The sequence below is a fragment of the bacterium genome (assembly GCA_029210965.1).
GTDB lineage: Bacteria > BMS3Abin14 > BMS3Abin14 > BMS3Abin14 > BMS3Abin14 > JALHUC01.
In genome coordinates this window covers 57,672-115,342 of sequence record JARGFZ010000002.1, presented here as the reverse complement: position 1 = coordinate 115,342, position 57,671 = coordinate 57,672, and the positions used below count along the sequence as shown (strand labels likewise).

Below are 57,671 nucleotides of genomic sequence, written 5' to 3'. Positions count from 1 at the left end.
CATCTTCCAACTGGATCCCCAAAGTGACCGCTTCATAGGGACCGTAGGCTGCTTTTCTCTCCATTATGTGCCTCCTGGTTTGGGTATTCGTCTACGAATGAATATAACCACGGTGTATCATATTATCAAAACTACAGCCGGGGGAAAAGGAAACTGCGGTTCCTCCTTCCCCGGCTGTAAATATTTCAGTGATCGTTGATCGGTGATCAGTAATCAGCAATAAACAAGAGCTGCTGGAAGTCTGATCTCCGGCCTAAAAACCCATCAGGCGGCGTTCCCGCACCCACGTACTCACGCTCTACGCATGCACGATACCTCACGCCGCCGACTGATCCAGGGTTCTCTCCTCAACGAAATCCCCCTTGATGCCTACCCGGTACAGGGTCGTCGGGATATTGGCCCTACTCTTCCTGAGTGCCTCCTGGGTCAACTGGACGAGACCGGTACAGCATGGAACCTCCATGTAAACAACGCTGATCGAATTGATATTGTTTTCCCTGAACATATGACTGAGCTTCTCTACATAGACCTGGGTATCGTCCAGTTTGGGGCAACCAACGAGGAGTGTCTTGCCCTCCATGAAGCGGCGGTGAAAATCCCCGTAGGCAAAGGGTGCGCAGTCAGCAGCAAGGAGCAGATCCGCACCATCAAGATAGGGAGCCTTGGGGGGAACAAGCATGATCTGCACCGGCCAGTTGCCAAGCCTGGAGGCTACAGGTCCCGCCTGGTCGGCTGATGGTGAAGCCTTGGGCGCGTCAAAACTCTGGGAACGCGATCCCGGACAACCACCCATCCTGGGAGCAGCCGGCGCTGGCACGGCCTGAGGTTTATCAAAACTCTGGGAAAGTGTTCCGGAACATCCGCAGGCTGAATCTTCAACCTTGTTATCAGCCGGTTCACAATCCTGCGATCCAGTTTCCGCGTCGTCATGACCGTGGGGAAGAGGATCCCTGCCCAGATCCTTGAGGCGATCATTGACAGCACCTTCGTCATACTCATCGGCATCCCGATCTACCATTGTTATCGCGTCCTGGGGGCAGGAACCCAGACACGCACCCAAACCATCGCAATAGATATCGCTTACCAGCTTAGCCTTGCCATCCACTATCTGGAGGGCGCCCTCAGCGCAATCGGGTACGCACAATCCGCATCCGTCACACTTGTCTTCGTCGATATGAACCATTGTTCTGACTGCCATTGTGAACCTCCTTAGGGTCGGTACCCAGTACCCGGTACCCAGTACCCAGGTTAATCGTTTCGATGGTCCAAATATAACAACCTTTTCGAAACAACAAAGAAAAAACCTCCCTGAAAGGGCTTAAAACAGAGGCTTTTTGACCGACATCAAATAGTAGAGCCCTTAGCGGACCAAGGAACACTAGGAGCCTGTCGGAGAACCCCATTCAGGCTCCTAGCTGGAGTTTGCCGGAAAATAGCGTTCTTAAAAGGCCAGGTAAATTAAGCAGTTAAAATCGCCTTTATTAAAGGACACGCCTTTCGGCAAACATATCTAGCAGCGTGGGATGGTTTCCCGACACGCTGCTAGGAAGAGGATTAAAAGTATGGAGATGATTCAAGGTTGGATAAAAAAACCCGGAGAATCTCTTCTCCGGGTTCAAACACATTTTAAATCTGGCTACTGGCTACTGGCTACTGGCTACTGGCTACTGAATTCTACGCTTTCCAATGCCCATGAAGGTTGCAGTACTCCCTAACCATGGTCACCTCGGCAGCCTTTACACAAAATGTGGCTTCAGCAGCGCCGCCGGGAGACAGATATTCTGTGTATGACCTGCCGCCAGCCACTACCTCTATCCACTCGATATAATGGTCATCACCCATGGGATGGGGGACGCTTCCTACCGTAACCTTGATGCCGTGCTCCAGCTCCTCAACCACCGGAACATGCTTTTCCACGGCAGCATCGGTGGTGTTTTCAACCAGGAGGTTCATGGGCTGTCCGCAGCAGACCAACTCCCCGGCCCCGCCATGAGCCACTTCCACGATATTGCCGCACACTCCACATTTGTAAACCTGAAGTCTTTCCGCCATAGTCGTTCTCCTTTCGGAAGAAGTTAACGGTTCACAGTTCACTTTTCACTGTTCACTTATCTTTACCAGTTCTCACACATCAGTTCGAAATGATCCCTGGGGTGGTCACAGGCCGGGCAGGAATCAGGAGCCTCGGTCCCTTCATGAAGATAACCGCAGTTGAGGCACCGCCATGTAACCTCCTCGTCCCTGAAGAAAACCCTCCCCTTCTCTATATTATTCATGAGAGCCAGATAGCGCTTCTCGTGCTGCTTTTCAGCTACCGCAATAGCTTCGAATACCTTGGCGATCTCCTCGAAGCCCTCTTTTCGGGCGACCTTGGCAAAACCCGGGTACATCTCGGACCACTCGTAGTTTTCCCCACCTGCGGACTCTTTCAGGTTGGTGATAGTATCGGCAATAACACCTGCCGGAAAAGATGCTGTAAACTCAACCTCCCCACCCTCCAGGAACTTGAAAAGCCTTTTAGCATGTTCTTTTTCCTGGTTGGCGGTCTCCTCAAATATATCCGCTATCTGGCGAAAGCCCTCTTTCCGGGCCTTACTGGCAAAATAGGTGTACCTGTTCCTGGCCTGAGACTCGCCTGCAAAGGCAGTGAGGAGATTCTTTTCCGTTTGTGTATTTTTGACACTCATGGTGCTTCCTCCTTCTCCTGAAGATTTAGGCTCCAGCTACAAAATGAAAAATCCAATATGCTGCAAAAAGTCTGTCAGCTTTTTCAACCCGCTCGCAGCTTCCAATGAGTTTTTTTGAAAACCTTCCAATAAAAATGATTGGGCAACCTGACCGTAAATCCTCCCGGTTGCCCAAATCAAGTTTAACAGAGCTGAACATTCTCTGCATTAAATTGATCAAAACCAGCCGGGGGCTCCAGTTGGGAGCGAATGCCGGGCCGCGTCATGGCAAAGTCGTATTTAACCGGGTCTTCAGGCTCAAGTTCCCGGAAAAAACCGGTCACCTCCAGAGCGCTTTTAAGGTCGGCCTGTCTGCGGGATGTCAGACCAAGCTGGAAGCTGACGCGGTGCATATGGACATCCATGGGAACAACAAGTTGGGCGGAAGAGGCCTGCGACCAGGGGCCGGGATCTACTTCATCGCGGCGCACCATCCAGCGGAGGTACAGGAACATGCGCTTGCAGGCACTCCCCATGGAGGGGCAGGCCAGCAGACTGGAGTCCCTTCGCCCGGAAGCTGAGCGCAGCTTTGCTACAAAGCCGGTAAGGGCCGGGATCACATCCTGATCGCCTTCTCCTGCGCCCTGCAGGAAACAGTTTTCAAGAGAGCCGTACTCATCCCTCAGAACGGCTATTCCCCTGAGAAAAAAAGCAAGATCTTCCCCGGTTGTCCAGCGGTGGCGGAATGAGCCCAACTCTTCCAGAAGGTCTTTCCTGCCCATGGCTTTTAGATCAGCGGCTGGGCGGCTAAGGACATTAAAGACCTTTTCCAGGCTTTTGAGGATATACCCCACATTTCCATAAGCCAGGCTGGAGGCTATGAGGCCTGCTAGCTCCTGATCAGCCGGGTCCTCGAACTTGAGCACGAACTCCAGAGGATCGGGATGAACAAACTCCCTCCGGTTCCAGGTCCTGTAAATTTCCTCGAACCGCTCATGCATCTGGATGGGAGACAAGGGTTCCATAATCTGAAATTATATTACAACTTATCGTTTTTATCAAGATAAAAACAAATCAATTAAGTATGTTAATATTAATGCGATCAATTTTACCATTCTTCGATCCCGCCATCGGCGGGATCGAAGGGCAGGCAGAGGAAGCCGGTGACTTGGGGAAAGGCCGGTTACAATAAAGGGGATGTTTTTTTCACCACGGAGACGTTGAGACAGGGAGACAGGCGGAGGAAATCTCAGCCTGGGGAAACCTCCACCAACGTCATTCCGGGCAGAGAGAACACGATGACCCGGAATCCAGTCGCTCTTGTCTGCCACGGCGAAGTGCGAAGGACGAAGACGGGTCATCGCGAGCCGAGTCCCATGCGAAGCGATCCCGGTTTCTATAAAAGCGACAAATGCTGTCTCTCGCCCTTCGACAAGCTCAGGGCAGGCAGATTGGCCCGTGCCAAGGCCGCTCCCCGTCCCTCGGTTAAGCTCGGGACCCTGAGCAAACGACAGGGCGTCGAAGGGCAGGGTTATGCAAGGTAACCCTTTAAACCGGGGAAGAGCTGTATCCAGATTTTACCGATCACCGATCACGGATCACGGATCACGGTTCACGAGTCACGAGTCACGGTTTTTTCTCTTCGGATTATGACGCTTTACTTCACGTACCATCTTGGCAAACCTTTTCCCTTCACGCCTCTCTTCCAGGCGGGCGTTTTTGCTCTTTCTGACCTCGAGGCTTTCAAATTCTCCCCTGAGCTTCATATAACTTTCGAAGCGCCCCTTATCCAGGCGGCCAGAGTCCAACGCTTCCAGTACAGCGCAACCCTTCTCCGAATCGTGGCGGCAATCCCGGAAACGGCAGGCGGCAGTCAGGGCCTCTATTTCCGGGAAAGCCTCAACCAGGCCTTCTTCATCACCCCAGACCTGGATCTCCCGCATCCCCGGAGTATCGATGACCGCGCCGCCCCCCGGGAGGCGGACCAGTTCACGGTGAGTGGTTGTGTGCCGTCCCTTGCCGTCCGCTTCCCTGACTTCGCCCACCTCCATGCGGTCCTCGCCCAGAAGGCAGTTTATGATGGTTGATTTGCCGACGCCCGAGGAGCCCAGAAAGGCCACGGTCTTGCCTTGACCGATGTGGTTTTTCAGCTGCTCTATCCCCTGATTTTTCTCAGCGCTCACCGCGAAGATGGGGACTCCTGGAGAAACCGCCTCGGTTTGGGCAAACACCGCTTCCACATCAGTTGCGAGATCGGTTTTGTTAAGCACCACCACCGGGCTCGCTCCGCTGTTATAGACCAGGGTGATATACCTTTCGATTCGGCGCAGATTGAAATCCCGGTCAAGGTCCGTGACGATGAGCACTTCGTCTATGTTGGCTGCTACGACCTGCTCATTCACGCCTTTACTTGCTGTGTTTCTCGAAAAGGCGCTTTTTCGCGGCAGGATGGCCAGTATGGTGCCCATCTCATCCACAGCTGCAGGGCGTACAGCCACCCAGTCGCCCACTGCTGGAAGATCCCCGGCTTTGAGCTTCCCTGAGAGTTCAGCGGCGATCTCCCCGTCCTCACACTGCACCCTGTAACTGTAGGCACTCTGCCAGATCACCCGGCCCGGTACAACTCCCTCAAACTTCAGTGATTCGAAATCCCGGGCAAAACGATCGTCAAACCCCACACCCTCAAGATACATCTTACATCTCCATGAACGCGCATTTGATCCATAAACATTGAATGATCTATTTTAACTACTCCCCATATCCGGAATATAAATATATCATAAAGGAAAAACCACAGGAGCTTGACACCATGAACGGTTTTCGCACAAGCCTCAAGACCATTGGCCCGGTCCCCTTCCAGCTGCGGCTGATCATTCTTGTAACGGTGCTTCTTATTTTCATGCTGGGGCTCATCGGGATGGCCTTTTCCAACACCATTGCCCAGATCCTTGAAAGTCAGATCGGCAACCGGGCGCTGAGCCTGGCCCAGTCCGTTTCCCGTATCCCCCAGGTCAGGTCACAGCTTGTTATTAAGGATCCTGAGGGACGAATACAGGAGATCGCCGAAGAGATCCGGCAACTTACGGGAGCTGAATTTGTTGTTGTGGGAGACTGGGAAGGCCGTCGCTATTCCCACCCCAATCCGGACCGTCTGGGAAAACTGATGGTGGGCGGCGACAACGCCCCCGCCCTCGAGGAAGGCCGATCCTATGTCTCAAGGGCAGTGGGAACGCTCGGCCCTTCACTCAGGGGAAAGACCCCTGTCCTCGATGAGGATGGAAAGGTCGTGGGGATCGTGTCGGTCGGTTACCTTATTGAGGACGTTAACAGCGCCATCCGAGGCCGCCAGTCGCAGGTGGTCTGGTACATAGGGGTCCTGTTTATCGCGGGGGTCATCGGGGCTGCTTTCATAGCAAATGACGTCAAGAGCGCAATTTTCGGCCTTGAACCACATGAGATCGCACGACTTTTCACTGAGCGGACAGCTATTCTGGAAACGGCAAGGGAGGGGATCATTGCCGTCAACGGTGAAGGGACAATAACACTGGCCAACCAGGCGGCATTGAGCAACCTGGGATACACCACAGCCGACAGTCTGGAGGGTCGAGGGATTAATGATGTGTTCCCACGCACCGGGATGAAAGAGGTGCTGGCTACAGGCACATCTATTCTGGACAGGGAGGTCACCGTTGATGGTAAAGAGATGATCTTCAACATCCTCCCAATTACCGGGAAAAAGGGAGTTACAGGTGTCGTGACGACCTTCCGCAGAAAAGGTGAGATCGACCGGCTGGCCATGGAGCTTTTCCACGTCAGGGAATATTCCGAGATGCTCCGTTCACAGACCCACGAATACTCCAACAAACTTCACACGCTGGCAGGGCTTATCCAGCTGGAGTCTTACAGCGAAGCCCTGGAGATCTTAGCCCTTGAAACCTCTGGCTACCAGAGTATCATACACCTGCTGACATCGGCGGTCCCTGATCCCGTCCTGTCTGCCATTATCCTTGGTAAATTCAACAGGGCCCAGGAACTGAAGGTCACCTTCAAAGTAGACGAGGAAAGCAGCCTGTCAGATATGCCAAAAGGGATGAGCCGTGAAAAGATCATCACGATACTGGGAAACCTCCTGGACAACGCCCTGGAAGCCGCCATGGAGAACCATGAAAATGAAGCAGAAGTAAGACTTTCCATGACAGACCTTGGTGAGGATATCATCATCGAGGTGGAGGATTCCGGTAAAGGCGTCCCTCATGGGGCCGAAGAGAGGATCTTCGGGCGTGGTGAATCTTCCAAGAAGCATCCTCACAGCGGAATTGGCCTTTTCCTGGTAAAAGAAGCGTTGGAAGGACTGAGAGGTCATATCACCATCGGAACAAGCGAGATCGGCGGCGCCCTCTTCACAGTTGCCATACCCAAGGAGGTCCAGATTTGACCAACAGCGCAATTCGGGTTCTCATCGTGGAGGATGATGAACGCATCTCCGATATTCACCGACGTTTCACCCAAAAAGTGGAGGGGTTCGAAGTTGTAGGGATAGCCAATAGCCTTGTTCACGGCAAGGAGATGTGCGAGGTCCTCGATCCCGATCTTGTCCTCCTGGACCTTTTCTTTCCCGATGGCTACGGGATGGATCTGCTGCACGATCTGCGCAGCGAGCATCGGGAGGTTGACCTGATCCTCATCACCGCGGCCCGGGAGGTCACACCCCTCAGGGAAGCGCTTCGCAGTGGTGTTTTTGATTACATCATCAAACCTGTGGTTTTTTCCCGTTTCAGGGAATCCATGGAAAAGTATCTGGAGTACCGCCGGGTACTGGACCATGATGATGATCTGGAACAAAATGAGGTGGATCGCCTTCTGGGTACAGCTCAGACGAGGAGGGCTGCAGCCTCCGACCTTCCCAAGGGGATCGACCCACTTACCCTGGAAAAGGTGCAGAAGGTATTGGCAGGTTTATCAGATGAGGGAATAAGCGCTGAGAAAGCCGGGATTGTTCTTGGTGTCAGCCGGACCACGGCACGACGCTACCTGGAATTTCTGGTTTCAAGCGGCTCCCTCCTGGCTGACCTGACCTATCGTAAGGTGGGTCGGCCCGAGAGAAGATATTACCGTCGAGCCTCCCCCCCCCCGTCGCCCGGGCGTCATCTGTGAATGAAATACCCTATAAAGGGGGTGACAAGGAGGACGAAGATCACACGGATGAAATGAAACATGACTACAACCCCTGGCTGTGAATTCTCCGCTGTGGAAATGACGCTCATCCCCATGAGGCCGCCAGGGGTGAGGCTGAAAAGTGCGGTCCTGGGCTCCAGGACACCCAGGGCGGTGAAAAAATGGGCCAGGAGGAAACCCACCAGAATGTAAAAAACAGCTCCGGCAAAAGCCCACGGGAGAAGGTGTTTGAAGGTTTTTGCCAGATGAGGGTCGAAAGAGGATGCCACAAGGATGCCGGCCAGGATCTGGATCACAAAAGAGACCGACCCGGGAAGGGTCGGCAGCTGAGCCGCGACAGCTCTGTAGAGGACACAGGCTAAAAGCGCTCCTATGAACGCTCCGCCGGGCAGATGAAGCCTCCATGCGGCCACCCCCCCCACCGACGCCCATAAAACCACATAGAACAGGTTCAAATTCAGTTCCTCCCCAAAAGTGGTCAAAGCTCTTCCTCTCCTGTCACGATCTCATCCTTCATCGTTTTCAGTTTCCGGAAGATCAGGGGTGTAAAGAGGCTGACAGCAGCCAGTACCCAAAGGGTGATGGAAATCGGGCTCTTGAAGAGATAGCTCCACTCTCCCCCGCTTATAGACAGCGCCCTTCTCAGGTTTTTCTCCATCATCTCGCCAAGCACAAGCCCCAGGATCACCGGCGCAAGAGGATAGTCCATTTTCCTCATAAGATAGCCCAGCAGTCCGAACCCCGCCATGAGAAGGAGGTCGAAGGGACTGTTGTTCACCGAATAGACACCTATGAAGCTGACAGCCGTAACAACGGGCAGGAGGATCCAACGCGGGACCAGCAGGATCTTCACAAACAGCCCCACAAGGGGAAGGTTGAGGATCAGGAGCATGACATTACCGATGTACATGGAGGCCACCAGGCCCCAAACGACCTTGGGGTGGTTCTGGAACATCAGGGGACCCGGGGTGACATTCATCCCCATAAGGGCACCAAGGAGGATGGCGGTGGTTCCGCTACCGGGTATGCCCATGGTGAGAAGGGGGATAAGAGCGCCCCCCGCAGCCGCGTTGTTGGCCGCTTCGGGACCGGCAACACCGCGTATGTCACCCTTGCCGAAGGTGTCGCTGCGGTTGGACACCCGCTTTTCAAGAGTGTAGGAAATGAAGCTGGCAATAGACGCACCGGCACCCGGCAGCACGCCGATAAAGAAGCCGAGAATACTGCCGCGGAGAACGGCCCCCATGGAGAACATCAGTTCTTTAAATGAGATCCACACTTTTCCCATCTCGGCGGCCACCGTCTGTCCTGTGTGAGTCTCCTCCAGCAGGACAAGAATTTCACTTATGGCGAACAGACCGATGGCAACTACAAGGAAATCCATCCCGTCGTAAAGCTTGAGTTGACCGTATGTGTAGCGGGGTACAGCACTCCCTGGATCGATCCCCACTGTGGCGAAGGCGAGGCCTAGCAGTGTGGCGATGAGGGCCTTTGCCAGGTTCTTCCCTGCCAGGGTCGAGATCATGGAAAAGGCGAACACCATCAGAGCCAGATATTCAGCCGGGCCGAAACGGATGGCCCACTTGGCGAGGAAGGGTCCGAAGAGCATGAGCCCCAGGACTGACAATGTTCCAGCCACGAAGGAACCGATAGCTGCCATGGCCAGAGCGGATCCCGCCCGGCCCTGCCTGGCCATCTGGTACCCGTCAAGGGTGGTGACCACCGAGGCTGTCTCTCCAGGAACGTTGAGCAGGATGCTTGTGGTGGAGCCACCGTACATAGCTCCGTAGTAGATGCCGGCCAGGAGGATGATGGCCGATTCGGGTGGGAGCTTCATAGCGTAGGTAAGGGGCACCAGGATAGCGACACCCGTGATAGGGCCGATGCCGGGCAGAACACCCACCATGGTCCCTACCACCGCCCCCGAAAAGGCCAGCATCAGGTTCATGGGGGTCAGGGCGACTGCAAATCCCTGTGCCATGGAGTGAATTACACTCATCTAGCCTCCGAATATTTTCCCCACTGGCAGAGGGATGCCCAGCAGGAACACGAAGATGGAATAGAGAATGAGGCTGGCGGCCACAGCGGCCGCCAGCCCCTTCCAGATCTTACCTTTGAACATGAAAGCCAGGAATGTCACCTGGAGCGTCGTTGACAGGAGAAACCCCAGTGGAACCAAGGCATAGGCATACAATACGAAGCTCAGGAGAACCAGCCCCTTGTTCACCCACACCCTTTGTACCGGCCACTCTGGTTCCGGATCCGGCTTGAATATGAGATACAGGGAGATCAGAAACATGAAGGCGGCGATGATGAGAGGGAAGGCCTTGGGCCCGATGGGGTCAGCCATGAACCCTACATCAAAGGATTTTGCCTGATAGGCATATCCCAGGGAGAGAACCAGCAGCAAGCCGCCTGTCAGTCGATCTGTCACAGACCTAGCTCCTTCGTGAGCCCACGGATCTCTTCAACCTGCTCATCAACAAAAGCCTTGAAATCAGCACCGCTCCTGTAGAAGGGCGCGATCCCGTTCTGCTTTCTCATCTTGGCCCACTCAGGGGAAGCTGTTGCCTTTTTAAGGACGTCGATCCAGTAGTTGTATGCTTCGTCAGAGGTCCCGGCGGGCATGTAGAACCCTCTCCAGACAACCCACTTGGCTTTGTAACCCTCTTCAATGGCTGTGGGGATGCTGTTCAGTTCATCCGGAAGCCTCTCGTCACCCATGACAGCAAGCACGCGGATCTGCCCGCCGTCCAGCTGCGCCTTGACCTCCGAAATGTCCCCCGGGAATACCTGCACGAATCCACCGAGGAGTGCGGTCATGACCTCACCGCCGCCGTCAAAGGGTACATACTTGACCGCTTTGGGGTCGATACCGGCCGCCTTGGCCAGGATCATGACCTTCATGTGGTCCTGACCGCCCACGGCGCTGCCGCCGCCCACAGCGATCTTGCTCGGATCAGTCTTCCACGCCGCCATGAGTTCCTTGAGGTTTTTCCACGGCGCGTCTGTCCTGACGGAGATCACACCGTAGTCGGCCCCGTTTGCCGCCAGCCACCTTACGTCATTCTCGGTAAAGCCCTTGTACTGACCCTGGGCCAGCCTTGTAGTGGTGGATCGGCTTGCCGCCACCAACAGGTTGTTGTCACCCTTCTTTTCCGTGACCACGTGTGCGTAGGCCACGCCACCTCCGGCCCCGGGCATGTTGATCACCTGGATCGGCCTGCTGACCATCTTCAGGTCATAAAGGAGTTGGGCTCCCGAACGGCAGGTAAAGTCCCAACCTCCCCCCGGGTTGGCCGGAGCGATGCATGTGACCCCTGCAGGCTCGAAAGCCAAGGCCGGAACCGCTGTACCCACGACCAGCACCAGAGCAGCCGCAGCCAGTTTCATCCATTTTCCGTTCATATCTAACCTCCTGTTATTAAACGTGGAAGGACCATTTCCTTCCAACGAACCTCGGCAGAGTTATTCGGACACAGATTGGACTTTAAGACGTTCACGATATTCGAAGGGTATTGAAAGCTTAGATCCGCGTGGGGACTATGTAAAGAAAGGGGAACAAAAAAGCTTATTGTTCATTGTGGAATTTTCGTGTTTTTTGATCACGGAGGCGAGCAGAGTGGGAGTTCCAGAGATCATCGTTCCGAGTCTGGTTTCGGGGTAGCCAGGTATCACGGAATTAGTTGGTCGATTTGCATGAACCGGGATCCGGTCTTTATCACCTCCACAGCGCCTTGATCCCGTCGGCAATGAACTGGATGGCGAGAGAGGCCAGAATAACCCCAAGGAGCCTGGTGAAAATACTGTTGACGGTCTGTCCCACCAGGCGGGCCATCTTCTTTGAAAACAGAAAACTCAAGAATGTCATTGAAAAAATGGCAAGGATGGCCAGGATCAGCGGAGCAAAGCCCGCTCCCTGGTCGCGGGCATTGGAGAAAAGAAGGATCGTCAGGGTCAGACAGCCGGGACCGGCAATAAGGGGTATCGTAAGGGGATACACGGAGATATCCTCGAAAACACCCTTCCGGTAAGGGTCTGTTGAACTGTCTGGACGAGTGATCATGCCAAAGGCAGCATAGAAGATCAAAAGCCCGCCGGCGATGCGGAAGGATTCCATCTGTATGCCCAGGACACCCAGGAGAGCCATCCCCCAGAACCCGAAGAGCAGGACCAGCACTGTTGAAAACAGGACAGATCGCACGGCCATTCTGCGTGCATAGAGCTCATCCTTCCCGCTGGTGAGCCCGCTGAAGATCATGGAAGTCCCGACAGGGTCAACGATGACAAAGTAGGCCACAAAGGCTTTTATGAAAGTTTCCAAGGCGAGCTCCGCATTATGAAAAATGAAAGATGAAAAATAGATCATGGATTTTGACAAGCATTTAAAACTCAATCCTCAATTAATTTGCTTTTAAAAGCATTTCCCCCAACTCCTCTATAGATCCCGCCAACTGCGCGGCTCCGGCATCCATTAACTCTTCTTCCGTACCATATCCATAGGTTACACCCACAGCCTGCATACTGTTGGCAAGGGCGGCCTCAACATCGTACCTGCGGTCACCGACAAAAACACAATCTTCAGGGTTCAGGCTGAATTTCTGAAGGACCTCAGCCACCATGCGCTCTTTCCCATCGAGGACCTCGCCCTCCTGTTCTCCCCGCACCCATGTGAAGAATCGGGTCAGGCTGTGGTCTATCATCATCTGCTTTGTGATCATCTCATTGCGAGCCGTGACCAGAAAAACCTCCCGACCCTCCATCTTCAGCCCTTCCAACATCCCCGGCACTCCTTCAAAAGGGCTGGCACCGGACATGCCAACCACGGGGAACAACTCTCTGTACTTGTCCGTGGCAAGCCCGGCCCTGACCGTATCACCTTCCAGGAGCACTTCAAAAACCCTCATAAGGGGGATCCCCACCAGGGCGCGGGTTACAATAGCATCAGGCACAGAGATATCAAGGGCTTTCAGGGAAGCCTTGAGAGTCGCTTCGATCCCAGGCCAGGTGTTCATCAGGGTTCCATCAAAATCGAACAAGACGTTTTTTGCGATGTTCATTTTCTTTCTGCTTTCGCTGACAGGATCAGCCCTCCCGGATGGATGACTCTTCCTGTAGAATCAAATGGCTCGTGTTTAATTTGAGAACCGTTTCCCATGAGATCAAAGGCCCTGGTCGATCTTGGCTACAGGCAGGGACCAGTGCCGGTGGATGGCGATGACGCGGATAACGACAACCACAAGGGCTGCGACCACCGCGACCAGAGATTCGTTCACTCCCAATCGATAAAGAAAATAGTACAGGATACCCCCGAAGATGCAGGCGGTGGCATAGATCTCCTTCTGAAGAATGAACGGCACCTGGTCAGACAGAACGTCCCGCACCACTCCGCCTGCGGTAGCCGTCATCACACCCATCATAACAGCCACCAAAAAACCATGATTGTAAGCCAGGGCCTTGCCGGTGCCAATCACGAGGAAGGTCCCGAGACCCAGAGCATCGAAGTACAGCAGGGGCCGGTGCAGAAAATCCAGGCTGTGATGAAAATAGAAGACCAGTAGAGCCACAACAATAGACAGGTAAAGATAATTTTCGTCCTTGAAGCAGAACGGCGGCACCGAACCCAGCAGGACGTCTCTTATAGTACCGCCTCCGACGGCCGTGACCAATGCGAGGACCACCACTCCGAGAAGATCCATTCTCCGCTGAACACCGGCGAGGGCACCGGAGGCAGCGAAAGCGGCTGTACCCAGAAGATCAAGAAAATAAAGGACACTCACGGCAATTATATTAGCACGGGGATAATATCGAGGGGAAGGTGTGTTGAAGCAGGTGGTTTGAAATTCATATGACATGGGGACGCCCTTCGACAAGCTCAGGGCAGGCGGGGGACACGGGGTAGATTGAAATTCACATGACAGGGTGACGCGGTGACGCGGCGACATCACGCCTCTGGCGTGACGTCCTCTGCGGTAAAAAGAGGTCGCCTCTTATAGTAACCGGGATCGCGTCACAACACCTTTTTCATGGGAATATATCGCACTCCACTAATGGTATTTTCTTCTCCGGTGGCCGTAAAACCCAACCGTTGGTAGGCCCCGAGGGCATTGGGGGAGGAGTTCACCGTGAACTCCCTCAACTTTGGGTCTGTCGATCGGCAAAACTTAACAGCCTTTTTCAGAAGCTCCCTTGCCACCCCCTTGCCCTGAAACTCCGACTCTACAAAAAACAGGGATACGTGCCGATGGCGGCGCATCTCGATCATCCCGATCATAACACCATCTGCCAGTGCCAGAAGGACGAAATGGTGGGCGTGGGTCCTCGCGGACATCTCTTCCGGATCAACATATTTTTTAAAGTTTTGCTGGCCTTTTTTACTGTAGAGAGGCGCTATCGAAAGGTCGAAAACACGATGAACCATTTCGCAAACGGTCCGTTCCTCTCCAGGATGCATTAATCGATATGTGTGGGTTTCGTCTGTCATTTGATCATGATAATGTGAAATGAATCGATTGAGGGCAGAATTATCAGTTTCGGGTTTCAAGGTTGATGGCTTCGCACTGTCCTTCACCATCTCCACAGGGCAAGGATAAGGACTATGAGGAAACATCCGATGAGGTTGAAGTAGGCGTTTACGGTAAAGATCCGCACAACGGCGGGAACTTTAGCCGACACTTTAACAAACTCCCCCACCTTCTCGTACCTGTCCAGAACTTCAGGTCCGTGGGGGGCGCCATCCAGATATTCTGTCAGATCCTGTCCCGCCTTGTGGCGTCTGGCATGCACTCCCCCCTTCCACATGGGGCTTGGTGAAACGTCGTACACCTTGTCCATGGCGGCGATGAGGGTTTTGCTATCCCCGACACCATCGTAGTCCTCCAGCTCCTCCGGGGTGAACCGGTCCTTGCCGGAGATATCCCTAACAGATCCGTGATGCGCCACAAGTGCCTTGAGCCGGGGGCCGATGTAAAGGGTCACGAAGGTGGCCGAAGACACCATTAGAAGGAACACCGTGATCTTGGCAAGGAGCAGCTTTCCAAACATGGTCGTAAAAAGGCCCGGCGCAAGCTGTAGCCTCCACATTGTAAGGAGCACACCCGTCAGACCCAGCATGGGCATGGAGAGCCATGCCAGCCTGAGTTCCGCTCTGGGAAGACCTCCCAGTGCGTATTTGGGTTTTAAAACCAGGTGTACGTAGAGGATGGTACCTATCCATATGATACCGAAAAAGACGTGAGCATAAAGAATGATCATGTGAACCACCCGGAGGTAGACCGGAATCTTTTTGGCAGGCCCGGCCGGGGCCTTCCAGTTCTCTGCGTCCTCGCTGTAGGACTCGCCAGCCTGGGTCAACCCTCCGCCGCCCGATGAGGAGATGTGACAGATAGAACATTCCTGCCCCGTCTCGATGGCGTAGTCAGTCGTAGCGAGAGCAGGGGAAACAGCCGCAAGGAAAGTTGCTATGGCAAGAACAACAGCGAAAGAGGAAAGAATGAGGACCATCCGAATGGTGATATTCATGGAAAGCACTCCCGGGATCTAGTTCCCACTGTCTTCAGTTTGCGCTTCAGGGATATTCTCATTCAAGCTTGCTTGCCTTGTCTGAATGAATTCTAATATAACAGATGTCATTGTGTGAATTCCCACATAACTGCACCCTGGGGAAATAATATGCTGATTTTCCTTCTCATCTATTTTGGCATCTACGGCAGCATGCACGCCTATTTTTTCTGGAAGACTGTTCAGGTTCTTCAACCTCAGGGGTGGTGGCTTGCTCTTCTTACCGGGTTCCTGCTCCTGATGCTGAACGGGCCCATTCTCGTTCGTTTTCTGGAAAGAAATGACCAGATATTGGGAGCAACCGCCATGGCATGGGTCTCCTACACCTGGATGGCGATCCTGCTGTGGTTTCTGTCCCTGGGTATTGTCCGGGACCTGTGGAACACGGGAGTGAGGGCGGCAGCTCTTATCACACCGGAATCCTACAGACTCATCCTGCCCCCGAAAGCAGCATATATTGCCATTATCGTTATTATATCAGCGGCTACTGTCCTTGGCTTTTTTGAAGCCCGGAACCTGAAAACGGAAAGGATCACTATCAGAACACAGCTTCTCCCCCTTGGCAGCAAACCGGTCAAGGTCGCTCAAATATCGGATGTGCACCTCGGGGTCATTGAAGGCCAGAAGCGTATCGATCAGATAGCCTCCATAATTTTTGATGAGAAACCGGATCTTCTAGTTTGTACAGGGGACTTCATGGACGGGGCGATTCCTCACCTTAACCACATGAGCGCCTATTTTGCCGCCATCAACCCTCCCCTGGGAAAATTTGCTGTCACCGGTAATCATGAGTTTTACGCCGGCCTCAAGGAAAGCCTTGCCTTTATCAAGGATGCCGGGTTCACCGTGCTGCGCGGCCAGGCAGTGACAACCGGTCCTGTACGTATAGCAGGTGTTGACTTTCCGGCAGAACGGCAAACCAGGCAACTCTCCTACACCGACGAGGGAGCCGCCCTGAACATGGGTGATGAGGAGGGTCTCTTTACGATCATGTTAAAACACCATCCTGTCATCGAGGAATCATCCCTGGGACGCTTCCAGCTCCAGCTGTCCGGCCACACACACAAGGGCCAGATCTTCCCCTTCAACTATCCGGTTAAACTGCGCTATCCCTATTTGGCAGGCCTGTATGATCTCGGGATGGGATCTAAAATTTACACCAGCCGCGGAACCGGGACATGGGGGCCTCCACTGAGGCTTTTCGCACCACCTGAGGTGACGATCTTTATGATCGAAGGGGTTGGTTGATCCAAGGTGCAAGGTGCAAGGTGCAAGGTGCAAGGTGCAAGGTGCAAGGTGCAAGGTGCAAGGTGCAAGGTGCAAGGTGCAAGAGAAATTGTCTGTCAGCTGATTACTGTAATCAACATGCTTTTGATCTCCTCCTGCGTTAAGGCTTTAATCACTTTAAGATACTGGATTCCGGGTCATCCCTTGCGCTTTGCCCGGAATGACAGAACATTCGGGTTCGGGTTCGAGTTTAATTCTACGTTCTACGTTCTACGTTCTGCATTCTGCTATTAAAGTAACCGCGCTTTCCCAAGTTTAGAGCCTTCCTCTGCGTCCTTCGCGAACTCTGCGTTTAAAAAAATCCGTTATTAGATGGTGGATTTTATTTCTGTATTCCTCTAAAATATTGTGTTGTTCGGTAGGCAATCATAAAGAAAGCCCACCGACTTATCTTCTGCTAACAGGTGTTTGACCGGGATATTTTGCCGAGGGGAGGCATTGCCTGAGATGACTGCGTTTCGTGTAACGGTGTTTTTTGCCACCATGCTGCTGGCAACCCTGCTGGTGGCAACACCAGGGCCAGCCTTGGCTGAGAGTTCGTTGCCTGACGGATGTCTCGGGAACCTTAACGAGAACCAGGTTATCGTTTACTACTTTCATCGCAAGTTCCGTTGCCAATCGTGTGAAGTCCTGGAATCAACCCTCCAAAATACTTTGCAGATAACCTATGCCGACCACTTCGGCGCCGGCAAATTGGCTATGTGCATTATCAACGTGGATGATCCTGAAAACAGACACTTTCTGGAACAATTTGAAATTTTCTCCAGCTCCATCATTATCGTCGAGAAAAAAGGTGGAGTTATTTCAAGGTATAAGAACCTGGAATCCATCTGGGATGTTTCACAGGATAGGGACACCATAACACACCTGCTGCAGACCGAGGTGTCAGGGTTCCTGCCGGAAAGTTAGTCAAATTTCAAATTTCAGATCTCAGATCTCAAAGTTGACCAAAAATCAAAGATTAATTCAGCTTCCGTAGTCGCCTTTGGTTTGCCGTGACTAATCGCTGTGGCAGGTTGATTATTGAAGGTTTTACCTCGACACTTCGACACCTAGCCCGCATTATTCATGATGCAAATGAGATGTCAGCTAACTGTGTGGCAATTAAAGATAAATGGGAATGGCGCTATAAGCATCATGAATTAGGCGGGGTTGAGCGGACAGAGTCAGGAGAGGAGTTTTTCGTTCCGGCAAGGCGACTGTCCAGTGAGCGCGGAGGCATACTTTAGTATTCCGCACAAGCGAACGACTCAGCAACGCCGCCGGAACGGAAAAGAACCTCGTGAATAGTCCGGGCTAGAGACTTAGATACAGTTCTTTCCTCCTGGCTACTGGCTCCTGGGTACCGGGTACTTTATTTTACCCGTGCGAGAGCAGACATTCCTTCGCCTCATCCATGTCGTCAAAGGCGGCAAATTCACGGTTGAAAAACAGGCTGGCGGCATCCGCAACGATCTTTTGAAGACCCTTTACACCCACAAGGGCCGCCCCAAGCATATAGGGCTCGTTACCTTTGGCCAGCTCTTTCATGCCCTTTATGACCTGCCCATTGGATTTAGCGCCATTAGTGAACGTAAGGGAAAGAACAGATTTTTTCGGATGGGATCGCATGAGTCGCGCCCCTGACGCGATGGTCGACACTACCTCCAAGAAGGCTTCCTTTCAGAACTCCCCGTTTTTCCGGGTTCTGCTCTACCGCAGGTCATCATCACCCCCCTGGAGCCGCAAGACCCCGGTTCAACCACCAGATGGCACCGTTGAGTGCCGCAGCATATAGAACCCAGACCAGGTATGGAACCAGAAGCAAAGCCGCCCATCTGCTGATCCTGGCAAAAACAAGTACAGTGGCCAATATCAACAGCCACAACACAATGATCTCCATGAGGGCCAACCCGGGCCGACGCATACCGAAGAAAAAAGCCGACCAGAACACGTTGAAGATAAGCTGTGTAAAGAAGATCAGCAGAGCAGGCTTGACGAGGGGAGCTTCGGGATCCCGGTTCCATACCATCCAGGCTGCCACAGCCATAGTAAAATAGAGCACAGTCCAGACCGGCCCGAAGAGCCAACCGGGCGGGTTAAAGAACGGTTTTTCGAGACCTGCGTACCATCCCGAGCGAATGGCCGGCAAGGTCAGAAAACTGCCGGTAAGCTGGGTCCCCAGGCACATCAGCAGAAAAACCACAAAACCGGCACCGGACTGCAATTTCCCCTTCATTGTTGATATCCTCCCAAAAAATCCCTTCCCGTTTTCTGGCGGGACTGTTTGATGAACTTTTCCGGGTCCATCAAACGACACACTCCTTTTTGTTTTGTTCAATAGCCCTGACGATCCCCTTGAACATGCTGTTAAAGACCAGGTAATGGAAAGGATAGACAAGGTACCAGTAAACCCTCCCCCATACACCCATGGGATCGAAAACAGCCGTCATACGGACCTCGGCGCCCTTCTCGTTGGGACCCACCTCGAAATAGAGCCACGCCCGGCCAGGCAGCTTCATCTCGGCGTAAAGCAGAAGGTGTGTGTTCTCTACGTATTTTTCCACCCGCCAGAAATCAATAGCATCCCCGACTCTTATGTCACAGAGCTCCCTGCGCCCCCTGCGCAGGCCGACGCCGCCAATCAATCGGTCCATGGCCCCCCTTATTTTCCACATCCAGTTGCAGCCGTACCATCCATGCTCCCCCCCCACACACTGGATGGGAGTGAAAACCTCCTCGGGGGAATAGGGCAGAATCCGGTGATAGGAATCAACCCGCCTGCCATCGAATGGCATACCCCACCAGTGATGACCGGGGATGATATCCGGAAGGGCATCGGACCAGTGGGTCTTGGCAAACTGATGATCCTCCTTGGACATAGCCCTTGACATGGCTTTCGTCAGGCCCATGGGTCTGAGGGGAAAAACCTCCAGAGCCTTCGGGTCCTGGACGGTTCTCTCGTTCCTGACCCCTTCAACAAGCTGGTGCCCAACCTTGTAATAAAGGGGAGTTACAAGGGACAGCCAGTGACTGGACAACTGCGGTGTGAGGAGGGGGATGGAAATAATTATGCGGCGCAGCCCCCTCTGGCGGGCGTACTGTCTCAAAACACCCTCATAGGAGGATATGTCCGCCCCCCCGACCTCATAGATCCTATTTTCGGGTTCCGGCAGGTCGAGAGCCTGAATCAGATACACCAGAACATCTTCTACTGCGATGGGCTGAACCTTCGACCTTACCCAGCGAGGGGCTATCATGATGGGCAGGCGCTCCACCAATCCCCTCACCATTTCATAGGACAGGCTCCCGGAGCCGATGATGATGGAGGACTGGAACTCGATTGTGGGCACCCCCGACTCCCGCAGGATGCGGCCCACCTCCTGGCGGCTGGCCAGATAGGGTGACAGATCCTCTCCTCGCCCCAGGTTTCCAAGGTAGATGATCTGCCGTACGCTTGCCTTTAGAGCGGCTTTGCCGAAGTTTGATGCCGCCTGTTGGTCCTTTTCTTCATAGTCCTCTCCTCCACCGAGGGAATGAACGAGATAATAAGCTGTGTGCACACCTTCCAGAGCTTTTTCCAGTGATTCCGGGTCGAGGACATCCCCACCAACGATCTGGGTCCTGGGTTCGATACGGGAACGCATATAGACTGGATGGCGCACGAGGCATCGGACCCTCTCCCCTCTGTCCTCCAGATCAGAGAGAAGGCGTCCTCCTATGTATCCAGACGCAGCGGTGAGCAGAATAAGGCGATCATCTTCCATGTTTAATACAATAGGCCAGCTCTATCCTTCTTTCAAGGGATTAGGTAATTCCGCATGATCTGTTTCCTGATATTTAATTTACAGAAAGTTCTGTGATAAGTGTCGAGGTTGATTCAAGAACAAGGTCGATCACCCCGGATATAGGGGAGAAGATGAAACCGCAGTGATCGGGAAAGCTTCATATTCAACCTGCATCGGACACTTTTTATTGCGCTCGACCGCCTTGGCGATACCTTTAAGCATACTTTTGAACACGAGGGCGTGAAAAGGAGAAACCGTGACCCACAAGATCCTTCCCCAGAAACCCTTGGGATCGAAGACAGCTGTTATTCGAACCCTTGATCCTTTTTCATGGGGAGAAACGTCGAAGTAGGTCCACGCCCGGCCTGGAAGCTTCATCTCTGAGAAAAGCAGGAGAAAACGGTCAGGAATGAACTTTTCCACCCGCCAGGAATCTATGGCGTCTCCCACCCGCAGATCGCAGGGATCCCGCCGTCCCCTTCGCAGGCCCACTCCTCCCAAACAGCGGTCCCGAGTTCCCCTGATCCACCAAAGCCAGCGGTAAATGTAACAACCGTGGTCTCCACCTATACAATGGATCGGTAAAAATACTTCCGAAGGCGAGTATTCCAGTACCCTGGTGTAGGAGTCTACAAGGCGAGACCCGAAACCTAAACCCCACAGATGGTGTCCCTTGTTGTCTCCGGCCAGGGCGTCGGACCAGTGGGTTGCCGCAAACTGCTGGTCCTCGTTCCCGATGGCCCTGGTTATGGCTTCTGCAAGCCCCTTGGGTCTGATCGAAAAAGCCTCAAGAGCAGCTGCATCCCTAACCACACTGTCGTTCTTCACGGAAGCGATGCGTTTGCGGCCCACCCTGAAATATAGCGGCGTAACCAGTGCCAGTCAGTAGCTCGCTGCCTTGGGTGAAAAAAAGGGGACCGGGATCATGATCCTTCGGAGCTTTCGCTGCCTGGCGTACTCCCGCATGATCCCTTCGTAGGACACCTTGTCTGCCCCACCTATTTCGAAAACAGCACTGCCCTCCAGCGGCAGATCTACTGCGTCCAGCAGATATTGGATGACATCCTCTACGGCAATGGGCTGAGCGAGAGCCCGGACCCACTTGGGGGTGATCATGACCGGGAGGCACTCCACAAGAGCCCTGACCATGCCAAAGGAAAGGCTCCCCGATCCGATTATGACGGAAGCCCGGAACTCCACCGTGGGGACTCCGCTCTCCCTGAGGATGCGGCCAACCTCCATGCGACTGCGAAGATGGGATGAAAGGCATTCCCCGTGGGTCAGCCCTCCGAGGTAAATGATGCGACTGATTGAGGCAGCCCTGGCCGCTTCAACAAAATTGAGGGCTGCTTCACGGTCCCGCTTCTCAAAATTCCCCCCGGCTCCCATACAGTGCACGAGGATAAATCTCAAGATTACCGGGAAAAGGCCCCGGAAAAACCCAACGGTGGGAAAGCGGCAGGTTCCCTTGTCTTCTAATTCCATAATAGCCCACACAGTCACCCCCCTACCTTGACCGGACTGTGCGCCGATTGTATGGCCATTGCCATATGAATATCCTATATTATTAAGGGGAACCCATGCAACGCCTCTAATAAATATACACTTTTGATTAAAAAAGCCGCCTGCCCGAAATAGCTGACACAGGAACCTGAATACCAGGTTTGCCACCAGGACCGACCATTTTCATGGGAGGGGTTAGACCCGTGCTGGCTTGGCCTCGGGCGGTGATGGGCAAGAAGATAGTATTTTTGTTCAGCTTTGTCTCACAGATCACTTTCCCTTTTTTCCCCTTTGGATCCCAACCAGCCCATCCGGCGGAAAAACAGCAGCATGGTCACACCTAATACAGCAATTATAGCCCAGAAAAAGAGGTAACCGTATTTCCAGTTCAGCTCCGGCATGTTCCACGGAGAGGCATCCGGGTTAAAGTTCATCCCGTAGATCCCCGCGAAAAAGGTCAGAGGAATAAAGATCGTGGCAATAATGGTCAGAACCTTCATGATCTCGTTCATTCGGTTACTCACCGAGGAAAGGTAGAACTCCATCAGACCGGAAGCCATGTCCCTGTAGCTTTCCACCATGTCGATGATCTGTATAACATGGTCATAGCAGTCCCTGAGGTACAGGTTGGTCTCTGGCTGAATAAAATCGGTCTCTCGCATGAGGCTGTTGACGGTTTCCCTCGTAGGCCACACGGTGCGCCTTATCTCCAGCAGATCCCTTTTGACCCTGTGAATAGAGGAGACGGTCTGACTGTCCGGTTTTTCCAGGATGGAGTCCTCCAGCGCTTCCAGCTTCTCCCCATAATCCTCCAGAACCGGGAACCATCCGTCGATTACGGCATCCAGGATGGCGTAGGCGAGATAGTCGGCACCTGACCGCCTGATCCTCCCCTTCCCTTTCCTGATCCTGTCTCTCACCGGATCAAGGCAGTCACCCTCCCTCTCCTGAAAGGTCACAATGAAACCGTCGCCAAGAAAGATGCTCAGCTGCTCTGTTTCCAGGGCCCCGTTTAAAACAGAAGCCATCCGGGCGACGACAAAGAGGTTGTTGTCGTACACATCGACCTTGGAGCGTTGGTGCACGTGGACGACATCTTCGAGGGCAAGCTTGTGGATCTGAAATATTTCCGCCAGTTCCAGGAGGGTGGCGCTGTCTCCCAGACCATCCACGTTAACCCAGGTCAACGGCCAGGCTTTCATAAAGGCAGAAAGCTCCGTGGATTCCGCTATCTCTTTCTCTTCCATCTCCTCCGGGGAACAACCGATGATGTGGATCTTTGAAAAGGGAGCTCCGGGATCAACCTCAAGGGTTCCGGGAACGGCCCCCGGAAGGGTCTGACGGCGAAAAACCCCTCGCTTCCTTTGTCCTGTTTTTCTGTGATTACCCATAGATTCTCTCCCAATTCTCCCGCCCAGACGGTATATTACCCTTGAGGTAGTTCCCACGGACACAATAGCCACTATTGTGTCATGGTAAATTTAGTATAATAAAGTATCACATGGTTTAGGTGAATAGAGCCAATTTCTCTAAAGGGAAAAACTGATGCTCGAAATAGATACGCTTGGCCCCTGGTTCGCCCCCGCCATGTTCCTGCTCGGAGGCCTGCTTCTTGGCATTGTCGCCGAGAAGATCCTTCTCCCCCTGATGCTCAAGGCTTTCCGGAAGATCAATTTTGAATCTGCAAGTCTCGTCATGCGCTCTGTCAAGGGGATGCTCATCCTGTGGGGTTTCCTGGCCGGCATGATAGGTGCCCTTTCGGCAATTGTCCTGAAACCTGATGTCGCCAGATTCCTGGGACACGTCCCGGTGGTCCTCTTTCTGTTTTCACTGACGGTGGTCCTTGCCCGGGTTTCCATTGGTCTGTTCAATCTCCAGGCCAAAAAAGGCAAGGGTGACACACCCACCATCTCCCTTTTTGGAAACATCATTAAACTTGGTGTTTATATCCTCGGGGTCCTGGTCATCCTTCAATCGCTGGAGATATCCATCACTCCGGTCCTGACGGCTCTGGGGGTCGGCGGTCTTGCCGTGGCCCTGGCCCTTCAGGAAACCCTGTCCAACCTGTTTGCAGGTTTGCAGATCATCGCTGCCCGGCAGATCAAACCGGGGGATTACGTACACCTCGACTCCCTGGAAGAGGGTTACGTTACCGACGTGACCTGGAGAAACACGACTATACGCGCACTGCAAAACAATATGATCATCGTCCCCAACTCCAAACTGGCTTCTGCCATTCTCACAAACTACCATCAGCCGGCAAAAGAGATGCGGGTATACGTCAATGTAGGGGTGCACTACGACAGCGACCTGGAGCACGTTGAGCGCGTGACCCTGGAAGTTGCGGACGACATACAGGCTACGGTCAATGGAGCCAGAAGGGACCACAAGCCCAGGATCTGGTACAATGAGTTCGGCGACTCGGGTATAATTTTCAAAGTCGTTCTTGCCGCAGAGGAGTTCTTCGACAGTTACGAAATGACCCACCAGTTCATCAAGCGCCTGAAGGGAAGATATGATGAGGAGGGGATCACCATCCCGTTCAATATGGTGACTCTCCATATCCCGGACAATCCCAGGGTGACTATTAATTTGGCGAAGGATGTATCAGATACGACAGAAAACCTGCCCGGTTAAAACCAGGGTCTAGGATCCAGGTTTATCGCTCACTTGTCATGCAATCTCAATGGAATGTCTCTTTGCACCAGCCGAGGTAGGCGAACCGCACTCCGAACTGCTCTTGGCGCCCTTCGCTCTGTTTTCCTCCTGCGTGCTGCGTTCTACGTCCTGCGTACTTTTATTACCCCCTGTCTCCTGGATTCTGGCTCCTGACTCCTGATTCCGGTATACTCCCCCCATGACCCGTTATAATGACCTATCGATCAGCCAGGACTCCCTGAGGCTTAACAGTGTACGGTTAGCAGTTTGCGCAAGTTCTGCGCGCTCTTTCCAGGAAACGGACTCCTTTCAGATGCCCGAAGAACGGGTGCACCTTCATCCCCTGCGCCGGAACTGATGGACTTGTTGCGACTCCTGCCCTCTTTTATCCGGAGACACCTCTCCGACAGCCCTAACCGCCAGGAGATCGTGGCCAATTCCGGGTGGCTTGTCTCAGACAAAATCCTGAGACTGGTGGTCGGTCTTTTTGTCAGCGTTCTTGTCGCGCGATATCTGGGCCCCGGGCGTTTCGGTCTCTTGAGCTACGCTATTGCCTTCGCTTCCCTGTTCGGTGTACTGGCCGGCCTGGGATTGGAGAATATCGTAATAAGGGAACTTGTTAAAAGGCCATGGGACCAGCAGCGTCTCCTCGGGACCGCCTTTTTCCTGCAATTCGCGGCCGGTATTCTGACCTGGGGGATCGTGATCGCGGTGGTAGCCCTTCTTCCGCATGGTGTGGACGGGACCTTCTGGCTCGTGTTTATCGTGGCCATCTCCTTTGTTTTTCAATCGGTTAAGATCGTCGAATTCCATTTTCGATCACGGGTGGAGGCCCGTTATATTGTTCTGGGAAAAGTGGTGCCCTTTCTTTTAATCTCAGCTTTCAAGGTCGCTCTCGTGTTGAGTGAAGCTGGAGTAGCAGCCTTCGCGGCTGCATTCACCCTTGAGGCCGCTCTCGAGGCCATAGGCCTCGTGGTGATCTACAGACTGCGCGGCCAAAAACCAGCTGGCCTCCGGTTCGACAGGGATATCGCCTTGAGAACCCTGTCGGAAAGCTGGCCGCTCCTCCTGTCCGGCCTCTCCATCATGGTCTATATGAGAATAGACCAGATCATGCTGGGACAGATGAGCGGAATTGAAGAGGTAGGACTGTACGCGGCAGCGGTGAGGATCTCCGAGGTCTGGTACTTTATCCCTACGTTCCTGGCCCAGTCCGCCTTCCCGATCATTGTCCAGTCAAGGGGTGAGGATCAGACCCTTTATAACCGGCGCCTCCAGGACCTTTTCTCGCTGACATGTGTTTTTTCCTATTTCATGATACTTCCTCTGGTATTGTTTTCCCATGTCATCATCGTTGCACTGTTCGGCCCGGCCTACGCCGCGTCAGGGAAGGTCGTGGCGATGCACGTCTGGGGCGGATTGTTCGTTTCCCTGGGCGTTGTACAAAGTACATGGCTGGTCAACGAGGGACTTACAAGGCTTTCCCTCTTCAGAACGCTTCTCGGGGCCATCGCCAATGTGATCCTTAACCTCCTCCTGATCCCGGTCTTTGGTATCATGGGAGCGGCGGTGGCCACCGTTGCCTCTTACGCTTTTGCTGCCATGTTTTCCAACCTGCTTTTTCAGGTAACCAGACCTGTCTTCAAGATGCAGCTGAAGGGACTCGCCTGTGTTTTCGAAAAGAGTGCTTAAGGACAAGCTGAAAAGGATCCTTCCGGAAAGGCTTGTAAGGCCCTTGCGTGATCTGTATCTCGAACACGGTAGCGGGTACGCGGTTCAGTCCTACTCCCAGGAAGGTGAAGACCTCCTGGTGATGTCCCTGCTTGAAAACCGCAGGGATGGATTTTATGTGGATGTGGGCGCGCACCACCCGAAGCGTTTTTCAAACACGCAGATCTTCTACGAGTCAGGATGGAGCGGAATCAATATTGAGCCCAATCCCGAGGCCCTGGAGAAATTCAGGGTCCATCGCAAAAGGGATGTGAATCTGTGCATGGGGGTCGGTCTTGAGAAGGGATCGATGGAATATTATGTTCTAGATGAGCCCGCATTGAACTCCTTTGACCAGGCGTTGACCCGTGAGAGGTTGAGCAGGGGAAAGTGCCGGCTTGTCGAGACGCTCGAGGTGCAGGTCCTGCCCCTGAAGGAGATCCTGCAAAAGTGGGCGTTGAAAAGGTCCATCGATTTCCTTAACGTGGATGCCGAGGGAATGGACCTGGAAGTTCTGCGATCAAACGATTGGAACAGTTTCAGGCCCCGGGTCGTTGCCGTGGAACTTCTCGAGTCAGCAACGGAGGAAATTGTTTCCGGTGACATTTATAGTTTTTTGTCTGAGCTTGGTTATCGTCTGATTGCAAAGACGCAAAGAACGGGCCTGTTCATGAGTGCGGAGGAGTGGCGTCCGGTGGCACCTCAGTTGGAAACTGTCCGCGACCTGCCATGAAACGATCAGCCCTCCCCCGCAAGGAGCCGGGATGACTGCATTTCCCGAAGATATAAAAAGCTATTTCTGGAGCTACCTTAAGCTTGTAATAAAAGTAGTTCTGGCGCAGCCTGGCCGCATTGTTTCTCACCTTAGGGATGCCTTCCGATACTACAGGCCCTGGAAAAACTCCTTTACCCATGAGGGCAGCCCTCTCGTTCACCGGATCCCCTGGCTCCCCTTTGCTTGTCAGGATTTTATCGGCCGCTCCATTGGTCCTGAAAGCGTTGTTTTCGAGTTCGGCTCGGGAGGTTCCACCCTCTATTTCCTGGGCAGGGTCAAACACCTCGTGTCTGTTGAGCACGATGAGGACTGGTATGCGACGGTTAAGAGCCTTCTCGACGAGGAGGAAATTTCAAACGGCGAGTATTATCTTGAGGTCCCGTCCCCGGACCCCGTAAGAAGCGATACGGACCCTTGTCCCCTTGGTTATGAGGATGGCGGGTATCCTGGAATGACATTTTACGACTACGCAAGTAAGATCGATGCCTATGAAGACAGCAGTTTCGATCTGGTGGTAGTGGATGGCAGGGCCAGAAACGCCTGTCTCTGGCATGCCCGCGGGAAGCTAAAACCGGGGGGATATCTTGTGCTTGATAACGCGGAAAGAGAGGGGTACCGGCCCGGCATGAAGCTGATTGAAAAGTGGCCGAGCCGGGAGTTTTTTGGCATCCTCCCTTATGTAAGGGGTTTTTGTAAAACCGTAATCTGGAAAAAGCCTCACGGCGATTTACGCGACGATGCTTGAAAAGACAACGCAAGCTGGACATGAAAAACCTTCGGGTACGGGAGCCAGAACCGGGCATCGAACCTCCAGCCGATCATTCGCATCTGACAAGCTTCGGAGCGAGCGACAGACCATCGGGGACCTGAAACAGAACTGGCGTGCCGGAACCGGACGGTTCATGGCCGGGGCCGTCAGATTCTTAAACCGAGGTTACCAGGGCTGGTCGGTGAGAAAGTCGTGCCGAGGAGCGCAATGCCTGTTTTCAAAAGTCTGACCGACTGTCGGATGGGGTTCCCTTGAGAAAATAGGTTTTTATTTCCAGTGAGATTGCACAAAGGGGCTCGCGTTGAAGCTGGTGAAGCTTTCCACGGCATACCCTGCCTATCTTCAGAAAATATACCAGTCTATTCCGGGCCTGTCGGATAAACCATACTCGCAGCAGCAGGAAGAAATTTTTGCGGATGTATTCGGCACTGCCGATTTCTGGACTTCGGCATTAAAGCCTCTCGGTTATGACGCGACGGAAATACTGGCCAACGCGGAACCGCTTCAAAAGGCGTGGGCACGAGAGAATGACGTTCCGTCGGACGGTCCCGACTGGTTTTATCACTTAGTCACCCGTCAGATCAGGCAAATAAGCCCCGACATCGTGCTCCTCACGGAGTACAATAAATTCCCGGGTTCCTGGATACGGGACCTGCGTGCAGCAGTGCCGTTCATAAGGCTGGTCGTTGTCTGGTGCGGCGCTCCGTTTTCTGACCATTCGGTTTTTGCTGCCAGCGACCTGGTGCTAACTTGTATCCCTGAGCTGAGAGAGAGGTTCAGGAAATTGGGGTTCTGTTCAGAACATATCGATCATTCTTTTAATCCCTCTGTTCTGGAGCGATTGGATCCATATACTGATTCCAGACCGGATTTTACCTTCGTAGGCCAGATCAACAGGCCGAACGATTTTCACTATGATCGCGAAAAACTCCTGCTCCAACTCCTAAAAAATACGCCCCTTACAATCTTTTCTCCGAGCTCAGCGTTGGGTTTGAGGGACGAATTTATGGCGAGCCTGCGGATCGGTGCGTACGATCTGGTAAGGTTGGCAAGGGGTGCCAGAATCCCTGATTCTTTCCTTGCGGGAATTCCGGGAATATCAAGCGCGGCCAAATGGACTGGTAGGCCTCGGATGCCTGTCAACAGGGACCTCAAGGAGCATCTGTTGCCGGAGAGGGGCAAGAAACCGCGCTAAAGCCCCTTGATAAAGGAGGCTGTTTTGTGATTCAGTCGGTAATTGGGAAAAGAAATGCCTGGTGTGCTTCAGTGAGGGACGGCGAACTGGAAACAACTGATAACTGGCTTTAAGAAAATGATGAGAGCTGAGGTAGAGAACCACCTGGCCGAAAGCAGTAGGCTCATTGCCTGCTCTGACGGTCTGCGAAACGAGCAGGACGGGGGTCTGGTCCAGGAGGAAGTTGTGCGAAGTAGGACAAAACCCGGTTTCAACAGCCCTATTGTTGACTGGATGCAGGGTTTGTTAAGCGAGTGCTTCCTGGATCTTCTCGCTTCAGCGGACTTTAAGACGTGCGCACTGGTAGATCCAGTAAGCACACGTGAAAAAATACTCCAGCTTACCAGCGGCCGGAGTTTCTCCTTTGCCGATGCCCAGGGCGCCTGGGAAGGGTTATCCCCGTACATGTGGGAGCGTTCTCTGGAAAAAAATGCTGTCCCACCTGGTGCCGGTGCGGTTCAGGGGGAAAAACCTTGAAGATGGTCCGACTGTCCACGGTCTACCCCGAATACCAGAGACAGTTTTATGGCCATCATCCGGGCCTTGAAAAGGAACCCTGTGCCCACCAGGAGGAGACCCTGCTGTACGACGCTTTTGGATGGGCCGATTTTTGGAAGGGACCGTTGGCCCATCTGGGATATGATGTGTGCGAGGTGATCGCCAACGTCGAACCTCTTCAAAGAGCTTGGGCCAGGGATAACGGTTATCGGCAGCCGGGTGGAGACTGGTTCCTGCAATTGGCCACGGACAGGATAAAGGCTCTGCAGCCCGACGTTCTGTTCATTAACGACTACGTTTCCTTCAGCAAGGCATGGATAGAGGAGGTCCGTGATAACTGTCCGTCCATACGCCTGGTACTCGGGTGGTGTGGGGCCCCCTTTCCCGATGCGGAGGTGTTTAAAGGGTACGATGCGGTGCTGAGCTGTGTGCCCGAACTGGTAGAGATGTTTGAACGAATGGGGCACAGGTCGTACCATTTGAACCACGCATTCGACAGGAGGGTTTTAGACAGGATCGCAGGTGCTGACAGGGTTCCCCATGATTTCACCTTCGTAGGGCAGGTCAACCGGCAGTCGGGGTTTCACCGCGAAAGGGAAAAGGTACTCCTGCATCTTGTTACCAGTACTCCTTTGACTGTTTTTTCCATGAGCGGGAGTGCCGGTGTAGACAAATACCTTATGGCGCTTGCAAGAAAGGGAGTTTACGCAACCTACAGTGGTCTTTCACATCTGGGCTTACCGGAGGGAACTCTGGACCGGATCCCAATAGTCTCCCGTGGACCGAGGTATCACGATCACCCGCTCCTTCCGGTCCACCCCAGGCTGAAGAAGCACCTGCGCCCTCCCGTTTTTGGACTAAACATGTTCCGGGTCCTGCGCGATTCTAAAGTCACTTTCAACAGTCACCTGAACATCTCCGTTCATTCTTCCTCCAACATGAGGATGTTCGAGTCCACGGGTGTGGGAACATGCCTTCTGACGGATCACATGGAGAGGACCTCGAAACTTTTCGAGCCGGACCATGAAGTGGTTTCCTACAGGACCGCCGAGGAGTGCGTCGAAAAAGCGCTTTACCTCCTTGACCACCCCTCTGAGAGAAAAACCATTGGTCAGGCGGCCCAGGCCAGAACTCTGAAAGACCACAATTTCAATACCCGGGCCCATGAACTTGACGGAATCATCAGGAGCCGGCTCGGACTACGGTAGCATGGGGTCGTGAACACTCAGGTCCAGATTAGGTGATTTATGTAACTGCCTGAAATTTGTGCTACTCTCAATAGCCGTATCGCAGACAAACCGTAGATTGATCAACCGTTTACTCTCTGGAGGGGTCAAATAATGAAAGCTGTGATTCTTGCGGGCGGGTTAGGCAGCCGACTGAGTGAAGAAACGATGGTAAAGCCCAAACCTATGGTGGAGATCGGCGGACGGCCGATGCTCTGGCACATTATGAAGATCTACTCCGCCCATGGCATCAACGATTTTATCATTTGCCTGGGTTACAAGGGTTATATGATAAAAGAGTACTTCACCAACTATTTTCTCCATATGTCCGATGTGACCATAGACTTGTCCGACAACAGCCTCGAGATCCACAACCGGTTCGCGGAACCGTGGAAGGTGACCCTGGTGGACACCGGTGAGTCTACCCAAACTGGCGGGCGGCTCAAGAGGATCCTTCCTTATGTGGAGGAGGGGGATTTCTGCATGACCTATGGTGACGGCCTGGCAAATATTGACATCGCCGCGCTCAGGCGATTTCACGCCGAAGGAGGTAAGCTTGTCACGGTAACTGCAGTACAGCCGCCCGGACGGTTCGGGTCCATGGTTCTTGATGGCGGCAAGGTAAAAAGTTTCAGGGAAAAACCCATGGGAGATGGAAGCTGGATAAACGGAGGTTTTTTCGTGTTATCTCCCGGAGCCCTCGGATATGTCCAGGGCGACGAGACATACTGGGAGCGTGAGCCCATGGAAAATCTCGCCAGGGACGGACAGATGGCCGCCTATCCTCATGAAGGGTTCTGGAGCGCCATGGACACATTGCGTGACAAGAGCGCCCTTGAGGAGTTATGGGCTTCCGGTAAGGCACCCTGGAAACAATGGGAATAAGTGCCATGGATAGGGGCAGCCTGTTCAAAGGGGCTTTTAGGGGGAAAACAGTCTTTCTGACCGGCCACACGGGGTTTGTAGGTTCCTGGATGGCAATTTGGCTGGGCGCCCTGGGTGCCCGCGTTGTGGGTTTCTCCCTGGAACCGCCCTCTGACCCAAGCCTTTTTGAAAAAGCCGCCCTCGCCGGGAGAGTGACCCACATTCATGGTGACGTCAGGGACCTGGAGTTTCTTAAGTCGGCCATGGCTCAGAGTAAACCCGATTCGGCCTTTCATCTTGCAGCTCAATCCCTTGTGCGACCCAGCTATGACGATCCGGTGGGCACCTACGGCACCAATATTATGGGAACGGTTCATTTCCTGGAGGCAGTTCGCGGATGTCCGTCCATCAAGGTGTGTCAGGTCATCACAACGGACAAGTGTTACGAAAACCGGGAAACGGGACAGGCGTATAATGAAAAAGCCCCCCTGGGCGGACACGATCCTTACAGTTCCAGCAAAGCCGGCGCGGAATTAGTGACGGCTGCATACAGGCGGTCTTTTTTCCAAACCGATACAGCTGTGGCCACGGTGCGGGCGGGGAATATCATCGGCGGCGGGGACTGGGCCAGTGACAGGCTGATCCCGGACTGTATCAGGACCCTTCAGACCGGAGAAAGGATCCGCCTGAGGAACCCGGACGCTGTAAGGCCCTGGCAGTTTATCCTGGATCCGGTGGCGGGCTACCTGCACCTGGCTTCCATGATGATGGATGACCCCACAACATTTTGCGGACCCTGGAACTTCGGTCCGATGGAGCCGAAAAACCTTACCGTCGGCGAGGTAGTTGACGGAGTATTACGGATATGGGGGTACGGGTCCTGGGAAAGACAGGGTGGTGAGAATGAAGTTCATGAGGCCAAGCTTCTCAATCTGGACACTTCAAAGGCCATGAGGGAATTGGGCTTCAGACCTGTGTACGGAGTCCAGCGGTCCATCGATAAAACGATCTCGTGGTATAAACAGGTTCACGGTAATTCGGAAATAGATGTTTATTCCCTTTGTCTGGATCAGATCAGGCAATACGTTGATGATGCCCGTCTGGCTCGGGCGCCCTGGACAGGGGAAGTGCATTGAAATGAAAAAAACGGGCGGTGACCACAATATCAGGGATCAGATCCAGAATCTGGTGAGGGCCTATTACCAGGAGACCTTTGAGGGAAAGGAGTTCGTGCCTGGAAAGACACGGATACCCTATGCCGGTCGGGTTTTTGATGATGCCGAACTCGTCACTCTGGTGGATGCAGCTCTGGAATTCTGGCTCACTCAGGGCCGTTACTCTGACAGTTTTGAGAAAAATTTTGGTAAGTTTATGGGCCTGTCTAACTGCTGTTTTGTAAACTCGGGCTCTTCTGCCAACCTCCTTGCCTTCATGGCTCTCACATCACCCGGACTCGGTGCCAAGGCTATCGAGCGGGGGGATGAAGTTATCACGGTGGCCGCGGCCTTTCCCACAACTGTCACACCTGTGATGCAATACGGTGCAATTCCAGTTTTTATCGATGTAGAACTATCTACCTGCAACGCCGATACCCGGTTTCTTGAAGAAGCCCTTTCCCCGAGAACGCGGGCAGTAATGCTCGCTCACACCCTCGGCAACCCTTTCGATCTGGACACGGTTACGGAATTCTGCCGGAAGCATGACCTCTGGCTTATTGAAGACAACTGCGACGCCTTGGGCAGCCGCTACAAGGATCAAATGACCGGGACCTTCGGAGACATAGGGACGAGTAGTTTTTATCCTCCCCATCACATGACCACCGGTGAGGGGGGAGCTGTTTACACGGACAACTCGGAGCTTGCCGGGATCCTCATTTCTCTTAGAGATTGGGGCAGGGACTGCATCTGTCCGTCCGGGATCGATGACACGTGCGGGCGCCGTTTTTCGGGCCAGTACGGATCGTTGCCGCCGGGTTACGACCACAAATACGTTTATTCCCAGTTCGGATATAACCTGAAGGCAACCGATCTGCAAGCCGCCATCGGGGTCGCGCAGCTGGAAAAACTCCCAACCTTCATCGAAAGAAGAAGAGAAAATTGGCAGCTGATGCGGGATGGGCTTTCAGATCTCGGGCATTATCTTATTCTTCCGGAACCGGCGCCGGGATCTTTGCCAAGCTGGTTCGGTTTTCTCATGCTCGTTCGTCAAGAAGCTCCCTTTTCCCGTGATGAGATCGTCGCCCACCTGGAATCCCGAGGGATTCAGACTCGCATGCTTTTTGCCGGCAATTTCCTCCATCAACCCTGCTTCGACCACATAAGGAGCAGTTCGGACAGCTACAGGGTCGTGGGAGACCTCGTGGCAACTGATGAGATCATGCGATCAGCCTTCTGGGTAGGTGTTTATCCCGGGATATCTACTGCCATGGCAGGCTACATGGTCGACAGCATCCTGGAATTCGCACAGAAATGAAGATCGTCCTGACCGGAGCCTCCGGGTTTCTGGGAAGCCACCTGGCACGTAGGCTCGTCGATGACGGTCACACGGTTGTGGCCGGTGTAAGGGGATCCACAAGTCTTGACAGGGTGGAGGATTTCCTTGACAGGATGGAACTGGTTGATCTGGACCAGCGGGGAATTGGGGGGTTGTTTGAGGGAAGCCCACCTCCGCACGCTGTGGTCCACACCGCCACCCGATACGGCCGGGCGGAGGAAGAGGCCAGTGAAGTGTACCAAAGCAATGTCCTCTTCCCAATGGAACTTGCCAAGCAGGCCGCGGACAACAAGGTCCGGAACTTTATTAACACCGACACCTTCTATCCTCGGAGTTACGCCCCCCTATACGCATATGCGTCATCCAAAGGACAGTTCAGCCAGTGGGGCAGAGCTCAAGTCAAAAACAGGGGTGGTCGTTTTATAAACCTGCGCCTCCAGCACCTATACGGACCTGATGACCGTGAGGATAAATTCATACCCTTTCTCATAGAGAGCTGCCTCAAGCGGGTTCCGGAGATCCCCCTGACCGAAGGAACGCAGAAACGGGATTTTATCTATATTTCGGACGCGGTCCAGGCATATGTGAAAATGCTGGAGAACCTCGATGTATTGCCGGAGGGATACCTTCATTTCGATATAGGAACGGGCACTTCCGTGTCTGTCCGGCATTTGGCAAAGAAGATCCGTGCGGCAACCAGGTCCGATTCGGTTCTGCTTTTCGGTGACCTTCCCATGCAGGAAGGTGAACTCATGGATTCTAAAGCGAACACAGCGAACTTGAGAGAAATGGGCTGGGTACCCCTGGTTAGCCTCGATGAGGGGATAGCGAGAACCATAAAGTATTTTTCAGGGAAACACAGGGGCGATGGAAAGTGAAAGGCTACCTTGTCAGCGGTCTGCCGCCTGGCGCGGGCGGTCTAGGCCGATTCCTTTCAGTGCTGGCGCCATTGGCCGAAAAAAACGGATGGACGGTTCTGTGCCGCCCTCAATCAAAAGGTCAGGGGATTATCTTATATGGCTTTGACTTGGTCAGGTTCTATGCGCGATTGAGGTTAATACGTAACGCGGACGTGCTTGTTCTGCATCCACAGACCCTGAGGTGGAGATCCTTTTTCAACCTCGTTGGTTCCAACCGCGTGACCCATTATGTGTTGGATAGCAGCTTTTTCTGCATCCGTTCCTACAATTATCGAGGACAGAAATGGGAGGAATGCCTCGACTGCCTGGGAGATGTCAGTCGGTGCCATCCATCATGCCATCCCTTCCCGGTGTTTTACAATCGATCCAGGAACCTGTCCTATCTGAGCCATTTGAAAAAAGTGGCCCCTGCGATCATGTTCCTGCTGCAGAACCCCAACCAGGGGCGGCTTATCAGGAAACATTTCGGATCTGACGTCAGAGTTCGGTTGGTAGGAATGGTGACAGACGAATTTGAGGGTGTTGAGCGAGAAAAACCCGGTGCGGGAGGATATGATGTTGTCTTCCACGGAGCCATAAATGCTGCCAAAGGGGCCGGATATGCTATTGAATTGGCCAGACACCTTCCCGAACTGTCCTTTCTTCTACCCGGTTCAATGGAAGAGGCGACGACCCAATCGGGGGACGTGGGCCTGCCTGGTAATGTGAAGATAATGGACATCACCTGGGAGACAGGGCTCCGTGAGGAGGTGGAAAACTGCCGCCTCGTCCTTTGTCCCAGCATGTGGTCAGCCCCCATCGAGGGAGCGTTGGTCAAATCCATCCTGCACAATGGGCGCGTGGCTGTTTTTAATACAGAGTTCGGATACCAGGCGGACTTGCCCGAGGATCTGATCATACGGCTTTCCCCTGATCTGGGGAGCTCGGCCGCGAAGATCAGGGAGAGGCTTAACGTTGATGTTAAGGAAGATCTAATAAGTGGCTGGATCGAGGAACTGCTGAGCGGAACTGACCTGGCCTCCATTTTCAGTTGATCGACCCTGTCATGAAGTAAAATCCTTCGGCTCGGAGCTCAGTTCCGGCTCGATCCCCTGTTTCAGGAAGTGCTTTTCCAGGATCTGCCGGGTCAGGGCCACGAGGGGTACGGTGAACAGTTCGTCTACGCCAGCCCAGAGGTAGTCCAGTCCGTCCCTGACGAAATGCTGCTCGCCAGAGTCGATCTTCGCGGTGTGGTCAAAGGAAATAAAGTGGTTGTCCCCATCGATATGCTCACTGGGACCGAGGAAAACAGGCTGAATTGACAGCCCCGTCAGGTGCATGACCCGATCCATCAGGCATTCCTGAAGGCTTTTTCCCGGAGTAATGCGGCACCATGGGATGGCGTAGGCGTACTGGTCCACCTTGCGCACAAGAAGAGTCTCACCTTTTGCGTTCTGAATGATAACTCCCGCAAAATTCTCGATGCCTGGTTCCATAGTCTGCCTCCGTGAGAATCTGAATCATAGTCCTCCCCGGAATGGCGGTCAACCCGCCAGGGCCTCTATGGCCCAATCGGTCCGACTGCTGTATATTAGAGCGATTTTTCAGAAGGCAAGAAGGCAGGTTGAACAGCTATTCAGTGGGACCTACCCGCAAGATATGACTCACTGTAACGATACGAAAGGATGGAGAAGTGAACAAAAAGACGATCCTGGATACTATAGGCAACACACCCCTCGTGGAAATACTGCACATGAACACCAATCCCAAGGTGAGAGTACTGGCCAAACTGGAGGGAAACAACCCTGGGGGGTCGGTCAAGGACCGGATCGCCCTTTCCATGATCGAGGGAGCCGAGGCGAGGGGAGAGCTCAGATCAGGCATGACGATCCTGGAGGCTACCTCGGGGAACACCGGTATCGGGATCTCACTGGTAGCCGCCTGCAAGGGGTACAGGAACATTTTGACCATGTCGGAAGGTGTAAGTATTGAACGCAGGAGGGTCCTCTCCGCTTTGGGCGCCGAGATCGTCCTTACACCGGCGAGCCATGGGACCGATGGCGCCATCATGGAAGCCAGGCGGATGCATGAGAAGGACCCGGGCACCTACTACATGCCTGATCAGTTTAACAACCCTGACAACATCCGGGCTCATTTTACGGGAACCGGCCCTGAAATATGGGAGCAGACGGAAGGTGATATAGATGTGTTCGTTGCAGGCATGGGCACCACAGGGACGCTCATGGGTATTTCCAGGTTTCTCAAAAGCAAAGGCCCTTCCATTTCCATCGTGGGAGTGGAGCCGGTAATGGGACACAAGGTCCAGGGTCTGAAAAACATGTCCGAGGCCATTGTACCGGGCATTTACGTTCCTGCGGAGCTTGATCGTAAGGTTGTCATCCAGGACGATGACGCCTATGAAGCATCAAAGACCCTGGCCTCCAGGGAGGGGATATTCTCGGGCATGTCCAGTGGGGCTGCTATCAGGGTGGCACTGGACCTGGCTCTGGAAATGGATTCAGGCACTATCGTCACGCTGCTTCCCGACAGGGGTGACCGATACGTGACCACGGTCCTGTATTGCAACGAGCGGTGCAGAACAGCCGAGTGCCGGGTGGAGCATTGCCGGGAATGCCCTGGCCATGTCGCCAGTCTCTAGCCCGCATTATTCATGATGGTGATGAGATGTGAGCTAACTGTTTGGCAAATATGGATAAATGGGAATGGCACGATAAACATCATGAATTATGCGGGGTTGTCCGGACATAGTCACGAGAGGAGTTTTTCGTTCCGGCAAGGCGACTGTCCAGGGAGCGCGGAGGCATACTTTAGTATTCCGCACAAGGGAACGACACAGCAACGCCGCCAGAACGGAAAAGAACCTCGTGAATAGTCCGGGCTAAAGGGTTCCATGTTGACACTTAACCCTCTCAGCCGTACTCTGTCTAAATCTGCTTTCGGAACTGACATTCCGCTGACATTTCAACCCAAGACGAGGAAAAACAATTGAGGATTCGCAACATTCCAACTGGCAGGCAGCGCCGTCGCCGCAGGTCAAAGACCGCTCTATTTGGCCTGCTTTCGATCATGGCCGCAGGGACGCTGTTTGCCATGGCCGCATATTTCTATTTCAGCCTGAACCTCCCCCAACTGAAGGATATCGGTGACTATAATCCAAGTCTTCCGACCATCATGTACGACAGGGACGGTGTGGAGGTTTCCCGCTTTTTCATCGAGAACAGGGAACTCATCTCTATTGACCAGGTTCCCCGTCAGGTGATTAACGCCGTTATCGCCATAGAAGATTCCAGTTATTACGAGCACCAGGGACTGGATTATCTCGGGATTTTCAGGGCCTTCCTTAAGAACCTCAAGGCTGGGAAGGTGGTACAGGGAGGCAGCACCATTACCCAGCAGGTGGCCAAATCCCTTCTGCTCTCCAACGAACGCACCTATTCACGTAAACTCAAGGAAGCCATACTGGCCCGTCGGATAGACAAACGGTTCAGCAAGGACGAGATCCTTGAGATTTATATGAATCAAAGTTACTTCGGCAACGGCAGTTACGGTATCGAGTCCGCGGCACAGAACTATTTCCAGAAACATGTCTGGGAACTGTCCCTGGCCGAGACAGCCCTTCTCGCCGGCCTGCCCAAAGCTCCCAGCGCCTACGATCCCACAAGGAACCCTGATCGGGCTTTGGCGCGCCGCAACCAGGTTCTGGACCGGATGGTAGAGGAGAACTACAGTACCGCCCAGGAAGGCACCGAGGCCTCCTCACTTCCTCTTGGACTTAACCCGAAGACTGCAGACCCCATGGACCCGACGGCCTACTTCGCAGAAGAGGTGCGCCGCTACCTCTATGATAAATATGGTGAGGAAATACTCTATCGTGGCGGGATGAAGGTTTCAACCACCATGGATAAAAACTTGCAGGGGTTTGCCCAGGATGCAATCAGGACGGGGTTGAAGGACCTTGACAAGAGGCAGGGGTATCGAGGCCCCATAGAGTTTATATCATCAGACAACTTTCCTCAGGCCATTGAGAAGCTTAGGGTCCAGAACGGCCTTGCCGATGTCATTTCGGGAGTAACAGACGCTCTACCCTGGGAGGAAGGACAGATCCTGAGCGCCCTGGTCATGCGGGTGGACAAAGACGGAGCGGACCTGGATCTGGGGGGGGTCCCGGGCCACATCCCGTTAAAGGAGATGAAGTGGGCCAGGCCCATCGATACCACCATAGACTATACAGAATATGCTGTAAAAAGAGCTGACGAGGTAGTCAGCATCGGTTCCCTGGTCATGGCCCGGTACCTTGCAGTCAAAGACAGTGAAAACCGTACTCTATTTGCACTGGAGCAGGAACCGAAGGCCGAGGCTGCGCTGATCTGTATGGACGCTCCTACCGGGCAGATCCTCGCCATGATAGGGGGGTACGATTACAACCGAAGCGAATTTAACCGTGCGACCCAGGCTATACGGCAGCCCGGCTCCGCCTTCAAGCCCATAGTTTACAGTGCCGCCATGGATAACGGTTTCACCCCTTCATCCATCATTGTGGATTCCCCCATCATTTACGATGACCCTGCTCAGGAGTTGAAGTGGAAGCCTGGCAACTATTCCGAAAAGTTCTACGGACCTACCCCCCTGCGAACCGGGTTGGTCCAGTCCAGGAACGTCATTACGATAAAGTTAGTGCAAAAACTGGGAATACAGGCGGTCATTCAGTATGCCAAACGGTTCGGTATCGAGGAAGAACTTCCGGAGGACCTGTCCATCTCACTGGGAAGCATGGGCATCACCCCCATAGGACTGACCTCCGCTTACACTGTTTTTGCCAATTTGGGTTTGCGTTCCGCTCCGTGGTTTATCATGAAGGTTGAGGACAGGGGGGGCAACGTCCTGGAGCAGGGCGGTGCGGAGTTGACGCGGTCCCTTTCCGAGGATACCGCTTTCATGATGCAAAACCTTCTGCGCAGTGTGGTGCAATCGGGGACAGGATGGAGAGCAAGAGCCCTCGGGCGGCCCAGCGGAGGCAAAACCGGTACGACCAACGATATGATCGATGCCTGGTACATGGGTTTTACTCCCAAGATAGTGACCGGCACCTGGGTAGGTTTCGATGAGGAGGCTCCCCTGGGACAGAATGAGACCGGTTCCCGTGCCGCAGCCCCGATCTGGGTGAACTTCATGGAGAAGGCTATGAAGGACCGCCCAGTTCTTCCCTTCCCTGCTCCTCCTCCCGGGATCGAGATGGTGAAAATTGATCCCGATTCTGGCCTGCTGGCAGGTCCGGGAGCAGACCGCTTCATCTACGAGGCGTTCAAGATCGGCACGGCACCCAGGGAGTACGCTAAATCTCCCAACAGGACCGGAGGCCAGTTTGGTACAAGGACCTATACACCGGGTTATGTTCCACAGTCAGAGGTCCCCGGTATGTTGCCGAGGGATTATTAGAGCTGTAAACGGTGAATAGTGAAAGGTGAACAGTGAATGGTGAAGCGGTTTATTAACTCCACATCCGTTTCGAATATGATACGCAGGACTTTCCTATTTCAACACCTCCTGAATCGAATTATCCTGGTTTGCATTTTTTCGGTAACCCTCGCCTTGCCGATGAAGGCTTATTCCCTGACATCGGAGATCTCCGTACACCTGCCGGGAGGCAAGGCCGGGCAGCTTACCGTACGATCGGGGATGATCGACCTGCAGTCCCTCATTGAGGTCTTCGATCTGCGTTCGAGCCTGGATGTCCTGGGGGAGAGGTTGGACCTGGTTGGTGAGCGGGGTTCTTGCCGTTTGCTGTTGGAATCACCCCTCGTCCTGTCACGGGGACTGTTCTCTGTCATGTCGGGCCCCCTTGTCAATCTGGGCGGCAGACTGGCTATTCCCACTGATTTTCTCACCAAAGCGCTGCCTGCTCTCACGGGACGCTCTTCCTCACTGGATTCCCGGGCACTGACACTCGGAGAGCCGGGTTCAGGGGGTTTCCAGGGTCAGAACCCGGAGGAATTGTCAAAAACAGCCTCCTTCATCCGTCGGGACCAGTATGTTCCGGAAGAGGTGCTCCAGAAGGAACCGAAAGGGCTTTCGGTTGTAGTTCTCGATCCAGGCCATGGGGGTAGAAGCCTTGGAGCGAGGGGAAGTACTGGAACAAGGGAAAAAGACCTCGTACTCACCGTTACGGAGATACTCAAGACCAGGCTGGAAGAAGGACTCGGGATAAAGGTCGTCCTGACTCGTACAGCCGATTACTATGTAGGGCTTAAAGAACGGACGGCCATCGCCAACAACAACCGCGCGGACCTGTTCCTGAGCATTCACGCCAACGCCACCTTCCGCCGGGATATCGAGGGTTATGAAACTTACTACCTGAGTCTTAAGTCCACTGACAAGCAGGCCCGCAGCTACGCCGAAATTGAAAATAAGGCTCTCGGGGTCAAGGGGGATGAGGGCGACAAAGCGCTTTTGGAGGCGATCCTCTGGGATATGGCCCAGACTGGTTATATCCAGGAGAGCAACGAGTTGGCATCCATGGTTCAGAAACGGATCATAGGTGAACTCAGGGGCCGGGACAGAGGAGTGCGGCAGGCTCCTCTGGCTGTTCTCATGGGTGCCAGGATGCCGGCGGCTTTGGTAGAGATCGGATATATCTCCAACCCGGAGCAGGAGGTCCGACTGAACCGCCAGGCCCATCAGAAGCAGATAGCCACGGCGCTTTATCGGGCCATCGAGGATTATCACAGGGGACTTCTCCGGGGTGAGATAAAGAGAGAACGGCCATGAAAAAAAACCTGATGGCTGCAGTGATCCTTATCCTTGTCGCAGGGGCAGTTTATCTGTTTATACACTTTACCTTGCCGGGGCCGGGGATTACCCCTCCCGGCGGGGAGGTTATGAGCAAGCCGGCATTAGCCACCCCACAGACAAAAGAGATGGATCTGTTTTTTGCCGATATCACCGGGCGAAGGTTATCTTTGGAGCGCAGGGAAGTGACTGGAGAGAGCAGGGAAGACCTGCTCAAAAGCGTTGTGGAAGAGTTGATTAAAGGACCCGTTGATGAGGACAGGCTCAGGACCCTTCCGGAATCTGTTCTGGTCAGGGCGATCTTTGAGCGTGAAAAGACGGTCTGGGTGGATCTGGGGGGGGCGATCCAGGATGAACACCCTGGTGGAGCGTGGACCGAGGTCCTTGCGGTTTACTCGGTGGTGAACACCCTGACAGAGAACTTCACAGATGTGTCCAATGTCCAGATCCTGATAAACGGACGGGAGAGCGAGACTTTCGCCGGGCATGTGGACATCAGTACTCCTCTTACAAGCAGGATCCAGCTGCTTGCGGGGGACTGGGAATAATTCGTCCACAGGACGAATTACCGAAAAGGGGAGAAGGCGAAGAGGAGAAAAGGAGAATGGGGAGTGAGACCGTTTTCCCCTTTTCGCCAAGTCCCCTCTTCTCCTCTTCCGGGGAGAGCTTTTTTGATCAAGTTGGGAATATTTGACAGCGGTGTTGGCGGGCTTACTGTCTACAAGGAGGTAAGCCAGGCGCTGCCCGGTGCCGACATCCACTATTTCGGGGATACTGCCCGTGTTCCCTACGGAACCAAGTCTGCTGAAACCGTCACCCGCTACAGCGTGCAGATAAGCCGTTATCTTTGCGAAAGGGGTGTAGATGCGGTGGTAGTTGCCTGCAACACGGCCTCCGCATACGCCATTGATCTGCTCAGCAGCGTCATGCCCATCCCTGTGTTCGGAGTTGTGGCGCCGGGAGCAGCTGCGGCTGTGCGTTCTACCTCCAACGGTATAATAGGTGTGATCGGCACCAGGGGGACTGTTGCGAGCGGAGCCTACCAGCGCGCTATCACAGAACTTGACCCTGATATCAAGGTGTTGGCCGCCCCTTGCCCCCTCTTCGTGCCGTTAGTTGAAGAGGGGTGGCTGCTGGACCCCATCACCCGGGAGGTTGCCATCAGGTACCTTAAGCCGCTGATAGAAAAGGGGGTGGATACCCTGGTCCTCGGGTGCACACATTACCCCATGCTCAAGGAGGTCATTTCCATAGTCATGGGAACCGAGATCACCCTCATAGATTCTGCCGAAGAGACGGCTATAACCCTTAAAAATTTTCTGGACGACAACGGTTTCGTGGATGAGACTGGTTCAGGTACCGACCTGTTTGAGGTCACCGACTTGCCTGAGAGATTTCTGGATGTAGGGCAGGTTTTTTTGGACCGGAAACTCGAAAATGTTCAACAGGTAACGATATTGGAAAGGGATGAGTGAAACGGATCTCAAATCTCATATCTCAAATCTCAAAAAAAAAGGCGTAAAGGAGAACACGTGACAGACAAAAAGAACGATAAAGATCTTACCTTCAAGCTTGGCGAGCTCATCCGTCCCGACGGGCGCCAGCCCGACCAGATAAGGGAAATAAAGATCACCCGCCCCTTCCAGAAGCATGCTGAGGGAAGCGTCCTGGTGGAAATGGGCGATACGAAGGTTGTTTGCAGCGCTTCGGTGGAAGAGAGAGTGCCGCCCTGGCTCAGGGGTACGGGGCAGGGCTGGATCACGGCTGAGTACGGAATGCTGCCCCGCTCCACCCAGAACCGGCTGAACCGGGAGACTGTCATCAAGACTGCCGGGAGAACCTACGAGATCCAGAGGCTTATCGGGAGAGCCATGCGTGCGGTTGTCGATACCACCGCTTTGGGGGAACGCACCTTTTACCTGGATTGTGACGTGATCCAGGCTGACGGGGGCACGCGCACCGCGGCCATAAACGGAGCGTTCATCGCTTTGGTGGATGCGCTGCGGAAGGTAAAGGACCAGAAGCGGATTAGAAAGATCCCTGTGGAGGACTATCTTGCCGCCGTGAGTATCGGGATCGTTGACAGGCAGACCCTCCTGGATCTTTGCTACACAGAAGATTCCCAGGCCGATGTGGACATGACTGTTGTGATGACAGGAAGCGGACGCATTGTTGAGATCCAGGCCGGTGGGGAGGGAACGACCTTTAGCCAGGAGGACCTCAGTCGGCTTATTGCGGAAGGAAGCAAGGGGATCAAAAAGATCGTGAAATGGCAGAAAGAAATTTTGGGAGAGTTGAGATAGCTAACTGACCCAAAATTTCTTTCAGAACGCAGCACTCAGAACGCAGTAGAACCAAACCTCGGTGGATACCAATGAAGATCGTATTGGCAACTTCAAACCCGGGAAAAATAGTTGAGATAAGAACTATTCTCAGTAGCCTCGGGATTGATATCGTCTCCCCGGAAGACCTGGAAGGTAAATTTCCTGAAATCGTTGAAGATGGCGATACCTTCGAAGCCAACGCGCAGAAGAAGGCTCTTGAGGTTGCACGGTGGGCAGGGATGCCGGCCCTGGCAGACGATTCCGGACTGGTTGTCCCGATCCTGGGAGGCGACCCCGGGGTCCACTCTTCCCGCTACGCAGGCGAGGATGGGGACAACGAAGCCAACATGGCGCTGCTCCTCGAAAGGATGAAAGCAGTCCCCGAGGCTGAAAGGCTGGCCTACTTTGTCTGTGTTCTGGCTCTGGCCTCCCCGGATGGCCGGACCTGGCAGACCAGAGGCCGCGTGGATGGGCTCATCACCTTTGAAAAGCATGGCAAAGCCGGCTTCGGGTACGATCCCATCTTCTTCTATATCCCCGAGGACAAGACCTTTTCCCAGATGAGGCCCGAAGAGAAAAACAGGTTCAGCCACAGGCACAGAGCCCTGGAGGATTTCGGTAAGATGTGGCCGGAAATAGCAAAGGAGCTGGAGACCGTCTGACACGGGGACACGGTGACGTCACGCCTTTGGCGTGACAGGCTCTGACGGGGGAGAAAATCGGAGGGGGACAGTGGGTGAGAGGGTAAGGGGGAGAAAAGGCTCATGTATCCAGGTATCGAGGTAACTCCCGAAACCCGGAATCTGAAACTTGAAACCGAATTCCTGGAGGGATTAAACAATCATCATTCCGGGCCAGTCCTTCTCCTGGATCTCACCAGGATCATTTCATCCCACCACTAACATTACTATTCCTTGCACCACACCTATGGCCGCCCCGGTGATGGCCCCCACTATCTTGATGTGACCAAACTCTTTTTTCGCAACGGCCATGATAAGGTCCTCCATGGCCTCGGTCTCAAACTCCATGACCTTTATCCTGACGATCTCCCTGATGTCCACCGATTCTCTCAGCTTGCCTGCAAAGCGTTTACCATGTCCATCCATGAACCGGACTATCTCCCGGCTGAGAACCTCCTGCAGAGAGGGAAAAATAATTCTATTCCACGCCTGTGAAACGCCCGGGATCTTTTCTAGGATCCCGCCCGGTCCCCGATCGTGGAGGACCTTTCGTATGAGGCTGTCTACCTCATCGTGCCAGTTCACACCGCTCATGGCTTTTTCCATGTCATCCTGAGTCAGAAGGCTGTTTTCCACCGTATCAGCAATACGCTCAGCCAATTGAGCGTGCCTGCTGGGGATAACCCCCTGCAGGGACCACCAGAATATCCGTACCGGTTCCCGGGGACGAAACAGCATGAGAATGGCCAGCCAGTTGGTGAACCCACCCACGAGGGCTCCAACCAGGGGGAAGATGAGAAAATAGAGGAAAGGAGACATGGGGGGAGTGTATAGGGTCTAGAGTCTGGGGTCTAGGGTCTGGTGAGAATGAAGAATGTGGAATGTAGAACGTAGAATAAGATCAAAACCCGAACGATTGCAGCACACGGCCTATTATTATTAAGGTAAGGGTTTGAGGTTTGAGGTTTGGGAAATATGATTCCGGATGCAGCATTGAAAATTGAGTATTTATAATAATGAGGCCTTTGATGTTAATCCTCAATGCTCAATTCCAAATTCTTAATTAATTTCCTCCTGGCTCCTAAGCCAAACCTACAACACAATGACCTTGTGTAAAATATTTTCTTGAGCGTAAAATACCTACATACACTGGGGCTCAAACTACTGATTGAAACGACAGGGGAGCATATTATGGCAGGGATCTCGGGGAAGCAGGGTAAAGATCTACTTATTGCAATTCTCAGTGAGCTGAAGAGTATCAATCCCAGGATCGTTCCTCTCGACAGCGACGAGATCCAGGCACTTGAAGACGGAGTGGCCCAGGGAGTGTGCGACGTATTCGGGAGCGAGTCACCCGAGTACAGCGAGTTCGAGGGGTTCAAGATCGCCGCCGGAAATATTTCAAGGGGTGATTCACGGGCAGAAAAACAGACCAAATATGAACTGGGGCTGCCAAAAGCGGCTCAGCGCCTGGAGGCGCTTCTCAGCCTCATAGATCTGTCCGAGGACGATATCCAGGACCTGTCCCCAGAGGATCTCGTGGAGGTCGAACCTGCTGGAAAAACCCCACCGGCAAAGCCATCCCCGCCTAAGGCCGTGCCCCGAACCAGGCCCAACGCACCCGATGCGCCATCGGCAGCCAGGGCGGCCAAACCGGCACCTGAACCCGAACCCAAGCCGGCTCCCAAGGCCGCGGAAACTGTCAAAAAAACCCCCCAGGTAAGCCCCAAACAGCCGGGACGGATACTCCTGCTGCAGGAAGGGGGGGATGATATCAGTTTGGCCGTGGCGGCCCTGCTGGAGAAGATCGGTATCGATCTTGCCCTTCTGGATGAGGATAGCTCCTCCGAGATGGAGGGGATCATCGGGCAGAAGAACATGGCCTTTACCATCATGTCGGTATCCTCAGGACCCAGGGGGGGCCTTTCCGGTCTCACCTCGGTGATCGGAAAACCTTACCCCAAACATGAGAGCACTTTTAAGCTTGGTCTTCTGGTGGGTAGCCTCGGTCCGGGAAAGGTCGTGATCCTGCACAGCGGTGAGCGACCCCAGGATATCCCCGAGGGGCTCTTCGGAATACGCTATATCCCCTACAAGGAGGAAGGCGGGTGGCAGATCGGCCTCCTGAAACTCCTCAAGGCCAACGGCTTTTTCATCGACGCGAACCTGCTCTTCGATTGATCTCGGGCCTGGCCCGGCTCAATCGAAGAGAGTGTAGCGTGTAGAGAAAGATTTTAACGCGAGGGAACTATTTGGAATAGGGAACGGGGAAGAAAAAGGCTGGGATGCCTTTATTCCACCTTCCCTATTCACTATTCACTCTTCCAGGCTTTTAAACCACCGCGCTCTTTTTAGTCCTGAAGTTCTTGTTGAGCACCCTCTTGCGTAACCGTATGGAATTGGGGGTAATCTCCACCAGCTCGTCGTCACCAATGTACTCCATGGCCTGTTCCAGCGTGAGGACGGTGGGAGGTGTCAGCTTGACGCTGAAATCGGACGAGGAAGAGCGCATGTTGGTCAGCTTCTTAAGGCGTACCGGGTTAACATCCAGATCGTTGTCCTTCGCATTTTCTCCGACCACCATTCCCGCGTAAACCTCCGTGCCCGGTTCTACGAAAAGTTTTCCCCTCTCCTGAAGCATTTCCAGCGCATAGGCGGTAACGAAGCCGTTCTCCATGGACACAAGGGCCCCGGTCCTGCGGCCCGGCATATCTCCCTTGTACGGTTCATAGCCGTCAAAGACATGGTTCAAAACCGCGGTGCCCCGCGTTTCGGTGAGCAGTTCTCCTCGCAGCCCGATGAGCCCCCTCGCTGGTATGGAAAATTCCAGGCGGACCTCGTTGTTGACAGCGTTCATTGACAGCAGCTCCACCCGGCGCGGCCCGACGCTGGCCATGACTGCTCCCTGATGCTCAACGGGGACGTCGATCACGAGACATTCCATGGGCTCCATCCGAACGCCGTCGATCTCTTTGAAGATGACCTCTGGCTTGGAAATAGCCATCTCGAAGCCCTCTCTCCTCATGTTCTCAAGGAGGATCCCCAGGTGCAGCTCCCCGCGGCCGGACACCCGAAAAGTGTCGGGGCTCGAAGTATCTTCGACCCGCAGGGAGAGGTTGTTGCGAAGCTCCCGGTGCAGGCGCTCGCGAATGCTCCTGGAGGTGACGTACTTTCCCTCCCGACCGGCGAAGGGGCTGGTGCTGACCATGACGTTCAGCGCCAGAGTGGGTTCGTCAACGACCCTATAGGGGAGGGCCTGGGGATGGGAGGGGTCGCTGACAGTCTCGCCTATCTCCACATTTTCCAGGCCGGCGATGGTTACTATATCGCCGCAAGTAGCTGTGTTAACCTCCACCTGCCGAAGCCCCTCGTGAGCCTGGAGACGACTGACCCTACCCTTGGTTACCCTTCCGTCCCCCTTGATGAGGGCCACACTGTCTCCAACGGCAACGCTGCCGTTGGCCACCTTGCCGGTGGCGATCCTTCCGAGGTAGTCGTTGTAGTCGATATGGGCGATCAGCATCTGGAAGGGAGCGTTTGCATCTCCCTCAGGAGGCTGGATGTTGTCCCGTATGGTTTCAAAAAGGGGTCTTAAGTCCCGGGGTTCCTCGCTCATGTCCCGCACAGCGGTACCCTGCCGGGCGTTGGTGAACAGTGTGGGAAAGTCCAGCTGATCCTCGGACGTGGCAAGATCGCAGAAAAGGTCGAACACTCTGCTCTGGGCCTGGAGCGGGTCGGCAGCCGGGCGGTCAACCTTGTTGACGATGAGTATGGGGCGCAGCCCCATTTCCAGCGATTTCCTGAGGACAAAACGGGTCTGAGGCATGGGACCGTCCACAGCGTCCACGAGGAGGAGGACCGAATCCACCATTGTGAGGATCCGTTCCACCTCACCCCCGAAATCCGCATGTCCGGGGGTGTCGACGATGTTGATCTTGATGTCTTCAAATTGAACGCTCAGGTTCTTGGCGAGGATGGTGATGCCCCTCTCCCGTTCCAGGTCGTTGGAGTCCATGACGCGCTCGTTGACAACTTCGTTTTCCCTGAAGACGCCTGACTGTTTGAGCATGGCATCCACCAGTGTGGTCTTACCGTGGTCAACGTGGGCAATGATTGCGATGTTACGAGTATTTTCCTGCACTGTGTTTTCATCCCTTTTCAAAAGTTATTTGTATAGCAAAGCCTATAAACATGCTCCTGGACCGTGAAAATGTCAAGGAGTAAGTGCCGTGAAAAGCGTGAAGCGTGGCGCGTGGCGCGTGGCGCGTGGCGCGTGGCGAACAGTTCACCCTCCCGGTCCGGCTGTCAAAAGCATTGCTTATCCCTTCTGCGTTCTGCGTTCTGCGTTCTGCGTTCTGCGTTCTGCGTTCTGCGTTCTGCGTTCTGCGTTCTGCGTTCTGCGTTCTGAAAAAAATTGTACAGACCCTTCAAGATGGCAACCTATTTCAGGTGAAGTTCAACCTCCATCACCTCACCCCCATGTTCGTGGACCGAGTCCCGGGCACGGACCACAACCTTGGAGACACCCTTCGGGATCTTGACTCCGCGCAGGCTTCTGGTGAAGGGCTGCTCCCCAACGTGGGGGTGCATGAGAACCCGGGTCCCGAGAACCTCACCATCAGGCCCCAGCACCTCCCACCGGTCGGCGTAATGATCCCATCCCTCGTCGTCATGCCTCACCGTGACGGAGAAAGACCAGGTCCCATCTTTCCCGGAACTTGCCTTTACACCCACCACATCCGCCTCCCCCGCAAAGGAAACAGCCGCTGGTGACAGCACCCATAGAAAAACAAACATCGTCAATGAGTTTCTTGTGAACTTCATTGTATTCATCTTCCTCTACACTCTGCACTCTGCACTCTACACTCTGCACTCTGCACTCTACACTGCTCTTACAACCAATCCGCCAGCAGGATCCCCACTCCCACCCTTGTCATCCGGTAGTCGTAGTCGATGAGGCTTTCACCGTAACCATCGAAAACCTGCACATACCCTTTCATTCTGCCCTTCAGGGGATAGGACCATCCAACCTCCACCGCACCCCGGTTGTCCCTTCTGAGGTTATTGCGGAGCATGAGTGTGAAAAAGTTTTTTCCCTTGCAGTATAGAACGCCGGCTTCGACCGACCCCATATAACGGCGGATATCCGGATTATCGTCACCCCTTGGTTCATCGGGGGCGCTCTTTTCCCTCTCAGGTATGCGGTACCAGGGTTTCACACTGAACACCGTGTTGCCCTTTTCGAGGAACAGGTTGCCATAGATCCTGTTCCAGCCCCTTGACAAGGCACCTCCCTGCCCGTTGGATTGGTGGGAGATCCCAAAAATAACACTGGTGGCCCTCATCCCCAGGATTTTCCAGTCGGTATCGTACATGAGGAACAGCTCCGGCTCATGGTTCGTCTCCCGGAAGGGGCGTGACCTCCGGGGGTTGTAGGCCTGCCACCAGGACCGGTTGGTGTAGGCGGCGTAGAGGTTGCCCTCTCCGCCGATGAAGCCTTCTTTCACGAGGAATTTCAGGCTGACCTGGAACTTCATTTCCATCTTGTCGAAAGATCCCTGGGCCAGGCCGAAGGGCTCCTCGTATGGGTCCAGGGCGTATGCCAGGGGCAGGATGTAGTTGGGCCGATGGGGCAGCAGCAGGAAGGGGTTGTCGCGTGCCGCCTGTTCCATGGCAAGGCGCTTACGAACAGCTGTGGGGGGTTGATCATCCTCTTTTGCCAGAACAACGCCGGCAAGGCCATGGGTGATCAGAAATACCGATATAAGTATGACGACAGTTCTGTACATGCTTCCTCTTTGAGTTCCCGCGACAGGTTAACGTTCACAGCCCTTCCAGATAGCAGGCCCGAGCCGGCATCCTAACAGATATTCTCCGCTCAATCATCCACCTGTACCCACCCTCCCGCACTCCCTTGCCATCGGATGCCATACTTCCTGTCCCTGCCTGTAATCCGCTCGTCACGATCCGTTGACAATGATGTAGAATGGGGCATCCATCAATAAGGTCATATGATCTTTAACCGAGAGGGAAAAACGGTCCAGGTTCTATCCCGGCATCAGCTAATAACGGAAATTCTGGATTCTGGATTCAAAAAAGATTGTAATACTCAATCCGAAATCCTTAATTATTATTTACTGTTAATTCTCTTCTCCATCTCCTCCAGCCACCTGCTGTAGCGTTGGGTGATGGGTGTTCCGTCGCCAGGCTCAAACCACTGTCCTGGCGCCGGTTCCGGCCAATGGTCAGGCCTGCCTGCAAGGAGATAGCACGTTCCCCGCACCGTAGCTTCGGCCTGGGCAGGCCTATATACGGGCACTCTTGTCAGATCTGCAATACGCTGACATATTCCGTCCTGGGCAGCCAGCCCGCCGGTGACCTGGATCCTTTCAGGTCCTCTCAGAGAGAAGCCCATCTCAACCACATTCCTGTGAAGCAGGAAAATAACGCTTTCAACCACGGCAACAAACTTTTCATGGGGCTGACCGTTCCCCACAAAACCTGAAACGAAATCCGGGACCCAAAAAGGTGCTCCGAGACCCGATATGCCGTTCAGAAACAGGGGCGGATCCTCCACAGTCCTCAGCCACCCGGGCATTTGCTCCCAGAGGTCCTCTGTACTGTGGATTGTCCTCAGCCACTGAACAGCGCTGCCGGCTCCATTGATGGTACCTTCCAGGACATACTCACTGACATCATCCTGCTGGTGGATAACGCTTGTCAGCAGTCCGGATGCCAGTAAGGGCTCCTGTCCGAGGGAACGGGACACAAAGGCGCCGGTGCCAATGTTCATATAAGCAGTTTCCGGCTGTAATTTCCCATAGGCATACATGGCTGCTGACTGGTCTCCCGTGACAAGGGCAAGGGGAATCTGTCGCCCTCCAGCCTTGATATTCCCGAAATCGTGTACAGTGGGAACACATACCGGAAGGGCGCTGGAGGTCAAATTGAACATTTCAAGGAGCTGGCTGTCCCATTCCTTGCGGTGGAGGTTCCACAACAAGGTGCGTGATGCGCTGACAGGGTCGCTGACGAAGAGCTTCTCCGCGGTCAACTGCCACACCAGGAAACTGCTCATGGGGCCGAAACATAGCCTGTGGGCATCCAGGGCTTTTTTTACTTCCGGGATGTTGTCGACACACCAGGCCAGCTTACTGGCTCCGTAATGGGCGGACAAAAAGAGGCCTGTTCTTTCGTGGACCTCACCTGCCCGATGTGCCAGCTGGATGATCCTTTCCCTGGCCCGGGTATCCTGCCAGCTGATGACCGGTGACAAAGCCTCTCCCGTATGCTTATCCCAGCATACGATGCTCGATCTTTGAGTAGCCAGGCCTGCGGCCTTGATCTTTTCAAAGCTGCCCCCTGACTTTTGCGCGATCTCGGCCAGGGCCTCACGTAGGGAACGGACAAGCTCCCGCGGATCGTGCTCAACGAAGCCGCCTTCGGTCCGGGATGTTTCCAGGGCACGCTCTGCCCCGGCCAGAGGTCTTCCGGACTCATCCATGACCACGGCTCTGCTGGCGTGGCCCCCCTGGTCGATGATAAGAAAGGTTTTCTTGCTCAGCTGATCTACCAACTGCCTGGCCTCCTTGACACAACCCACCCTCTTACACAATACCAGCACCGTGTCTGAAAATCTCAACACACTGCTGAAAACATCCCTCTATAGCAACGGTGGCTTCCCGCAAATGTGAGAAAGCCTGTAACAAATCACAGATCATGCAGTTACCGATCTTGTCGGCAAAGGTTCCCTGCACCTCGCCCCCGCAAAGCGTTCCGCAAACAGCCCAACAGGTCCGGCCCCCGTTCTTCCCACCGTGAACTCCATGGAGAGCTGTTGTCGTCGCCGCAAGGCATACCCCCAATTCCGGGATTTTTTCTCCGTCCGCACTTTTTGAATTCCCAGCAGTTAATTTGCGTAAATTGTCACTCCTTCATCCAAAAGACTTTCGAGATAAATTACAATAATGTACCCTACTGTTCTGCTAGTGGAATGTAAAGGTTGATTCTGTACAAAAATACCGCCCATTTTTTATCATGCTTTCTCTAAGTTAAGACCTTCCTCCGCCTTCTGGATGCCTGTCCTGAGCCTGCGAAAGCGCGAGAGAAAACATCGCTTTTATAGAAACGGTGCTTCCCCAAGATCAACGGTTTTACCCTGTGGTAAAAGTTTCGCTTTTTTAGTTAACGCCCAAAACAAAAGCCGCCTTTCGGCGGCTTATGATACTGGTATGTCAGTGAGCAGAGCTATGAGCGGGATCTCAGGTGAGCGGCACTTTCGGACTCTGATTTTCCTGAAAAGCGGTTTGACTGGCTTCCCCTGTGTCCGGATGGTGCCGGGTTGCGCCTGCTCCCCTTTCCGGATGATGCCGGATTGCGTCTGTTCCCTTTGCCGTTTCTTCCGTTGACGACCCGTTCCCCTTTGGAGTTCACTTCAATAGACTTTCTGGCAGGCATCCCCTGCACGTGCCAGGGGTGTCCTTCTTCCACCGGTACCTGCTGTCCGATGAGCCTCTCTATGTCCTTAAGGAATGAGCGCTCTTCCATGTCACAGAACGATACGGCCACTCCTTCCTTTCCGGCCCTGGCAGTCCGACCGATGCGGTGGACATAGCTTTCAGGGATGTTGGGCAGGTCGTAGTTGACAACGTGGCTGATGCCATCAACATCGATGCCTCTGGCCGCGATATCTGTAGCCACCAGGACCCGTGTATTTCCCCGTCGGAAATTATCCATAGCCCGGGTGCGGTTGGTCTGGGACTTGTTACCATGGATCGCCTCTGCTTTCACCTTATCGCGTTCCAGCTGCCGCACCACCTTGTCAGCGCCGTGCTTCGTTCGCGTAAAAACAAGAGCCCTCGTCACCGAGGAGTCAGAGAGGACGTGTGCCAGGAGGTCTTTCTTGTCGCCGCGAGCCACGAACATGATGCTCTGGTCAATAAGTTCCACCGTTGAGGCCTGTGGATCCACCGCAACCTTCACCGGGTCTTTCAGCATGCTGTCCGCCAACCGAACGATCTCAGGCGGCATGGTCGCCGAGAAGAAAAGAGTTTGTCTTTGCTGCGGCAGTGTGGCGATCACACGTTTCACATCGTGGATGAAGCCCATATCCAGCATCCGGTCGGCTTCGTCCAGCACAAAGACCTCGAGGGAATCGAGGCGTATGTGCCTTTGTCCCATGAGATCCAGAAGCCTTCCCGGGGTAGCCACCAGCACGTCAACCCCTCTGGACAGCGCTCTTACCTGGGGCATCTGGCCGACCCCGCCGAAAACGACGGTTCGGCTCAGCCTGACGTGGCGGCTGTACGCTTTAAAGCTGTCGCCGATCTGGGCAGCCAGCTCCCGCGTGGGGGTGAGAATGAGGGCTCGCACACTGCGAGGCGATGGGCTTTTTCTCTGGCCGACAAGCTTCTGAATAATGGGAAGAGCGAAAGCCGCCGTCTTACCCGTGCCTGTCTGGGCGCCACCCAGGAGGTCCCGCCCGGCGATAAGCTCCGGGATGGCTGCTTCCTGAATAGGGGTGGGGTTTGTATAGCCCTCTTCGCGCACCGCGCGTAGAAGAGGTTCAATAAGGCCAAGCTGTTCAAAGGTTTTACTGTTCATAACTATCCTTTTCATGGTCCATGCGCACCTGTCTCGTCGCAAAGCGTTGAGCAAATTCAAGGACCTGTTTTGATGGACTCGTAAAATTCACCAATCCGTTCCGCTATTGGTGGGACTGGGGTGGGGGCCACGCCTGGGGCGTGGGCCGGATTCCTTTTGCGAGGCTATCGTGTCGAGCTCGTCGGAGGAAATCGTCAGGGGAAAACTTCAGGGAACCGGTAGGCCGGTGTGCTTCGGGTGCCTTGAGGTGTTTTAGTTCCGCAGGATGACTCATCCGAGCGGCCTGCCGGTAAGGCTTCTTCCTTCCCGGTCAGGCCTAGCGGGCTAGTCTTTTTAACACATCTGCCAAATTAAACAAAGAAAAAATGACAGACAACAACTGCTCAGATTGCCGACGTCAGTCGCTCCTGAACCAGCTGCTTCTCCTCCCGGCATCGGTCGGAGTCCCAGTTTAACTCTTTGGCCATGATATCGATGGTACAGCCGGCAGCTGATGCTGCCGCTGCCTTATCGAGAAGGGCCAGGGGTGTGCGTCTTGCCAGTACATCCATGGCCCGGCAGGCCATCTCATGTCTCACGGCCCACAACACTTCCGCTTCAAGATATGGATGCCCTTCTGCAAGGGTGCCCCCTAAACCCTCTTCACCGACCTCGACGACCGATCGTGCCTGGTCCCCGTATGCCCTGTTCAGGTGCTCAGCTATGGCGGGGTCTATCCCGTAGGCCTCAGCCAGCTGCACTCCCCCATCCGCGTGGAAATCAGCCCCGCCATTTAAGGGTATGCTGTCGGTCCTGCAGCCATTTACCTGGCGAAGATTGAACTTTTTCACCGCATGGTCCACCGTGTCGCAGGCCATTTTACGGTAGGTTGTCCACTTTCCTCCGGCGATGGTGAGAAGTCCGGCGGGACTTTCCTCGAGCACGTGATCCCGGGACAACTTCGCCGTGTCCGATTTTCGGGGATCGGAGACCAGGGGCCGGAGCCCTGACCACGCTGACTTAATGTCGCTTCGGGAGAACTGAAGATCAAAATACTTGCAGATATAGTGGATGAGGTAGTCTATCTCCTCCTCCATTGGTCTTGGGTGTTCTGACACCTCGGCTGGCTCGTCTGTAGTGCCCACCAGGGCGTGCCCTTCCCACGGGAGGACGAACAAGACCCTCCCATCCTCTGTTTTGGGGATAAGCAACCCGGTGTCCGGTGGAGCAAAACGCTTGTCGAGGACAATGTGAGTACCGGAGGAGGCTTTGAGCATGGGCCGGGAGCCCGCATCGTCCATGCGCCGCACGCTGTCTGCAAAGGGACCTGTGGCATTGATCACAACACGGGCGCCTATGTCCCACGATTCACCGCTGATGCCATCCTTGACCACCACGCCAGTGATTTTGCCATTTTCCTTGTTAAGCCCTTCCACCCCCAAATGGTTGGCTATCGTGGCACCGTGCTGTGAGGCAGCCAGTGCGATGCTCACAGACATTCTGGCATCGTTGAACTGGCCATCATAATAGAGCACTCCGGCCTTGAGACCCTTGGCGTGAAGCATGGGGAACCGTTCCAGGGCCCTGGAACGACCCAGGAGACGGCTGTTACCGATCCCTGCGGATCCTGCCAGAAGGTCGTAGAGTTTGAGGCCCGCCAGTATGTAGGGGACCTCCATCCATTTATAGAGGGGCGTTATCAGAGGCAGGCAGTGACACAGGTGGGGTGCCAGGCGCAGCAGGACCCCCCTTTCCTTAAGGGCATCCCTCACCAGGTGGTATTGAACCGGGTCCAGATGTTTTACCGCTGACTCAAGATACCGCACACCACCGTGAAGCAGCTTGGTACTTCTCCCGCTGGTCCCCTCGGCGAGATCGTTCTTTTCCACCAGGGCCACGGTCAATCCCCGGCTTGCGGCATCAAGGGCGACACCGCATCCGGTGGCTCCTCCTCCTACAACCAGCAAGTCGAAAATTGTTCCTTTTTTCAGCTTCTCAAGCATGTGAGAGCGATGAGTTTTCACTTTATCCTTGTCCTTTTAGTTGAATCCGCGCCTGCAAGTATCCCTCTGCTATGGTTTCCCGAGACCGGTTGAACTCCATGAAGCCTATGTGGTTCAATTTGGGCTGTATGAGCACGTCCGGCCGATCAAGAGCCAACGAGGCCCTGGCTATTTGTGCCTGCATAACGTTAAGGGAGCTGAGAGTCACCTCGAATATGTTGAGTGTGGGCTCTTTTTTCGTCCAGTTCCGCAACAGGGATTGGGCCTTGAAAAGAGAGGCTCTCTCCTTGAGGTCGTTCACCAGCCCAAGCACGCCCGTGCGGTCGCTCTGGTCGGTGTCGATCTCTTCAGGCCCTGGGGTTTCTTCCTCTGGAGCAAGGTGATGGCCCCCATCATCGATTTTGGGAAAATAATGACTCAGATCCACCGCAACGACAAAATCTGCACCCATCTGACGTACGACGCTTACCGGGACCGGGTTTACCAGGCCTCCGTCCACAAGAAGGTTGCCTTCACTTTTTACGGGAGTAAATATTCCGGGAATGGAAATGCTGGCCCTGATGGCCTCCAGGAGGTCACCGGTATTCAGGCAGACCTCAGTGCCGCTGTTCAGTTCGGTGGCAACTGCGCAAAAGGGTATGGGCATCCTCTCCAAAGTTACTGTTTCCTCATGGTGTTCCCGGACAAACTCCGAGATCTTTTTTCCTTCGATGAGACCGGACACTGGAAAGGTGACGTCAAGGAAAGAGAGGATCTGTCGCCAGTCCAGGTGAAGGGCGAACTGCTCCAGGGCGTCCAATTTTCCGAGGGAGAAGGAAGCTCCCACGAGAGCACCCATGCTGGTGCCTGCGATGTAATCCACCTTGATACCCGTTTCATTGAGATACCGGAGTACCCCAATGTGAGCCCACCCTCTCGCTGCGCCGCTGCCAAGAGCCAGGCCGATCTTTTTCTCCTTTTCCCGACCTTTCAGTAAATCCAGGATCATGGCGCGCGACTTTCCCCGCTAAACTTTGTGGTCAATTTTTACAGCCGCCTTTTCGTTTGAGCTTTGATCGCACTTTACAAGCATACCACTATATTCCGGAAAATCACGCCGTTCTTCGATCGGGGTTTCGGGTTCAGGGTTTCACTTCAAACCTCAAACGCCAAGATCTGAACTCGTCCTTCGCTCTTTCCCCGTTTCACCGC

At 54.0% G+C, this 57,671-nt stretch carries 56 protein-coding genes (1 of these 56 only partly in view); 26 read left to right on the top strand and 30 right to left on the bottom strand.

Annotated elements, in window-relative coordinates; genetic code table 11:
* The 5 genes from P1S59_01950 to P1S59_01930 all read right to left on the bottom strand — a co-directional run.
* Window positions 1-64: the 5' portion of a ferritin family protein gene (locus P1S59_01950; protein MDF1525020.1), read on the bottom strand. 425 nt of this gene lie to the left of the window's left edge; 64 of the gene's 489 nt are visible here — the first part of the coding sequence; its start codon is at window positions 62-64; its stop codon lies beyond the left edge, outside the window.
* Window positions 65-316: 252 nt separating this feature from the next.
* On the bottom strand, window positions 317-1,198 hold the full coding sequence (locus P1S59_01945; GenBank protein ID MDF1525019.1) for a 4Fe-4S binding protein: 882 nt from the start codon (window positions 1,196-1,198) through the stop codon (window positions 317-319).
* Window positions 1,199-1,674: 476 nt separating this feature from the next.
* Complete coding sequence (locus tag P1S59_01940) at window positions 1,675-2,052, bottom strand: desulfoferrodoxin (GenBank protein ID MDF1525018.1); 378 nt, start codon at window positions 2,050-2,052, stop codon at window positions 1,675-1,677.
* A gap of 62 nt (window positions 2,053-2,114) precedes the next feature.
* Entirely contained in the window at window positions 2,115-2,687 is a 573-nt protein-coding gene (locus tag P1S59_01935) for a rubrerythrin family protein (GenBank protein MDF1525017.1), read from the bottom strand.
* 182 nt (window positions 2,688-2,869) lie between these two features.
* Entirely contained in the window at window positions 2,870-3,691 is an 822-nt protein-coding gene (locus tag P1S59_01930) for a TIGR02757 family protein (GenBank protein MDF1525016.1), read from the bottom strand.
* A gap of 138 nt (window positions 3,692-3,829) precedes the next feature.
* Between P1S59_01930 and P1S59_01925 the strand changes: the two genes are divergently transcribed.
* Complete coding sequence (locus P1S59_01925; protein ID MDF1525015.1) at window positions 3,830-4,210, top strand: hypothetical protein; 381 nt, start codon at window positions 3,830-3,832, stop codon at window positions 4,208-4,210.
* 75 nt (window positions 4,211-4,285) lie between these two features.
* Here P1S59_01925 and rsgA read toward each other — a convergent pair whose 3' ends face one another.
* A complete protein-coding gene (gene rsgA / locus P1S59_01920) occupies window positions 4,286-5,359 on the bottom strand; it encodes a ribosome small subunit-dependent GTPase A (protein MDF1525014.1) in 1,074 nt (357 codons plus the stop codon).
* A gap of 116 nt (window positions 5,360-5,475) precedes the next feature.
* Here rsgA and P1S59_01915 point away from each other — a divergent pair, with 116 nt between their 5' ends.
* Window positions 5,476-7,101, top strand: a complete 1,626-nt coding sequence (locus tag P1S59_01915) for a sensor histidine kinase (GenBank protein MDF1525013.1) — start codon at window positions 5,476-5,478, stop codon at window positions 7,099-7,101.
* Window positions 7,098-7,820 carry a response regulator gene (locus tag P1S59_01910; protein MDF1525012.1) on the top strand — a complete coding sequence of 241 codons (723 nt, stop codon included), beginning with the start codon at window positions 7,098-7,100 and terminating at the stop codon, window positions 7,818-7,820. Before P1S59_01915 ends, P1S59_01910 begins: the two co-directional genes overlap by 4 nt.
* Here the strand turns inward: P1S59_01910 and P1S59_01905 are convergent.
* From P1S59_01905 to P1S59_01865, 9 genes are all read right to left on the bottom strand, one after another.
* Entirely contained in the window at window positions 7,811-8,296 is a 486-nt protein-coding gene (locus P1S59_01905) for an AbrB family transcriptional regulator (protein MDF1525011.1), read from the bottom strand. The genes P1S59_01910 and P1S59_01905 overlap by 10 nt on opposite strands.
* Window positions 8,297-8,319: 23 nt before the next feature.
* Window positions 8,320-9,840 carry a tripartite tricarboxylate transporter permease gene (locus tag P1S59_01900; protein MDF1525010.1) on the bottom strand — a complete coding sequence of 507 codons (1,521 nt, stop codon included), beginning with the start codon at window positions 9,838-9,840 and terminating at the stop codon, window positions 8,320-8,322.
* Window positions 9,841-10,275, bottom strand: a complete 435-nt coding sequence (locus tag P1S59_01895; protein MDF1525009.1) for a tripartite tricarboxylate transporter TctB family protein — start codon at window positions 10,273-10,275, stop codon at window positions 9,841-9,843.
* Entirely contained in the window at window positions 10,272-11,249 is a 978-nt protein-coding gene (locus tag P1S59_01890; protein ID MDF1525008.1) for a tripartite tricarboxylate transporter substrate-binding protein, read from the bottom strand. The genes P1S59_01895 and P1S59_01890 overlap by 4 nt, the downstream gene beginning before the upstream one ends.
* A gap of 313 nt (window positions 11,250-11,562) precedes the next feature.
* Window positions 11,563-12,165, bottom strand: a complete 603-nt coding sequence (locus P1S59_01885; protein MDF1525007.1) for a MarC family protein — start codon at window positions 12,163-12,165, stop codon at window positions 11,563-11,565.
* A gap of 79 nt (window positions 12,166-12,244) precedes the next feature.
* A complete protein-coding gene (locus tag P1S59_01880; protein ID MDF1525006.1) occupies window positions 12,245-12,901 on the bottom strand; it encodes an HAD hydrolase-like protein in 657 nt (218 codons plus the stop codon).
* 102 nt (window positions 12,902-13,003) lie between these two features.
* Complete coding sequence (locus tag P1S59_01875; GenBank protein MDF1525005.1) at window positions 13,004-13,621, bottom strand: trimeric intracellular cation channel family protein; 618 nt, start codon at window positions 13,619-13,621, stop codon at window positions 13,004-13,006.
* A gap of 230 nt (window positions 13,622-13,851) precedes the next feature.
* Entirely contained in the window at window positions 13,852-14,262 is a 411-nt protein-coding gene (locus tag P1S59_01870) for a GNAT family N-acetyltransferase (GenBank protein MDF1525004.1), read from the bottom strand.
* Window positions 14,263-14,408: 146 nt separating this feature from the next.
* Window positions 14,409-15,362, bottom strand: a complete 954-nt coding sequence (locus P1S59_01865; GenBank protein ID MDF1525003.1) for a cytochrome b5 domain-containing protein — start codon at window positions 15,360-15,362, stop codon at window positions 14,409-14,411.
* Window positions 15,363-15,512: 150 nt separating this feature from the next.
* On the opposite strand from P1S59_01865, the gene P1S59_01860 reads away from it, so the two are divergent.
* Both P1S59_01860 and P1S59_01855 read left to right on the top strand, forming a co-directional pair.
* Window positions 15,513-16,649, top strand: a complete 1,137-nt coding sequence (locus P1S59_01860; GenBank protein MDF1525002.1) for a metallophosphoesterase — start codon at window positions 15,513-15,515, stop codon at window positions 16,647-16,649.
* Between the two features lie 486 nt (window positions 16,650-17,135).
* Window positions 17,136-17,597 (top strand): nitrophenyl compound nitroreductase subunit ArsF family protein, encoded by a 462-nt coding sequence (locus P1S59_01855; GenBank protein ID MDF1525001.1) that lies wholly within the window; start codon window positions 17,136-17,138, stop codon window positions 17,595-17,597.
* 450 nt (window positions 17,598-18,047) lie between these two features.
* Here the strand turns inward: P1S59_01855 and P1S59_01850 are convergent, their stop codons facing one another.
* The 6 genes from P1S59_01850 to corA all read right to left on the bottom strand — a co-directional run bounded on the left by P1S59_01850 (window position 18,048) and on the right by corA (window position 23,349).
* Window positions 18,048-18,338 carry a hypothetical protein gene (locus tag P1S59_01850; GenBank protein ID MDF1525000.1) on the bottom strand — a complete coding sequence of 97 codons (291 nt, stop codon included), beginning with the start codon at window positions 18,336-18,338 and terminating at the stop codon, window positions 18,048-18,050.
* A 58-nt stretch (window positions 18,339-18,396) separates the two neighbouring features.
* Window positions 18,397-18,906, bottom strand: a complete 510-nt coding sequence (locus P1S59_01845) for a tryptophan-rich sensory protein (protein MDF1524999.1) — start codon at window positions 18,904-18,906, stop codon at window positions 18,397-18,399.
* 70 nt (window positions 18,907-18,976) lie between these two features.
* Entirely contained in the window at window positions 18,977-20,434 is a 1,458-nt protein-coding gene (locus P1S59_01840; GenBank protein MDF1524998.1) for an SDR family oxidoreductase, read from the bottom strand.
* A 129-nt stretch (window positions 20,435-20,563) separates the two neighbouring features.
* Window positions 20,564-21,268, bottom strand: a complete 705-nt coding sequence (locus tag P1S59_01835; protein MDF1524997.1) for a DUF2867 domain-containing protein — start codon at window positions 21,266-21,268, stop codon at window positions 20,564-20,566.
* 69 nt (window positions 21,269-21,337) lie between these two features.
* On the bottom strand, window positions 21,338-21,940 hold the full coding sequence (locus P1S59_01830; GenBank protein ID MDF1524996.1) for a hypothetical protein: 603 nt from the start codon (window positions 21,938-21,940) through the stop codon (window positions 21,338-21,340).
* 281 nt (window positions 21,941-22,221) lie between these two features.
* Window positions 22,222-23,349 carry a magnesium/cobalt transporter CorA gene (corA, locus tag P1S59_01825; protein ID MDF1524995.1) on the bottom strand — a complete coding sequence of 376 codons (1,128 nt, stop codon included), beginning with the start codon at window positions 23,347-23,349 and terminating at the stop codon, window positions 22,222-22,224.
* 154 nt (window positions 23,350-23,503) lie between these two features.
* Between corA and P1S59_01820 the strand changes: the two genes are divergently transcribed.
* The 12 genes from P1S59_01820 to P1S59_01765 all read left to right on the top strand — a co-directional run bounded on the left by P1S59_01820 (window position 23,504) and on the right by P1S59_01765 (window position 36,139).
* Entirely contained in the window at window positions 23,504-24,595 is a 1,092-nt protein-coding gene (locus P1S59_01820) for a mechanosensitive ion channel family protein (GenBank protein ID MDF1524994.1), read from the top strand.
* A 378-nt stretch (window positions 24,596-24,973) separates the two neighbouring features.
* A complete protein-coding gene (locus tag P1S59_01815; protein ID MDF1524993.1) occupies window positions 24,974-26,308 on the top strand; it encodes a flippase in 1,335 nt (444 codons plus the stop codon).
* On the top strand, window positions 26,286-27,059 hold the full coding sequence (locus P1S59_01810; protein MDF1524992.1) for an FkbM family methyltransferase: 774 nt from the start codon (window positions 26,286-26,288) through the stop codon (window positions 27,057-27,059). Before P1S59_01815 ends, P1S59_01810 begins: the two co-directional genes overlap by 23 nt.
* A 31-nt stretch (window positions 27,060-27,090) precedes the next feature.
* The gene (locus P1S59_01805; GenBank protein MDF1524991.1) at window positions 27,091-27,846 is read left to right on the top strand and encodes a hypothetical protein; all 756 of its coding nucleotides are present in this window, start codon (window positions 27,091-27,093) and stop codon (window positions 27,844-27,846) included.
* A gap of 325 nt (window positions 27,847-28,171) precedes the next feature.
* A complete protein-coding gene (locus P1S59_01800) occupies window positions 28,172-29,065 on the top strand; it encodes a hypothetical protein (GenBank protein ID MDF1524990.1) in 894 nt (297 codons plus the stop codon).
* A 117-nt stretch (window positions 29,066-29,182) separates the two neighbouring features.
* The gene (locus P1S59_01795; GenBank protein MDF1524989.1) at window positions 29,183-29,581 is read left to right on the top strand and encodes a hypothetical protein; all 399 of its coding nucleotides are present in this window, start codon (window positions 29,183-29,185) and stop codon (window positions 29,579-29,581) included.
* A gap of 2 nt (window positions 29,582-29,583) precedes the next feature.
* Window positions 29,584-30,810 carry a glycosyltransferase gene (locus P1S59_01790; protein MDF1524988.1) on the top strand — a complete coding sequence of 409 codons (1,227 nt, stop codon included), beginning with the start codon at window positions 29,584-29,586 and terminating at the stop codon, window positions 30,808-30,810.
* A gap of 132 nt (window positions 30,811-30,942) precedes the next feature.
* Entirely contained in the window at window positions 30,943-31,713 is a 771-nt protein-coding gene (gene rfbF, locus P1S59_01785) for a glucose-1-phosphate cytidylyltransferase (GenBank protein ID MDF1524987.1), read from the top strand.
* Window positions 31,714-31,718: 5 nt separating this feature from the next.
* Window positions 31,719-32,828: a CDP-glucose 4,6-dehydratase gene (gene rfbG, locus P1S59_01780; protein ID MDF1524986.1), complete on the top strand. Its 1,110-nt coding sequence runs from the start codon at window positions 31,719-31,721 to the stop codon at window positions 32,826-32,828.
* A 1-nt stretch (window position 32,829) separates the two neighbouring features.
* On the top strand, window positions 32,830-34,164 hold the full coding sequence (gene rfbH, locus P1S59_01775) for a lipopolysaccharide biosynthesis protein RfbH (protein ID MDF1524985.1): 1,335 nt from the start codon (window positions 32,830-32,832) through the stop codon (window positions 34,162-34,164).
* Window positions 34,161-35,063 (top strand): NAD(P)-dependent oxidoreductase, encoded by a 903-nt coding sequence (locus tag P1S59_01770; GenBank protein ID MDF1524984.1) that lies wholly within the window; start codon window positions 34,161-34,163, stop codon window positions 35,061-35,063. The genes rfbH and P1S59_01770 overlap by 4 nt, the downstream gene beginning before the upstream one ends.
* 170 nt (window positions 35,064-35,233) lie before the next feature.
* A complete protein-coding gene (locus P1S59_01765) occupies window positions 35,234-36,139 on the top strand; it encodes a hypothetical protein (protein MDF1524983.1) in 906 nt (301 codons plus the stop codon).
* Window positions 36,140-36,148: 9 nt separating this feature from the next.
* Here the strand turns inward: P1S59_01765 and P1S59_01760 are convergent, their stop codons facing one another.
* On the bottom strand, window positions 36,149-36,580 hold the full coding sequence (locus P1S59_01760) for a hypothetical protein (GenBank protein MDF1524982.1): 432 nt from the start codon (window positions 36,578-36,580) through the stop codon (window positions 36,149-36,151).
* Window positions 36,581-36,777: 197 nt separating this feature from the next.
* Here P1S59_01760 and P1S59_01755 point away from each other — a divergent pair, with 197 nt between their 5' ends.
* The 8 genes from P1S59_01755 to P1S59_01720 all read left to right on the top strand — a co-directional run bounded on the left by P1S59_01755 (window position 36,778) and on the right by P1S59_01720 (window position 45,117).
* Window positions 36,778-37,743, top strand: a complete 966-nt coding sequence (locus tag P1S59_01755) for a cysteine synthase family protein (GenBank protein ID MDF1524981.1) — start codon at window positions 36,778-36,780, stop codon at window positions 37,741-37,743.
* Between the two features lie 347 nt (window positions 37,744-38,090).
* Window positions 38,091-40,541 (top strand): PBP1A family penicillin-binding protein, encoded by a 2,451-nt coding sequence (locus P1S59_01750; GenBank protein ID MDF1524980.1) that lies wholly within the window; start codon window positions 38,091-38,093, stop codon window positions 40,539-40,541.
* A gap of 159 nt (window positions 40,542-40,700) precedes the next feature.
* The gene (locus P1S59_01745; protein ID MDF1524979.1) at window positions 40,701-41,870 is read left to right on the top strand and encodes an N-acetylmuramoyl-L-alanine amidase; all 1,170 of its coding nucleotides are present in this window, start codon (window positions 40,701-40,703) and stop codon (window positions 41,868-41,870) included.
* The gene (locus P1S59_01740) at window positions 41,867-42,439 is read left to right on the top strand and encodes a GerMN domain-containing protein (GenBank protein MDF1524978.1); all 573 of its coding nucleotides are present in this window, start codon (window positions 41,867-41,869) and stop codon (window positions 42,437-42,439) included. The genes P1S59_01745 and P1S59_01740 overlap by 4 nt, the downstream gene beginning before the upstream one ends.
* Window positions 42,440-42,562: 123 nt before the next feature.
* Window positions 42,563-43,366, top strand: coding sequence for a glutamate racemase (murI, locus tag P1S59_01735; GenBank protein ID MDF1524977.1), 804 nt, complete (start codon window positions 42,563-42,565; stop codon window positions 43,364-43,366).
* A 57-nt stretch (window positions 43,367-43,423) separates the two neighbouring features.
* Complete coding sequence (gene rph, locus P1S59_01730) at window positions 43,424-44,194, top strand: ribonuclease PH (GenBank protein MDF1524976.1); 771 nt, start codon at window positions 43,424-43,426, stop codon at window positions 44,192-44,194.
* Between the two features lie 71 nt (window positions 44,195-44,265).
* A complete protein-coding gene (rdgB, locus tag P1S59_01725) occupies window positions 44,266-44,877 on the top strand; it encodes an RdgB/HAM1 family non-canonical purine NTP pyrophosphatase (protein MDF1524975.1) in 612 nt (203 codons plus the stop codon).
* A gap of 102 nt (window positions 44,878-44,979) precedes the next feature.
* Window positions 44,980-45,117 (top strand): hypothetical protein, encoded by a 138-nt coding sequence (locus tag P1S59_01720; protein MDF1524974.1) that lies wholly within the window; start codon window positions 44,980-44,982, stop codon window positions 45,115-45,117.
* On the opposite strand, the gene P1S59_01715 is transcribed toward P1S59_01720, so the two are convergent.
* The gene (locus P1S59_01715; protein ID MDF1524973.1) at window positions 45,103-45,714 is read right to left on the bottom strand and encodes a DUF445 family protein; all 612 of its coding nucleotides are present in this window, start codon (window positions 45,712-45,714) and stop codon (window positions 45,103-45,105) included. The two genes, P1S59_01720 and P1S59_01715, sit on opposite strands and share 15 nt — an antisense overlap.
* 372 nt (window positions 45,715-46,086) lie before the next feature.
* On the opposite strand from P1S59_01715, the gene P1S59_01710 reads away from it, so the two are divergent.
* The gene (locus tag P1S59_01710) at window positions 46,087-47,076 is read left to right on the top strand and encodes a hypothetical protein (protein ID MDF1524972.1); all 990 of its coding nucleotides are present in this window, start codon (window positions 46,087-46,089) and stop codon (window positions 47,074-47,076) included.
* Window positions 47,077-47,227: 151 nt separating this feature from the next.
* Here the strand turns inward: P1S59_01710 and typA are convergent, their stop codons facing one another.
* The 7 genes from typA to P1S59_01675 form a co-directional block, all read right to left on the bottom strand.
* Window positions 47,228-49,036, bottom strand: a complete 1,809-nt coding sequence (gene typA / locus P1S59_01705) for a translational GTPase TypA (GenBank protein ID MDF1524971.1) — start codon at window positions 49,034-49,036, stop codon at window positions 47,228-47,230.
* 299 nt (window positions 49,037-49,335) lie between these two features.
* A complete protein-coding gene (locus tag P1S59_01700) occupies window positions 49,336-49,719 on the bottom strand; it encodes a hypothetical protein (protein MDF1524970.1) in 384 nt (127 codons plus the stop codon).
* 68 nt (window positions 49,720-49,787) lie between these two features.
* Complete coding sequence (locus tag P1S59_01695; protein ID MDF1524969.1) at window positions 49,788-50,684, bottom strand: phospholipase A; 897 nt, start codon at window positions 50,682-50,684, stop codon at window positions 49,788-49,790.
* Between the two features lie 341 nt (window positions 50,685-51,025).
* Entirely contained in the window at window positions 51,026-52,537 is a 1,512-nt protein-coding gene (locus tag P1S59_01690) for an FGGY family carbohydrate kinase (protein ID MDF1524968.1), read from the bottom strand.
* Between the two features lie 605 nt (window positions 52,538-53,142).
* A complete protein-coding gene (locus P1S59_01685; GenBank protein ID MDF1524967.1) occupies window positions 53,143-54,513 on the bottom strand; it encodes a DEAD/DEAH box helicase in 1,371 nt (456 codons plus the stop codon).
* Window positions 54,514-54,881: 368 nt separating this feature from the next.
* Window positions 54,882-56,480, bottom strand: coding sequence for an FAD-dependent oxidoreductase (locus P1S59_01680; GenBank protein ID MDF1524966.1), 1,599 nt, complete (start codon window positions 56,478-56,480; stop codon window positions 54,882-54,884).
* A gap of 22 nt (window positions 56,481-56,502) precedes the next feature.
* Entirely contained in the window at window positions 56,503-57,468 is a 966-nt protein-coding gene (locus tag P1S59_01675; protein MDF1524965.1) for a patatin-like phospholipase family protein, read from the bottom strand.
* Window positions 57,469-57,671 lie beyond the last annotated feature (203 nt).

Bases quoted from the DNA above. Each gene is read 5' to 3' on its own strand.
- P1S59_01945 (MDF1525019.1), bottom strand. From the start codon at position 1,198: ATGGCAGTCAGAACAATGGTTCATATCGACGAAGACAAGTGTGACGGA.
- P1S59_01940 (MDF1525018.1), bottom strand. From the start codon at position 2,052: ATGGCGGAAAGACTTCAGGTTTACAAATGTGGAGTGTGCGGCAATATC.
- P1S59_01935 (MDF1525017.1), bottom strand. From the start codon at position 2,687: ATGAGTGTCAAAAATACACAAACGGAAAAGAATCTCCTCACTGCCTTT.
- P1S59_01930 (MDF1525016.1), bottom strand. From the start codon at position 3,691: ATGGAACCCTTGTCTCCCATCCAGATGCATGAGCGGTTCGAGGAAATT.
- rsgA (MDF1525014.1), bottom strand. From the start codon at position 5,359: ATGTATCTTGAGGGTGTGGGGTTTGACGATCGTTTTGCCCGGGATTTC.
- P1S59_01915 (MDF1525013.1), top strand. From the start codon at position 5,476: ATGAACGGTTTTCGCACAAGCCTCAAGACCATTGGCCCGGTCCCCTTC.
- P1S59_01900 (MDF1525010.1), bottom strand. From the start codon at position 9,840: ATGAGTGTAATTCACTCCATGGCACAGGGATTTGCAGTCGCCCTGACC.
- P1S59_01890 (MDF1525008.1), bottom strand. From the start codon at position 11,249: ATGAACGGAAAATGGATGAAACTGGCTGCGGCTGCTCTGGTGCTGGTC.
- P1S59_01880 (MDF1525006.1), bottom strand. From the start codon at position 12,901: ATGAACATCGCAAAAAACGTCTTGTTCGATTTTGATGGAACCCTGATG.
- P1S59_01870 (MDF1525004.1), bottom strand. From the start codon at position 14,262: ATGGTTCATCGTGTTTTCGACCTTTCGATAGCGCCTCTCTACAGTAAA.
- P1S59_01865 (MDF1525003.1), bottom strand. From the start codon at position 15,362: ATGAATATCACCATTCGGATGGTCCTCATTCTTTCCTCTTTCGCTGTT.
- P1S59_01860 (MDF1525002.1), top strand. From the start codon at position 15,513: ATGCTGATTTTCCTTCTCATCTATTTTGGCATCTACGGCAGCATGCAC.
- P1S59_01855 (MDF1525001.1), top strand. From the start codon at position 17,136: ATGACTGCGTTTCGTGTAACGGTGTTTTTTGCCACCATGCTGCTGGCA.
- P1S59_01845 (MDF1524999.1), bottom strand. From the start codon at position 18,906: ATGAAGGGGAAATTGCAGTCCGGTGCCGGTTTTGTGGTTTTTCTGCTG.
- P1S59_01840 (MDF1524998.1), bottom strand. From the start codon at position 20,434: ATGGAAGATGATCGCCTTATTCTGCTCACCGCTGCGTCTGGATACATA.
- P1S59_01830 (MDF1524996.1), bottom strand. From the start codon at position 21,940: ATGGAATTAGAAGACAAGGGAACCTGCCGCTTTCCCACCGTTGGGTTT.
- corA (MDF1524995.1), bottom strand. From the start codon at position 23,349: ATGGGTAATCACAGAAAAACAGGACAAAGGAAGCGAGGGGTTTTTCGC.
- P1S59_01820 (MDF1524994.1), top strand. From the start codon at position 23,504: ATGCTCGAAATAGATACGCTTGGCCCCTGGTTCGCCCCCGCCATGTTC.
- P1S59_01815 (MDF1524993.1), top strand. From the start codon at position 24,974: ATGGACTTGTTGCGACTCCTGCCCTCTTTTATCCGGAGACACCTCTCC.
- P1S59_01805 (MDF1524991.1), top strand. From the start codon at position 27,091: ATGACTGCATTTCCCGAAGATATAAAAAGCTATTTCTGGAGCTACCTT.
- P1S59_01795 (MDF1524989.1), top strand. From the start codon at position 29,183: ATGATGAGAGCTGAGGTAGAGAACCACCTGGCCGAAAGCAGTAGGCTC.
- P1S59_01790 (MDF1524988.1), top strand. From the start codon at position 29,584: ATGGTCCGACTGTCCACGGTCTACCCCGAATACCAGAGACAGTTTTAT.
- rfbF (MDF1524987.1), top strand. From the start codon at position 30,943: ATGAAAGCTGTGATTCTTGCGGGCGGGTTAGGCAGCCGACTGAGTGAA.
- rfbG (MDF1524986.1), top strand. From the start codon at position 31,719: ATGGATAGGGGCAGCCTGTTCAAAGGGGCTTTTAGGGGGAAAACAGTC.
- rfbH (MDF1524985.1), top strand. From the start codon at position 32,830: ATGAAAAAAACGGGCGGTGACCACAATATCAGGGATCAGATCCAGAAT.
- P1S59_01770 (MDF1524984.1), top strand. From the start codon at position 34,161: ATGAAGATCGTCCTGACCGGAGCCTCCGGGTTTCTGGGAAGCCACCTG.
- P1S59_01760 (MDF1524982.1), bottom strand. From the start codon at position 36,580: ATGGAACCAGGCATCGAGAATTTTGCGGGAGTTATCATTCAGAACGCA.
- P1S59_01745 (MDF1524979.1), top strand. From the start codon at position 40,701: ATGAAGGCTTATTCCCTGACATCGGAGATCTCCGTACACCTGCCGGGA.
- P1S59_01740 (MDF1524978.1), top strand. From the start codon at position 41,867: ATGAAAAAAAACCTGATGGCTGCAGTGATCCTTATCCTTGTCGCAGGG.
- rdgB (MDF1524975.1), top strand. From the start codon at position 44,266: ATGAAGATCGTATTGGCAACTTCAAACCCGGGAAAAATAGTTGAGATA.
- P1S59_01720 (MDF1524974.1), top strand. From the start codon at position 44,980: ATGTATCCAGGTATCGAGGTAACTCCCGAAACCCGGAATCTGAAACTT.
- P1S59_01715 (MDF1524973.1), bottom strand. From the start codon at position 45,714: ATGTCTCCTTTCCTCTATTTTCTCATCTTCCCCCTGGTTGGAGCCCTC.
- P1S59_01710 (MDF1524972.1), top strand. From the start codon at position 46,087: ATGGCAGGGATCTCGGGGAAGCAGGGTAAAGATCTACTTATTGCAATT.
- P1S59_01700 (MDF1524970.1), bottom strand. From the start codon at position 49,719: ATGAAGTTCACAAGAAACTCATTGACGATGTTTGTTTTTCTATGGGTG.
- P1S59_01695 (MDF1524969.1), bottom strand. From the start codon at position 50,684: ATGTACAGAACTGTCGTCATACTTATATCGGTATTTCTGATCACCCAT.
- P1S59_01685 (MDF1524967.1), bottom strand. From the start codon at position 54,513: ATGAAAAGGATAGTTATGAACAGTAAAACCTTTGAACAGCTTGGCCTT.
- P1S59_01680 (MDF1524966.1), bottom strand. From the start codon at position 56,480: ATGCTTGAGAAGCTGAAAAAAGGAACAATTTTCGACTTGCTGGTTGTA.
- P1S59_01675 (MDF1524965.1), bottom strand. From the start codon at position 57,468: ATGATCCTGGATTTACTGAAAGGTCGGGAAAAGGAGAAAAAGATCGGC.